At 53.3% G+C, this 55484-nt stretch carries 62 protein-coding genes (2 of these 62 only partly in view); 43 read left to right on the top strand and 19 right to left on the bottom strand.

Annotated features, from left to right (window positions below; genetic code table 11):
- From CWO84_RS17970 to CWO84_RS17960, 3 genes are all read right to left on the bottom strand, one after another.
- A protein-coding gene (locus CWO84_RS17970) for a pyridine nucleotide-disulfide oxidoreductase (protein WP_101054335.1) crosses the window boundary here: on the bottom strand, positions 1-2262 show its 5' portion. It extends 1386 nt beyond the left edge of the window; the window shows 2262 of its 3648 coding nt (coding positions 1-2262); its start codon is at positions 2260-2262; the stop codon falls past the left edge of the window.
- Between the two features lie 48 nt (positions 2263-2310).
- The gene (secF, locus tag CWO84_RS17965) at positions 2311-3240 is read right to left on the bottom strand and encodes a protein translocase subunit SecF (RefSeq protein ID WP_033157829.1); all 930 of its coding nucleotides are present in this window, start codon (positions 3238-3240) and stop codon (positions 2311-2313) included.
- 98 nt (positions 3241-3338) lie between these two features.
- The gene (locus CWO84_RS17960; RefSeq protein ID WP_033157830.1) at positions 3339-4796 is read right to left on the bottom strand and encodes a potassium transporter TrkG; all 1458 of its coding nucleotides are present in this window, start codon (positions 4794-4796) and stop codon (positions 3339-3341) included.
- 278 nt (positions 4797-5074) lie between these two features.
- On the opposite strand from CWO84_RS17960, the gene CWO84_RS17955 reads away from it, so the two are divergent.
- The gene (locus CWO84_RS17955; protein WP_033157831.1) at positions 5075-5596 is read left to right on the top strand and encodes a phosphatase PAP2 family protein; all 522 of its coding nucleotides are present in this window, start codon (positions 5075-5077) and stop codon (positions 5594-5596) included.
- Positions 5596-6636, top strand: a complete 1041-nt coding sequence (locus CWO84_RS17950) for an MJ1255/VC2487 family glycosyltransferase (protein ID WP_033157832.1) — start codon at positions 5596-5598, stop codon at positions 6634-6636. Before CWO84_RS17955 ends, CWO84_RS17950 begins: the two co-directional genes overlap by 1 nt.
- A gap of 7 nt (positions 6637-6643) precedes the next feature.
- Here CWO84_RS17950 and CWO84_RS17945 read toward each other — a convergent pair whose 3' ends face one another.
- A complete protein-coding gene (locus tag CWO84_RS17945) occupies positions 6644-7672 on the bottom strand; it encodes a hypothetical protein (protein WP_033157833.1) in 1029 nt (342 codons plus the stop codon).
- A gap of 166 nt (positions 7673-7838) precedes the next feature.
- Between CWO84_RS17945 and gcvH the strand changes: the two genes are divergently transcribed.
- The 9 genes from gcvH to CWO84_RS17900 all read left to right on the top strand — a co-directional run bounded on the left by gcvH (position 7839) and on the right by CWO84_RS17900 (position 13661).
- Positions 7839-8222: a glycine cleavage system protein GcvH gene (gene gcvH / locus CWO84_RS17940; RefSeq protein WP_033157834.1), complete on the top strand. Its 384-nt coding sequence runs from the start codon at positions 7839-7841 to the stop codon at positions 8220-8222.
- Positions 8223-8231: 9 nt separating this feature from the next.
- Complete coding sequence (locus CWO84_RS17935) at positions 8232-8591, top strand: diacylglycerol kinase (RefSeq protein ID WP_033157835.1); 360 nt, start codon at positions 8232-8234, stop codon at positions 8589-8591.
- A gap of 103 nt (positions 8592-8694) precedes the next feature.
- Positions 8695-9627, top strand: a complete 933-nt coding sequence (locus CWO84_RS17930; protein WP_033157836.1) for a carbohydrate kinase family protein — start codon at positions 8695-8697, stop codon at positions 9625-9627.
- Positions 9624-10439: a nucleoside triphosphate pyrophosphohydrolase gene (mazG, locus tag CWO84_RS17925; RefSeq protein WP_171697505.1), complete on the top strand. Its 816-nt coding sequence runs from the start codon at positions 9624-9626 to the stop codon at positions 10437-10439. The genes CWO84_RS17930 and mazG overlap by 4 nt, the downstream gene beginning before the upstream one ends.
- A gap of 100 nt (positions 10440-10539) precedes the next feature.
- Positions 10540-10917, top strand: a complete 378-nt coding sequence (locus CWO84_RS17920) for a hypothetical protein (RefSeq protein WP_133120719.1) — start codon at positions 10540-10542, stop codon at positions 10915-10917.
- Positions 10918-11021: 104 nt separating this feature from the next.
- On the top strand, positions 11022-11951 hold the full coding sequence (gene msrP, locus CWO84_RS17915; RefSeq protein ID WP_101054328.1) for a protein-methionine-sulfoxide reductase catalytic subunit MsrP: 930 nt from the start codon (positions 11022-11024) through the stop codon (positions 11949-11951).
- 2 nt (positions 11952-11953) lie between these two features.
- Positions 11954-12586: a protein-methionine-sulfoxide reductase heme-binding subunit MsrQ gene (locus CWO84_RS17910; protein WP_165786374.1), complete on the top strand. Its 633-nt coding sequence runs from the start codon at positions 11954-11956 to the stop codon at positions 12584-12586.
- A 41-nt stretch (positions 12587-12627) separates the two neighbouring features.
- A complete protein-coding gene (locus tag CWO84_RS17905) occupies positions 12628-13143 on the top strand; it encodes a hypothetical protein (protein ID WP_101054325.1) in 516 nt (171 codons plus the stop codon).
- A gap of 188 nt (positions 13144-13331) precedes the next feature.
- The gene (locus CWO84_RS17900; protein WP_205800421.1) at positions 13332-13661 is read left to right on the top strand and encodes a hypothetical protein; all 330 of its coding nucleotides are present in this window, start codon (positions 13332-13334) and stop codon (positions 13659-13661) included.
- A gap of 94 nt (positions 13662-13755) precedes the next feature.
- Here CWO84_RS17900 and CWO84_RS17895 read toward each other — a convergent pair whose 3' ends face one another.
- Together CWO84_RS17895 and CWO84_RS24500 are read right to left on the bottom strand one after the other, a co-directional pair.
- Entirely contained in the window at positions 13756-14205 is a 450-nt protein-coding gene (locus tag CWO84_RS17895; RefSeq protein WP_101054322.1) for a hypothetical protein, read from the bottom strand.
- Positions 14206-14563: 358 nt separating this feature from the next.
- Entirely contained in the window at positions 14564-14719 is a 156-nt protein-coding gene (locus tag CWO84_RS24500) for a hypothetical protein (RefSeq protein WP_165786372.1), read from the bottom strand.
- Here CWO84_RS24500 and CWO84_RS17890 point away from each other — a divergent pair.
- The 20 genes from CWO84_RS17890 (at position 14718) to hypD (ending at position 28934) form a co-directional block, all read left to right on the top strand.
- Positions 14718-15809: a hydrogenase small subunit gene (locus tag CWO84_RS17890; RefSeq protein ID WP_192376338.1), complete on the top strand. Its 1092-nt coding sequence runs from the start codon at positions 14718-14720 to the stop codon at positions 15807-15809. The genes CWO84_RS24500 and CWO84_RS17890 overlap by 2 nt on opposite strands.
- Entirely contained in the window at positions 15809-17605 is a 1797-nt protein-coding gene (locus tag CWO84_RS17885; protein ID WP_101054319.1) for a nickel-dependent hydrogenase large subunit, read from the top strand. The genes CWO84_RS17890 and CWO84_RS17885 overlap by 1 nt, the downstream gene beginning before the upstream one ends.
- Positions 17606-17699: 94 nt before the next feature.
- Positions 17700-17924 (top strand): hypothetical protein, encoded by a 225-nt coding sequence (locus tag CWO84_RS17880; RefSeq protein ID WP_133120718.1) that lies wholly within the window; start codon positions 17700-17702, stop codon positions 17922-17924.
- Complete coding sequence (gene cybH, locus CWO84_RS17875; protein WP_101054313.1) at positions 17921-18616, top strand: Ni/Fe-hydrogenase, b-type cytochrome subunit; 696 nt, start codon at positions 17921-17923, stop codon at positions 18614-18616. The genes CWO84_RS17880 and cybH overlap by 4 nt, the downstream gene beginning before the upstream one ends.
- Before the next feature lie 89 nt (positions 18617-18705).
- Positions 18706-19392, top strand: coding sequence for a HyaD/HybD family hydrogenase maturation endopeptidase (locus CWO84_RS17870; protein WP_101054310.1), 687 nt, complete (start codon positions 18706-18708; stop codon positions 19390-19392).
- Complete coding sequence (locus tag CWO84_RS17865) at positions 19392-19688, top strand: HypC/HybG/HupF family hydrogenase formation chaperone (protein WP_101054308.1); 297 nt, start codon at positions 19392-19394, stop codon at positions 19686-19688. The genes CWO84_RS17870 and CWO84_RS17865 overlap by 1 nt, the downstream gene beginning before the upstream one ends.
- Entirely contained in the window at positions 19685-20101 is a 417-nt protein-coding gene (locus CWO84_RS17860) for a hydrogenase (RefSeq protein WP_101054304.1), read from the top strand. The genes CWO84_RS17865 and CWO84_RS17860 overlap by 4 nt, the downstream gene beginning before the upstream one ends.
- Positions 20102-20312: 211 nt before the next feature.
- The gene (locus CWO84_RS17855; protein ID WP_033157848.1) at positions 20313-20552 is read left to right on the top strand and encodes a type II toxin-antitoxin system CcdA family antitoxin; all 240 of its coding nucleotides are present in this window, start codon (positions 20313-20315) and stop codon (positions 20550-20552) included.
- A 1-nt stretch (position 20553) separates the two neighbouring features.
- Positions 20554-20871 (top strand): CcdB family protein, encoded by a 318-nt coding sequence (locus CWO84_RS17850; protein ID WP_033157849.1) that lies wholly within the window; start codon positions 20554-20556, stop codon positions 20869-20871.
- A 466-nt stretch (positions 20872-21337) separates the two neighbouring features.
- Positions 21338-22555: a hypothetical protein gene (locus tag CWO84_RS17840; RefSeq protein ID WP_201799004.1), complete on the top strand. Its 1218-nt coding sequence runs from the start codon at positions 21338-21340 to the stop codon at positions 22553-22555.
- Positions 22556-23028: 473 nt separating this feature from the next.
- Positions 23029-23877 carry a hydrogenase expression/formation protein gene (locus CWO84_RS17830; protein ID WP_033159109.1) on the top strand — a complete coding sequence of 283 codons (849 nt, stop codon included), beginning with the start codon at positions 23029-23031 and terminating at the stop codon, positions 23875-23877.
- Complete coding sequence (locus tag CWO84_RS17825; protein WP_033159110.1) at positions 23874-24095, top strand: rubredoxin; 222 nt, start codon at positions 23874-23876, stop codon at positions 24093-24095. Before CWO84_RS17830 ends, CWO84_RS17825 begins: the two co-directional genes overlap by 4 nt.
- Positions 24096-24097: 2 nt before the next feature.
- On the top strand, positions 24098-24559 hold the full coding sequence (gene hybE / locus CWO84_RS17820; protein WP_101054302.1) for a [NiFe]-hydrogenase assembly chaperone HybE: 462 nt from the start codon (positions 24098-24100) through the stop codon (positions 24557-24559).
- Positions 24560-25714, top strand: coding sequence for a nickel-dependent hydrogenase large subunit (locus CWO84_RS17815; RefSeq protein WP_101054300.1), 1155 nt, complete (start codon positions 24560-24562; stop codon positions 25712-25714).
- A 79-nt stretch (positions 25715-25793) separates the two neighbouring features.
- On the top strand, positions 25794-26135 hold the full coding sequence (gene hypA, locus CWO84_RS17810) for a hydrogenase maturation nickel metallochaperone HypA (protein ID WP_101054297.1): 342 nt from the start codon (positions 25794-25796) through the stop codon (positions 26133-26135).
- The gene (hypB, locus tag CWO84_RS17805; RefSeq protein ID WP_101054294.1) at positions 26135-26959 is read left to right on the top strand and encodes a hydrogenase nickel incorporation protein HypB; all 825 of its coding nucleotides are present in this window, start codon (positions 26135-26137) and stop codon (positions 26957-26959) included. Before hypA ends, hypB begins: the two co-directional genes overlap by 1 nt.
- A gap of 56 nt (positions 26960-27015) precedes the next feature.
- Positions 27016-27228 (top strand): addiction module protein, encoded by a 213-nt coding sequence (locus tag CWO84_RS17800; protein ID WP_101054291.1) that lies wholly within the window; start codon positions 27016-27018, stop codon positions 27226-27228.
- A complete protein-coding gene (locus tag CWO84_RS17795) occupies positions 27225-27518 on the top strand; it encodes a type II toxin-antitoxin system RelE/ParE family toxin (RefSeq protein ID WP_101054287.1) in 294 nt (97 codons plus the stop codon). Before CWO84_RS17800 ends, CWO84_RS17795 begins: the two co-directional genes overlap by 4 nt.
- 82 nt (positions 27519-27600) lie before the next feature.
- Complete coding sequence (locus CWO84_RS17790) at positions 27601-27828, top strand: HypC/HybG/HupF family hydrogenase formation chaperone (RefSeq protein ID WP_101054284.1); 228 nt, start codon at positions 27601-27603, stop codon at positions 27826-27828.
- Positions 27825-28934 (top strand): hydrogenase formation protein HypD, encoded by a 1110-nt coding sequence (hypD, locus tag CWO84_RS17785; RefSeq protein WP_101054282.1) that lies wholly within the window; start codon positions 27825-27827, stop codon positions 28932-28934. Before CWO84_RS17790 ends, hypD begins: the two co-directional genes overlap by 4 nt.
- Positions 28935-28998: 64 nt before the next feature.
- Here hypD and CWO84_RS17780 read toward each other — a convergent pair whose 3' ends face one another.
- The 3 genes from CWO84_RS17780 to CWO84_RS17770 form a co-directional block, all read right to left on the bottom strand.
- Positions 28999-29256, bottom strand: a complete 258-nt coding sequence (locus CWO84_RS17780; protein WP_101054279.1) for a hypothetical protein — start codon at positions 29254-29256, stop codon at positions 28999-29001.
- A 234-nt stretch (positions 29257-29490) separates the two neighbouring features.
- Positions 29491-29766 carry a plasmid stabilization protein gene (locus CWO84_RS17775; protein ID WP_101054276.1) on the bottom strand — a complete coding sequence of 92 codons (276 nt, stop codon included), beginning with the start codon at positions 29764-29766 and terminating at the stop codon, positions 29491-29493.
- On the bottom strand, positions 29766-30020 hold the full coding sequence (locus CWO84_RS17770) for a prevent-host-death protein (RefSeq protein WP_101054273.1): 255 nt from the start codon (positions 30018-30020) through the stop codon (positions 29766-29768). The genes CWO84_RS17775 and CWO84_RS17770 overlap by 1 nt, the downstream gene beginning before the upstream one ends.
- A gap of 208 nt (positions 30021-30228) precedes the next feature.
- Here CWO84_RS17770 and CWO84_RS17765 point away from each other — a divergent pair, with 208 nt between their 5' ends.
- The 6 genes from CWO84_RS17765 (at position 30229) to CWO84_RS17740 (ending at position 36048) form a co-directional block, all read left to right on the top strand.
- Entirely contained in the window at positions 30229-30522 is a 294-nt protein-coding gene (locus CWO84_RS17765; RefSeq protein WP_101054270.1) for a type II toxin-antitoxin system RelE/ParE family toxin, read from the top strand.
- A 3-nt stretch (positions 30523-30525) separates the two neighbouring features.
- Entirely contained in the window at positions 30526-30810 is a 285-nt protein-coding gene (locus CWO84_RS17760; RefSeq protein ID WP_033159122.1) for an addiction module antidote protein, read from the top strand.
- Positions 30811-30956: 146 nt separating this feature from the next.
- Positions 30957-31496, top strand: a complete 540-nt coding sequence (locus tag CWO84_RS17755; RefSeq protein ID WP_133120717.1) for a hypothetical protein — start codon at positions 30957-30959, stop codon at positions 31494-31496.
- 92 nt (positions 31497-31588) lie between these two features.
- Positions 31589-32626, top strand: a complete 1038-nt coding sequence (hypE, locus tag CWO84_RS17750; protein WP_101054263.1) for a hydrogenase expression/formation protein HypE — start codon at positions 31589-31591, stop codon at positions 32624-32626.
- A complete protein-coding gene (gene hypF, locus CWO84_RS17745) occupies positions 32626-35037 on the top strand; it encodes a carbamoyltransferase HypF (RefSeq protein WP_101054260.1) in 2412 nt (803 codons plus the stop codon). Before hypE ends, hypF begins: the two co-directional genes overlap by 1 nt.
- 231 nt (positions 35038-35268) lie before the next feature.
- Positions 35269-36048 carry a hypothetical protein gene (locus CWO84_RS17740; protein WP_101054257.1) on the top strand — a complete coding sequence of 260 codons (780 nt, stop codon included), beginning with the start codon at positions 35269-35271 and terminating at the stop codon, positions 36046-36048.
- Positions 36049-36140: 92 nt separating this feature from the next.
- Here the strand turns inward: CWO84_RS17740 and CWO84_RS17735 are convergent, their stop codons facing one another.
- The 3 genes from CWO84_RS17735 to CWO84_RS17725 form a co-directional block, all read right to left on the bottom strand.
- Positions 36141-39239 carry an efflux RND transporter permease subunit gene (locus tag CWO84_RS17735; RefSeq protein WP_101054254.1) on the bottom strand — a complete coding sequence of 1033 codons (3099 nt, stop codon included), beginning with the start codon at positions 39237-39239 and terminating at the stop codon, positions 36141-36143.
- 190 nt (positions 39240-39429) lie between these two features.
- The gene (locus CWO84_RS17730; protein WP_033159127.1) at positions 39430-40104 is read right to left on the bottom strand and encodes a hypothetical protein; all 675 of its coding nucleotides are present in this window, start codon (positions 40102-40104) and stop codon (positions 39430-39432) included.
- Positions 40105-40162: 58 nt separating this feature from the next.
- Positions 40163-40813 (bottom strand): PEP-CTERM sorting domain-containing protein, encoded by a 651-nt coding sequence (locus tag CWO84_RS17725; RefSeq protein WP_033159128.1) that lies wholly within the window; start codon positions 40811-40813, stop codon positions 40163-40165.
- A gap of 352 nt (positions 40814-41165) precedes the next feature.
- Here CWO84_RS17725 and CWO84_RS17720 point away from each other — a divergent pair, with 352 nt between their 5' ends.
- Positions 41166-42404 carry an HD domain-containing phosphohydrolase gene (locus tag CWO84_RS17720; RefSeq protein WP_033159129.1) on the top strand — a complete coding sequence of 413 codons (1239 nt, stop codon included), beginning with the start codon at positions 41166-41168 and terminating at the stop codon, positions 42402-42404.
- A gap of 137 nt (positions 42405-42541) precedes the next feature.
- Here the strand turns inward: CWO84_RS17720 and CWO84_RS24730 are convergent, their stop codons facing one another.
- From CWO84_RS24730 to CWO84_RS17705, 3 genes are all read right to left on the bottom strand, one after another.
- Entirely contained in the window at positions 42542-43231 is a 690-nt protein-coding gene (locus CWO84_RS24730) for a VPLPA-CTERM sorting domain-containing protein (protein ID WP_033159130.1), read from the bottom strand.
- A gap of 366 nt (positions 43232-43597) precedes the next feature.
- On the bottom strand, positions 43598-44161 hold the full coding sequence (locus tag CWO84_RS17710; RefSeq protein WP_033159131.1) for a VPLPA-CTERM sorting domain-containing protein: 564 nt from the start codon (positions 44159-44161) through the stop codon (positions 43598-43600).
- A gap of 22 nt (positions 44162-44183) precedes the next feature.
- The gene (locus CWO84_RS17705; RefSeq protein WP_101054251.1) at positions 44184-45353 is read right to left on the bottom strand and encodes a LamG-like jellyroll fold domain-containing protein; all 1170 of its coding nucleotides are present in this window, start codon (positions 45351-45353) and stop codon (positions 44184-44186) included.
- 344 nt (positions 45354-45697) lie between these two features.
- On the opposite strand from CWO84_RS17705, the gene dnaB reads away from it, so the two are divergent.
- The 3 genes from dnaB (at position 45698) to CWO84_RS17690 (ending at position 49279) form a co-directional block, all read left to right on the top strand.
- Complete coding sequence (dnaB, locus tag CWO84_RS17700; protein ID WP_033159133.1) at positions 45698-47092, top strand: replicative DNA helicase; 1395 nt, start codon at positions 45698-45700, stop codon at positions 47090-47092.
- Positions 47089-48201 carry an alanine racemase gene (gene alr / locus CWO84_RS17695; protein ID WP_101054248.1) on the top strand — a complete coding sequence of 371 codons (1113 nt, stop codon included), beginning with the start codon at positions 47089-47091 and terminating at the stop codon, positions 48199-48201. Before dnaB ends, alr begins: the two co-directional genes overlap by 4 nt.
- A gap of 298 nt (positions 48202-48499) precedes the next feature.
- Positions 48500-49279 (top strand): hypothetical protein, encoded by a 780-nt coding sequence (locus CWO84_RS17690; RefSeq protein WP_101054245.1) that lies wholly within the window; start codon positions 48500-48502, stop codon positions 49277-49279.
- Between the two features lie 290 nt (positions 49280-49569).
- On the opposite strand, the gene CWO84_RS17685 is transcribed toward CWO84_RS17690, so the two are convergent.
- A complete protein-coding gene (locus tag CWO84_RS17685; RefSeq protein WP_205451359.1) occupies positions 49570-50385 on the bottom strand; it encodes a DUF2797 domain-containing protein in 816 nt (271 codons plus the stop codon).
- Between the two features lie 72 nt (positions 50386-50457).
- On the opposite strand from CWO84_RS17685, the gene ppa reads away from it, so the two are divergent.
- The gene (gene ppa, locus CWO84_RS17680; RefSeq protein WP_033159137.1) at positions 50458-51003 is read left to right on the top strand and encodes an inorganic diphosphatase; all 546 of its coding nucleotides are present in this window, start codon (positions 50458-50460) and stop codon (positions 51001-51003) included.
- Positions 51004-51018: 15 nt separating this feature from the next.
- Here ppa and CWO84_RS17675 read toward each other — a convergent pair whose 3' ends face one another.
- From CWO84_RS17675 to CWO84_RS17665, 3 genes are all read right to left on the bottom strand, one after another.
- Entirely contained in the window at positions 51019-51786 is a 768-nt protein-coding gene (locus CWO84_RS17675; RefSeq protein WP_051670463.1) for a GGDEF domain-containing protein, read from the bottom strand.
- 345 nt (positions 51787-52131) lie between these two features.
- On the bottom strand, positions 52132-52989 hold the full coding sequence (locus CWO84_RS17670; RefSeq protein WP_101054239.1) for a transglycosylase SLT domain-containing protein: 858 nt from the start codon (positions 52987-52989) through the stop codon (positions 52132-52134).
- 461 nt (positions 52990-53450) lie between these two features.
- Positions 53451-54338, bottom strand: coding sequence for an NF038132 family protein (locus CWO84_RS17665; RefSeq protein ID WP_101054237.1), 888 nt, complete (start codon positions 54336-54338; stop codon positions 53451-53453).
- 285 nt (positions 54339-54623) lie between these two features.
- On the opposite strand from CWO84_RS17665, the gene coaBC reads away from it, so the two are divergent.
- Positions 54624-55484, top strand: the 5' portion of a protein-coding gene (coaBC, locus tag CWO84_RS17660; RefSeq protein ID WP_101054235.1) for a bifunctional phosphopantothenoylcysteine decarboxylase/phosphopantothenate--cysteine ligase CoaBC. It continues 351 nt past the right edge of the window; only the first 861 of its 1212 coding nucleotides appear in the window; the start codon lies at positions 54624-54626; its stop codon lies off the right edge, out of view.

Below are 55484 nucleotides of genomic sequence, written 5' to 3'. Positions count from 1 at the left end.
GGCTTTGCGCCATTTACCGTCTTGCTCGGTCAGCCTCTCAAAGCGTACGGCTTGCAAATGACCGTATTGATCTTCGATCGCTTCCAATGGGCTCATGCCTTCGGCCAGATAAATGCCTTCCGAGAGCGCTTCGTGGATCTCTTCGTGGTTTTGCCGATATGCTGGCGAGTCTTTGATGCCTTTACGGTAGAACAGCGTCACGCCGCCCCATTGTTTCAGGAAAGGCAGGAAGTTAGGTGTTTCACCAGCGGCGGCGGCGCGTTCGCGCTCCTGTTCGATGACGCGGCCATGCGCCAGGAACTCTTCCAGAATTTCCAGTTCTTCACCATCGTAACGGCTGCGCACCGTCGCTTCGCCGTATTTGGCCACCAGTTTTTCGTAACGATGCAAAATCTTGCTGACTTGACCAGGATAGTAAGCCAGTAATTCGGTGGTGGTATCGATGGCTGTCAAGCCGCCGCCGATGACGCCGGCCGGTAGCCGAACTTGTAGATTAGCCAGCGAGGATTCTTTAGCCGCGCCGGTCAATTGCAGGCCCATCAAGAAGTCTGACGCTTTGCGGATACCACGGGTCATGTTGTTTTTCAGATCGATCACCGTTGGTTTGCCGGCGCCACTGGCAATGGCGATGTGGTCGAAACCCATCTCCCAGGCTTCGTCGATGGTGATGGTGCCGCCGAAACGCACGCCGCCGTAGCATTTGAAAGCGTTGCGGCGTAGCAAAGTCAGGTAAATGACTTTCAAAAAGTTTTTGTCCCAACGCACGGTAATGCCGTATTCGGCCACGCCGCCAAAACCTAGCAACACACGTTTATCCAGGTCTTCGTAAAGGTCTTGGAAGTCCATGATGGGCATCGGCACGTTATCGCGGTCGCCGGTTAGATGCAGGGGGAGCGGCTCGATTTTCAAGGCATCGATACCCACCACGCCAAAGCCTTCATTCAGCAAATAGTGCGACAAGGTATAACCGGCCGGACCCATGCCGGCCACCAGCACGTTTTTGCCGTTATACGGTAGGGCGGTGGAGCGCTTGACATTCAGAGGATTCCAGCGGGTCAACAGGCTGTAAATTTCAAAACCCCAAGGCATGAACAATACGTCTGTCAGCACATTGGTTTCGATTTGCGGAATATTCACCGACTCGGTTTTTTGGTAAATACAGCCGCGCATGCAATCGTTGCATATCCGGTGGCCGGTGCCGGGGCACATCGGATTGTCGATGATGATCATCGCCAGCGCGCCGATATTGTCGCCTTGGCGTTTGACCACGTGCATCTCGGAGATTTTTTCTTCCAGCGGGCAGCCGGTCATCAGTGCGCTCAAATGATTGGTTTTGAACGTACCGTCTTTTTTGTTCTTGATGCCTTTGGAGCAGGAATCGTTATCGCGGTCGTGGCAGTAAATGCAATGATCCACTTCATACAGCACCTGACGTTGTTTGAAGCGCTTGTCGGTCAAGGCAAAGCCGTCGCGGCGACGGTGATGGTGATCGTCGCAAGCCCATACGTCATAACCGTTTTGTGCAACGGTTTCGTGGTCAACCAGATTGTCCAGATTGGTTTTTTCCGGCACCTTGAAACTCACCCATTTGGCGACATAGGCTTTTAATTCCGGGTCGTGCTGGGCGGCAAAACTCCAGCGACGGACGATGTCCAGCAGGCCGGCTACCAGCGCAGCAGGGCTGTCGTAGCCGCTCAATTGGTCTTTGAACGCGGCAAGCTCGGCATCCGTAATGTCCGCCTGTTGCGACAAGCGCCATAAATCGGCGCCGATTTGGCTAATCGCCAATTCCGGATCGGCCTGGAATAAATCCTGTTTGTCAGCAGCGGTCAATAAGCCATTCAGTTGGCTGCGCAGTGCGGCAATATCCCAATCTTCAATGGTTTGCCCTTTGAACAACTTGCTCAAATTGCCAACGATTTCTGTGCGATAAACAAATATTGCGTCGAATTCGCCACGAATATGGCCGATTTGTTGGTCGCGCACATCGCTGACATTGAATAAACGCGCGACGAAGGTACCGACTAGCGGTGCCATTCTTACCAATAATTCGGAAACTTCCTCGGGCTTCATGCCTTCGCTGCCGCAGGCGCGGTAAGCAGTAATTTCCGCAAACAAGGCGGCATCGTGTTGCTGTACCGACTGATCGAATACCGTCAACAAATCAGACAGGCGTTTGGCATCGTACAAGTCTTTATAGGCAAATCCGGGAATGCCGAGGGTGAGTTGGGTAAGGTCGCGAGTATTAAGCTTTTGTGTCATCAAGTTATTCCGTGAGCGTTCGCTTGAAGTGATAAATGAAAATTCGGGTTAAGGCATGTCGTCGACGACGCTGTCTTTGGCGGGCGGCATCAGGTCGTCGCGGCTCAAGCCCAGGCTCAAAGCGAGCGAGCTGGCGATGTAAATCGACGAGTAGGTGCCTTTAACGACGCCGATCAGCATAGCAATCGCAAAGCCGTGGATGGTTTTGCCGCCGAGGAAAGCTAGGGCCAACAGTGTTAAGAAGACGGTTAACGAGGTCAGAATGGTCCGGCTCAGCGTGTCGTTCAGCGCGGTATTGACGATGTCGTTAATCGATTCCTTGATGCGACTGGTGCGGACGGTTTCACGAATCCGGTCGTAGACCACGATGGTGTCGTTGATGGAATAACCGATCAACGCCAAAATCGCCGACAACACGGTCATGTCGAATTCCCAGCCAAATACCGAGAAAAAACCCATCGTGATGATACTGTCGTGGAATAAGGCAGCGATCGCGCTCAAGGATAATTTCCACTCAAAGCGAATGCTGACGTAAAACATGATGCCGACAAAAGCGAAGAACAGGGCCAGGCCGCCATCGTTGACCAAGTCATCGCCCACTTGCGGGCCGACGAATTCCACGCGGCGCAGTTCGCCGGGTTGGCTTTGGCTGCTGTTAGCGACATTTAGCACTTTTTCGCTAAGCTCTTTTTGGCTGATGTTTTCTACCGGCTTCAAGCGGATTAACACGTCAGCCGCGCTGCCGAAATGTTGCAGATTGGCATCGGCGAAGCCTTGTTGTTCCAGAGTGCTGCGCATTTTGTCCAGATCGGCGGCTTGGTTGTAATGCAATTCGTAGACGCTGCCGCCGGTAAAGTCTATGCCCAGATCCAGACCCTTGACGAAAAATGAAACAATGGAAATTAACAGCAGCGTGCCGGAAAAGTAAAAGGCCAGCTTTCTTTTACTAAGAAAATCAATATGTGTAGCGGAAGTCATGCCAATGTTCCTGATAAGTGGTAAGTGTTGCGATCCGGGCACGCTAAATCTATGTTGTTTTTATAGAGGGCTTGCGGACGATAAGGCGACGAATTGTACTATTTTCTCCAGAAAGTGGGTGTAAAAAGCACGATTAGCGTAAAGACTTCCAGGCGGCCGAGTAACATGGTTATTGCGCAAATCCAGGTTTGGAAATCACTGAGGCTGGCGTAACTATGTGATGGGCCTAGCTGGTTTAGGCCGGGGCCGGCGTTATTAATACAGGCGATTACGGCGCTAAGGGCGGAAATCGGGTCCAGTCCGGTAAAGATCAGGGTGAAAGTCATCACCACAATAGAAATGAAGTACAGAAAAATAAACGCCAGAACGGCGAAGATGATTTTGTTGGCAATCGGCGTGTCGCCAATCCGAATGGGATTGACCGCGCGGGGATGCAGCAGGCTGAACATTTCCCGTCCCGCCTGTTTCCAAAGCAGTAGGGTTCTGAACATCTTGATGCCGCCGCCGGTTGAGCCGGTGCAGGCGGTAATGCAGCTCAGGTAAAGCATCCACCACGGCACAAACGGCGGCCATGCGTCAAAATCCGCGCTCATCAACCCGCAGTCGGTGGCTATTGATACCAGGTTGAAGGTCACGTGGCGCAAACTGATAAAGAAATCAGGATAGGTATTGAAATGCCATAGATAGCCGCTGCAAAGCAAAATGCTGCCGGCTAACACACCCAACATTGGTATTGCTTCGGGGTCGGAGAGATAAGGCTTAAGGCTGCGATTGTGCAGTACGGTGTAGTGCGTGGCGAAATTCATCGCGGCGATCAACATGAAAATAGTCAGTACCAGTTCGATGGCTGCCGAATCGTAAAAGCTGATGCTGGCGTCATGCGTCGAAAACCCGCCCAAGCCGAGCGTGGCAAAGGAGTGGCAAATGGCATCAAACCAACCCATGCCGGCCAAATTCAATGCCAGGATACAGGCTAAGGTGGCGCCGGCGTAGACTAGCCAGAGCAAGCGGGCGGTTTCGGTGATGCGCGGGGTGATTTTGCTGTCCTTGACCGGGCCAGCGATCTCGGCTTTATACAACTGCATACCACCAACACCCAACAACGGCAAAATTGCCACGGCCAGGACGATGATGCCCAATCCACCTATCCAGTTTAGCTCGTGTCGCCAGAGGTTCAGTGACGGTGCCAAATTGTCCAGACCGACTAATACTGTGGCGCCGGTGGTGGTAAAGCCGGAAACGCATTCAAAAAAAGCGTCCGTGAACGACAGGCCGGGTATGCCCCAAATCAGCGGCAATGTGGCCGCGGAAGACATCAATACCCAGAACGAAGCTACCAGCAAGTAGCCGTCTCGGGTTTTCACATCGCCGCGAAAGCGCATCGTCACGCCCGAAAGCAGGCTGCCAATCCCTATATTCAGCGACATGCCGTTTACAAAGTGATCGACCATGCCATCCTCGAAATACAGCGAAGTGGCTATGGGTAGCGCGTAGGTCACGCCGAAGACCATCAAGATCAGGCCGAGTACAAAACCTATAGTGCAAAAACGTTGCATAGTGCCCTGATTAAAACCGAAAAGGTTTTGCCGTGTTGTTATAGATCGCCGGTCTCGAACGCGCCAAACAGCCGAGTGCGTCGCAGCCGGCAATTGTAACAAACAATCGCCGAAATGGGCCTGTCACATAAGCTTAAACAAAGCTTCATATTGTTGTCACAAAGCATCTCTAAGCTGGCCTCGTCATCAGGGATAAACGTGAAACGGAAAATCGACGATTTCCAACTGCTGCGTGAAGATCGCGGTCGACGCGCGCGGCAAACAACGAGGGCCAGACCATGAAGCTGATTTACTCCATTCATAAGTACGACGTGACGATGTTTACCTGGTTGAACAGCGTTGCCATCCATGCCTACCTAGTACGCTTTTGCCGCATGATTTCCCGCACCGCTGACGGTTTGCTGTATGTGCTTCTCGCGGCTTGGCTGTATTGGGATCAAGGCAGCAACGATGCGTTGTTACGCGCCATGATATTAGCGTTTCTAATCGAAAGACCGGTCTATACGCTGCTAAAAAAAGGCTTTAAACGCAACCGTCCGCAACAAGCGCTGCAGGATTTCAAGAGCGTGATTACGCCATCGGATCAATTCAGTTTCCCCTCCGGACATACCTCGGCCGCGTTCATGGTAGCCACCTTGCTAGGGTATTTTGCGCCGTCGTTGCTGCCGGCTCTTTATGTTTGGGCCGCGCTGGTCGGTTTTTCCAGAGTGGTTTTGGGCGTGCATTTTCCCACCGACACGCTGATGGGCGTGGTCTTGGGGGTTGGCGCGGCAATTTTTAGTCTCAATTACATTTTATGATGAAAATTTTTTATGGTGTGCAAGGCACGGGCAATGGTCACATCACCCGCGCCCGAGTGATGGCGAAAGAACTGTATGCGGCGGGTTTTGATGTGACCTTCCAATTTACCGGCCGGCGGGCGGACAAATACTTCGATATGGAAGTATTCAACGGCTATCAAGTCAAAACCGGCTTGACCTTTAACACCCATAACGGCCAGGTCAGTTACGTAAAAACCGCGTTGGAGGCCAGTCCTATCCGCTTTATCAGAGACATCAGCAGCCTGGACTTAAGCGCTTACGATTTGGTGATCAGTGATTTCGAGCCGGTCACAGCCTGGGCGGCAAGGCGGCAAAAGAAAAAAGTCTTGGGTGTCGGCCATCAATACGCCTTTGGACACAAAATTCCCCGGGCCGGCGGCGATCCGATTGCCGAGCAGGTGATGAAGTATTTTGCCCCGGCGGACATCGGCATAGGTCTGCACTGGCACCATTTCGGCCAACCGATTTTGCCGCCGATTATCGAAACCCCGGCGTTTCCGCAAAACACCCAGGCCAATAAAATATTGGTGTATTTGCCTTTCGAAGATCCGCAAGTAGTGGTTAAGCTGCTGTGCCCATTCGAAAATTTTGAGTTTCATGTGTACTCGCCGGAACCGGCGGTGTCGAAATATCCGCACATCGTTTGCAAGCAACTGTCCAGAGCAGGTTTCCAGAGGGATTTGTACGATTGCGCCGGCATCATCAGCAATGCGGGCTTCGAATTGGCCAGCGAGTCCTTGCAATTGGGCAAGAAGATCCTGGTCAAGCCATTGCACGCGCAAATGGAGCAGATTTCCAACGCCGAAGCATTAAAGCAACTGGGCTACGGCCATACGATGTTTGATTTGGATGACGCGGTGATCGAGGACTGGCTGCACAATCCCCATGCGGTGCATGTCACCTATCCCAATATCGCTAAAGTGATCGTGCAGTGGCTCCAGGATGGCATGCCGGCGATGGATGCGGAGTTTACTGAGCGGGTTTGGGAATCGGTCCAGGTGTTGCAGATAAAACACTAAGCCGGCTCTAATCCTTGTCCTCGTCCGGTATCAGGCCTTTCAATTGTTGCGATAACAGCGTTTGCGCGCCGGTGGTCACTATTTCTTCGCCGGGCCGCAAATCGCCGGCGACGAAATAACCTTGGCTATTGCTGCTGTATTGCTTGAGCGCTCGGCGGCTGAAATGCTCCGCATCGGTTTTGATAAACACAAAAGCCTGACCCAGATGCCAGACCAAGGCCGGTTGCGGGATATTGACGCCGCTACTGGCTTGGCCGCCCTCTGGAATCCAGGCGGTAATATGGGTGCCGAAGGGCAGGCGGCAGTCCGCGCATTTGAAAAAATAACGCGGGCCTTGCGACACAGGGTCGACTTGCGGCGAGGCGGAAATCAGCGCGGCGGGCAAGGCGGCTTGGCGCTGGCCGCGTTCGTGGATATGAATAAGTTTGACGCCGGGATCGAGCCGGCTATTCGCGGGCAGGGTGATTTGCAGTAACTGGGCGCGATGTTCCAGCAGTTGCATGGCGTTTTTATCCTGAGCATGGGTAAACCAGTTGCTCAGGGTGTCGCCCCACACTAGGCGGCTGTTGGCTGCTATGAGTTGCTGCTGATAGCTGTTGGCAGCCAGATTGGCTTTGTCCGCCTGCCAGATAGCTTGCTGTTCCTGCAAGCGGCGGGTGGAAACGATGTCCTGTTGATGCAGGTCGCGGGTGCGGTTCAGGTTTTGCGCCGCTTCGCTGTAGCGGGCTTGGGCGCTGTCTTGCTGGGCGCTGGCGGCCAGGAATTGCTGGCGGATGCTCAGCAGTGGTTCCGGATTGACCACCGTGCCGTAAGCGGCAAATTCGGGCGTTTGTTTAACCACTACCAGTGTTTGGGTTTGAATGCCGGCCCGCTTTTGCGCGGCGCTGTTCAGCTGTAACACGTCGCCGGCGGCGTTGCCGTCGGCCGGTTTAGTTCGGTCGGTGCTTGCGGGGGCGTCGTCATCGTCCGCCCTGGCGGCGGTCGGAGTCAGGCTAACAAAGCCAAGCCAGCCTGCTAGGAAAAGTGCTATGCGCATGAATTTTGTTGAATGTAGTTTGACGTCTTAATGGCCGAACTTGTTGTAAGTGCTTCCCATAGAGTCGGGATTATAAAGTTTGGGCTGGCGTCTGTAATTTTTTGTTGTGTTAAAAAAATAGCCGGTTATCCTTTCGGATTACTGTGACGGCTTGAGGGAAATGCAAATGAGTGAAACACCTGAAAATTTGAAATATGCGCAAACCCATGAATGGGCCAAGCTGGAAGACGGCAATCTGGTGCGCGTCGGTATCACCGACTTCGCGCAGTCCGAATTGGGCGACATCGTTTTTATCGGCTTGCCGGATGTCGGCCGGGTCGTAAAAGCGGGCGAACAACTGGCGGTGGTGGAATCGGTCAAAACAGCTTCCGATTTGTTCAGCCCGGTCAGCGGCAGCGTGGTTGAAGTTAACGAAGCGGTGACAGACGAGCCGGAGTTGGTAAACGACGGCGCGTATCAAACCTGGCTGTTTTGCATCAAAGCCGATAACCCGGCGGAACTGGAACAATTAATGGATGCCGATGGTTATCGGACCCTGATCGAGGAGTAGGAATAAGTAATGGCAAATCAAAATGCAAAGGGACTTAAGCGGCTGATTAACGCCTGCTTTTTTTCGGTCGCCGGCTTTAAGGCTACCTGGCAGCACGAGGAAGCGTTTCGTCAGGAAGTGGCCTTGTTCGTGGTCACAACGCCGCTGGCGATCTGGCTGGGGCAAACCGCTATCGAAAAAGTCTTGTTAATCGGCAGCGTGGTTTTGGTGTTGCTGGTGGAGTTGCTGAATTCCGCGGTAGAAGCGGTCGTGGACAGGGTCGGTTTCGAGCATCACGAGTTATCCGGACGCGCCAAGGACATAGGCTCGGCGGCAGTCATGTTGTCCTTGATTTGGGCCGGCGTGACCTGGGCGTTGATTCTTTTGTAAGGGATAAAGGCAAGGAGAGCGGCTGATTTTGTCGCTTTCGTCTTGTGCCTGTTTCAAACATCCGTTACCTTAAGGCGGCTAAAATCGTCAAACAAGGATAATAATGAGTGCATTGATCTGTGGCTCCATGGCCTACGACACCATCATGGTGTTTCACGACAAATTTAAACATCACATCCTCCCCGAGAAAGTACACATGCTTAACGTGTCTTTCCTGGTGCCGGCCTTGCGCCGCGAATACGGCGGTTGCGCCGGTAACATTGCTTATAACCTGAAATTGTTGCAGGAAGAGCCGTCTATCATGGCGACCGTCGGCCACGATTTCGAACCCTACGCCCAATGGCTGAGCCAATGCGGCATTTCCAGCCGTTATATCAAGGTGCTGGACGATCATTACACCGGTCAAGCCTATATCACCACCGATGTAGACGATAACCAAATTACCGCTTTCCATCCCGGTGCCATGAGTTTTTCGCATTTAAATACCGTGCCGTCTGACTCGGGCATTACCATTGGTATCGTCTCCCCGGACGGTAAGCAAGGCATGCAAGAGCACGCCCAGCAATTCGCCGAGCAAGGCATTCCGTTTATTTTCGATCCCGGCCAAGGCATGCCGATGTTTGATGGCGAAGAATTGTTGGCGTTCCTGGAACTGGCTAATTACGCCACCTTTAACGACTATGAGTCGGAGTTGATGCAGCAGCGCACAGGCCTGACGTTGGAGCAAATTGCCGAAAAAGTCGACGCCTTGATCATCACCTTGGGCGGTAACGGTTCCAAGGTATACACGCGCGGCGAAGTGATCGATATTCCGCCCGCCAAGCCCAAACAACTGCTGGACCCCACCGGCTGCGGAGACGCTTATCGGGCTGGTCTGCTGTATGGTCTGATCAACGATTACGATTGGGATGTTACCGGGCGGATTGCTTCACTGTTGGGCGCGATCAAAATTGAGCACAATGGCACCCAGAACCACACCTTCACGATGGCGGAGTTCAAAAAACGCTATCAGGATACCTTCGGTTCGACATTTTGAGTTTGACGAAAACCCAGGAATTGCTGGCGTTGATGGCCCGCTTGCGCGACCCGGAGAGGGGTTGCGCCTGGGACGTCAAGCAGGATTTCCATAGCCTGATTCCCTACACCATCGAAGAAGCTTACGAGGTGGCCGACGCCATCGAACGTAACGATTTCGACGATTTACGTGGCGAATTGGGTGACCTGTTGCTGCAAGTCGTGTTTCACTCGCAAATTGCCGATGAGCGCGGTTTGTTCGATTTCGAGCAAGTCGCGGCGGCAATTAGCGAAAAGCTGGTGAGTCGGCATCCGCATGTGTTTGCCGAGGTTAAATTCGATACCGATGAGCAGCGCCAGCAAGCCTGGGACGAGGCCAAAGCGCAAGAACGCCGTTTGAAACAGCCTGCGCAGCACACCGAAAGTGTGTTGGCCGGCGTCGCGCAAAGCCTGCCGGCGCTAGTGCAATGCGAGAAAATCCAAAATCGTGCCGCTAGCCACGGTTTCGATTGGCCGGAAACCGAGCCGGTATTCGACAAAGTGCGCGAGGAGTTGCAGGAAGTCCACGAAGCTTGGCAGTCCGGCGATCAAGCCCATATCCAGGAGGAAATCGGCGATTTGTTGTTGGTGGTCGTCAATCTGGCTCGGCACCTGAAAGTCAATCCGGAAATCGCCTTGCGCGAAGCCACTAAAAAATTCACCCGCCGCTTCAATTACATCGAAAAGCAAGTGGAAGCCTCCGGTCGCGAGCTGCGCGATTGCGAATTGGCGGAACTGGACGGCTTATGGGATGAAGCCAAACGTCACTTAAAGCAATTGCAGCCCCATGGCTAGTCGGCGTAGTAGTGATTCCAGTCGCCCGATATACCTGGCGTGTTATTTGAGTTTGCTTTTTAGCGTTTGGGCATACAGTGAAACAGCCGCGGCCGAATTATTGGGCACAATCTCAGACGACACCGCGCCTATTGTTAGGCCGCTAGAACCTAAAACCGGTAAAAACGAAGACCGGAAAATTATCTATCGAGTCATTTGCTCACCTGAAGATCAAGACTTGCCGGACTGCGACCGGGCAGCCGTTGATGACGGCAGCGACGCTGCCATATTGCCGATGCCGGATTTGCCGCCGGATAGCGCGGATCTGGCAGAGCAGTCTGCGCAAACTGACGCCGCGAAAGTGACAGCGGAGGAAAATCCACGGAAATCCGCGCATAAAAAAGTCGCCAAGTCCGCAAAAAAGACTGCTACAAAAAAGACTGCTACAAAAAAGGCGGCAGCCAAAAAGTCGGATAGCAAGAAAAAGCCACACAAATAGAGCGTGGACGACCGCAGCAAAGCCCATGGTCTGATTTTGCCGCAAGCGGAACTGCTGGCCCGGTATACGGTCGAGTGGTTCTAAACTTTTCACGAGGCGTCCCCATGAAACTTCCCGGCATCCCCGCAATTCCCGCTTCCGAAATCACGCCGCGCGAGCTGTTTTACCAGCGCCGGCATTTCATGCAGTTGGCGCTTGGCGGATCTGCCGCTTTGCTGGCAGGATCTGCTGTTGGCGGAGAAAAACTGGCAAGCAGTCTCTCCGAAGCTTACGGCTTGACCGATAAACTGACGCCTTTGGAAGATGTCAGCCAATACAATAATTTTTACGAATTCGACACCAGCAAGGAAGGTCCGGCCAAAATGGCCGGCCGTCTGACAACCCGGCCCTGGACGGTAAGTGTCGAAGGCGAGGTCCGCAAACCCAAACAATTTGCCATCGAAGATTTGCTGAAATTGGCACCGATGCAGGAGCGCATCTACCGTCTGCGTTGCGTGGAGGCTTGGTCGATGGTCATCCCCTGGTTGGGTTATCCCTTAGCGGAGCTGTTGAAACAAGTGGAACCGACCAGCGAGGCGCGTTATGTGGAATTCGTCAGCTTGCACGACCCCGAGCAAATGCCCGGCCAGCGGCGGGCGGTATTGGAATGGCCGTATCGCGAAGGCCTGCGGATCGATGAAGCCATGCATCCCTTGGCTTTGCTGACTTTTGGTTTGTACGGCGAAGTCTTGCCCAATCAAAATGGCGCACCGGTGCGTATTGTCGTGCCGTGGAAATACGGTTTCAAAAGCGCCAAATCCATCGTCAAGATTCGTTTGGTCAAACAGCAGCCCACGACCAGTTGGATGCAAGCCGGTCCAAATGAATACGGCTTTTATGCCAACGTCAACCCGGCAGTCGATCACCCCCGCTGGAGCCAAGCCAAGGAACGCCGCTTGGGCGACTTTCTAAAACGGCCGACCTTGCCGTTCAACGGCTATGCCGAGCAAGTAGCCGGTTTGTATACCGGGATGGATTTGACTAAAAACTTTTAACTATGAATTGGAAAGCGCTTGACGATAGTCACCTGCGGAGTCTAAAACCGCTGGTGTTTTTGGCGGCTTTGCTGCCCCTGGGGTTATTGCTGACGGCGGCCTGGCAAGACCAATTGGGTGCTAATCCCATCGAAAAAATCACCCACAATACCGGTTATTGGACCTTGACGTTTTTGTTGATCAGTCTGGGTGTCACGCCGCTACGGCAGCTAAGCGGCGCAAACTGGTTGGTCCGGCTCAGGCGGATGCTGGGCTTGTTTGCATTTTTTTATGCTTGCCTGCATTTTTCGACGTATTTGGTTTTGGACCAGTTTTTCGATTGGTCGGCTATTGCTAAAGACATCCTGAAACGTCCTTACATTACTGTTGGTTTTGCGGCGTTTTTGCTGCTGATTCCGCTGGCGGTAACCTCTACCAACGCCATGCAGCGCCGGCTCGGCGGCAAAAACTGGAAACGCTTGCACGGTTTGGTTTACCCGATTGCCGTTGCCGGCGTGGTGCATTTTGCCTGGCTGGTCAAAAAAGATCTGAGCCGGCCCTTGCTGTTCGGCGGCATACTGGTTTTGTTACTGGTTTTACGCTGGTTTTATAAAATTAAATCGGCCCGTTTACGTCGATCTTATTCGTCGATTTAGGCTAGGCTTACACGTTTTACGATTTGCAAAGGGATGCTCAGTTGCAAACCATCAGACCGAATGTCATCGATTTTGAAGCCTCCGGGTTTGGCTTCGATAGTTATCCTATCGAAGTGGGCGTGGTATTGGGAAACGGGCAAAAATATTGCGCGCTGATCAAGCCGGCCAGCGATTGGACTCACTGGGATGCGCAGGCTGAGTGCGTGCATGGGCTCAGTCGAGAGATCTTAGTCAATTGTGGAAAACCCGTCGCCCTGGTGGCCAGCGAATTGAATGATTTTTTAGCCGGTAAAACGGTGTATAGCGATGGCTGGGTGGTTGATAAGCCGTGGTTATCTCGCTTGTTTTTTCGCTGCGGCGTACAGCCGGGTTTTTATCTCAGCGCGTTGGAAATGATATTAAAAGAAGCGCAGATGGATATCTGGAGCCAAACCAAACGGCAAGTGATTCAGGATATGGCCTTGTTGCGGCATCGGGCCAGCACCGATGCCTTAATCATTCAGGAAACCTATGCCCGTACCCGGCAATTGATCAGCGGTGGTTTAGCGCCGGCTTGATCTTGGATTGATTGTTAAAATTAGCTTCTTGGCGCTAACGAATCTGCCTAAAGTTGATAACTGGCCTTGGCCTTGATAGCCTATGCCACCGGTCGAAGCTTAGCGGCGTATGCGGCGGAAAAGAATTAGAGCCAGGGTTGGCGCCAACCCGATAATTATAATAAACGAGAAAATCGAGAGCTCGCATCATGAAACTGGAAACCCAATTTAGCAATCAACAACTCAAACGTATCAACGTCCAGGGGATTTTGTACATGTGTTCCTGCCCGTCGCAAGTGGGCGGACAGATTGATAGCTTACGTAAACTGTTTGATTACCAAGCCCATTGTTCAGAGCGCAGCGGTAGCGAGGTGCAAACCCGGGTGCATCAACGGATTGCCGATGCCACGCAACAAGCCCATTTGATCATGGAAGAATGCCTGAAAGATGTGCTGGAGCTGGAAGGCTGGGATCCGGAAACCCTGGAAATGCCGGCCGGCCTGCGGACTTTGCTGGAACAAGAGATAGACGGCGAATAAGCCAGAGCCGACAGTTCCTTTGCCGGGAGTGTGAGCGGATGAATCTCTAGGCTAGGGATTGTTTATCCGAACGGCGGGCGCGAGGCACTATTCCTCATTGCCCGTATTTCTTTTCCAATTCCCGAGACAGGGCGTCGGCTTCTTCATCGGACATATTTTCCAATTCCTGCAGGCTTTTGCCGGTTACTTGTTTTACCGCCGCCGCGCCTTGGCCTTGGCTAAGCGCACTGCGAGCTTCCTGAGCCAAGCGATTGGCCTCGTCTGTGGTTTGTTTGATCTTGGCGTCGTACAAACGATTCACTTCCGCATCCGATTTACCCTTGGCTGCCGCCCCCAGGTTTTTGCGTTTGCTGTCCATCATTTCCTGGTTGCCTTTGGCATTCGCGGCGTCGATCATTTTTTGCGCCTCCCGCTGCTTGACTTGTTCGGCGCGCTGTGTGGCTTCCCGCTTTGCTTGTTCTTGCGCTTCCAGTTCCGGGTCCCAATCGGCCAAGACATGGGTGTTACATAAAGTCAGTAACATGAGCATGATAAAGCGGTTCATAGGGGCTCCTGGTGTTGTTTCAGCTTAATTATTTTGGGTTGGTCCAGTCTCAAAGGCTTTGCGGACGTTTATTCACTGTAGCCGCCCCTCCTCAGACCTGTCAACCAAGTGCTGAGAGGTTTTTCGCCGCCATTCTTAACTCAACCTCAATGTCGTATTTCCGCCAATTTCGCGTGGTTTTGTGGGCTTTGTTGCTTAGCAGACAGGAGTAGAGCAAGGTTAAATGCTAATTGTCCCACGATCTTAAAGGTTTTAGCGCTACCCGCTGATCGGCATGGATGTTGCTAATGGATGGCGGGGCAACGCCGGTCTTAAACGAGCAGGATGTTGTCGTCCAAATAATAACAATCAAAGGTTTTCAACCGTTTGCGCAAATGGTGGACGGCACAGCTGCTTGGGGCGGTTTTGAAAACTTGCTGTTGAAGGTCTGGATAACAACAAGCAACGCCTCAGCTCGCGTGCCGTCGTCAAGCCAGTCACTTCGATTAGCCATAACGACGACTGGAGTATCCATGATCGAAACCTTTTACGACGTGATGCGCAGGCAAGGCATCACCCGCCGCAGTTTTCTGAAATTCTGCAGTTTAACGGCTGCCTCGCTGGGCTTGTCGCCGGCTTTCGCGCCGAAAATCGCCCATGCGATGGAAACCAAGCCGCGCATCCCAGTGTTGTGGTTACACGGCCTGGAATGCACCTGCTGCTCAGAATCCTTCATCCGTTCCGGTCACCCCTTAGCCAAAGACGTGATTTTGTCGATGTTGTCGCTGGATTACGACGACACCATCATGGCTGCAGCTGGTCATAACGCCGAAGCCATCGTCACCGAGATCGTCGAAAAATACAAAGGCAACTACATCCTGGCCGTGGAAGGCAATCCGCCGCTGGCCGAAGACGGCATGTATTGCATTATTGGCGGCAAGCCATTTGTTGAGCAACTCAAATATGCCGCCGAGAGTTGCAAGGCCATCATTTCCTGGGGTTCTTGTGCCTCCTGGGGTTGCGTACAAGCCGCCAAGCCTAATCCAACCCGCGCCACGCCGGTCCATAAAGTCCCCGGCTTGGCCGACAAACCTATTATTAAGGTGCCTGGTTGCCCACCGATTGCTGAAGTGATGACCGCCGTGGTGGCTTATCTATTAACGTTCGATAAACTGCCGACGCTGGACAAACAAGGCCGGCCGCAGATGTTCTATAGCCAGCGCATTCACGACAAATGCTACAGACGGCCACATTTCGACGCCGGTCAATTCGTCGAGCAATGGGACGACGAAGCCGCTCGCCAGGGTCACTGCCTGTACAAAATGGGTTGCAAGGGGCCAACCACGTATAACGCCTGCTCCACAGTGAAATGGAACGAAGGCACCTCGTTTCCGATTCAATCGGGCCACGGCTGTATCGGCTGTTCCGAGGATGGTTTCTGGGATAAAGGCAGCTTTTACGACCGCCTTACCGGTATCAATCAATTCGGTATCGAAGCCAACGCCGATGTGGTCGGTGGCACCGCCGCCGCGATTGTCGGTGCCGGTGTCGCCGCGCATGCCGGTTTGACGGCTCTAAATAACGCCAAACAAGCCGGGGATAAACAACCAGGAGCGCAGCAATAATGACAGTCCGAAACACCCCCAACGGTTTTAACTTAAACGACGCCGGCCGCCGTGTGGTGGTCGATCCGGTCACCCGCATTGAAGGCCACATGCGCTGCGAAGTCAATATCGACGACGACAACATCATCCGTAACGCCATCTCCAGCGGCACCATGTGGCGTGGGCTGGAAGTGATTTTAAAGGGCCGCGACCCTCGCGATGCCTGGGCCTTCGTGCAACGCATCTGCGGCGTCTGCACCGGCACCCACGCCTTGACATCGGTGCGGGCGGTCGAGGATGCATTGAAAATCAAGATCCCGGAAAACGCCAACTCGATCCGCAATATCATGCAACTAAGCTTGCAGGCTCACGATCACCTGGTGCATTTCTATCATCTGCATGCCTTGGATTGGGTTAACCCGGTCAATGCCTTGAAGGCCGATCCGGTAGCAACTTCGGCCTTGCAACAGCAAATTTCGCCGAGCAATCCCAAATCCTCGCCCGGCTACTTCCGCGACACCCAAAACCGCCTGAAAAAGTTCGTCGAATCCGGCCAGCTTGGCCCGTTCAAGAACGGTTACTGGACTAATCCGGCCTATTTGCTGCCGCCGGAAGCCGATTTGTTGGCGGTCACGCATTATCTGGAAGCGCTGGATTTTCAAAAAGACATCATGAAAATCCGCACCATCTTCGGCGGCAAAGATCCGCATCCGAATTGGCTGGTGGGTGGCGTGCCTTGTGCGATCAATCTGGACGGCGTCGGCGCGGTCGGTGCGGTGAACATGGAGCGCTTGAACCTGATTTCGTCGATTATTGACCGCACCATCACCTTTATCGACCAGGTCTATATTCCGGATTTACTGGCGATTGCGGAGTTCTACAAAGGCTGGATGTACGGCGGTGGTTTGGCCGGGGCCAGCATGCTGTCTTACGGCGACATCCCGGACAAAGCCAACGACTATTCTGCCGCTAACTTGTTGATGCCGCGCGGCGCGATCATCAACGGCGATCTGACGAAAGTCCACGAAGTGGACTTGACCGATCCCGAGCAAATTAAGGAATACGTACCGCACTCCTGGTATAAATACCCGGACGAAGCGCTAGGCTTGCATCCTTGGGAGGGCATCACCGAACCGAACTATAAAATCGGCGCCAAAACCAAGGGCGACCGCACCAATATTCAGGAGCTGGACGAAAGCGCCAAATATTCCTGGATCAAAGCTCCACGCTGGCGCGGCCATGCTATGGAAGTGGGGCCGTTGGCGCGCTATGTCATCGGCTATGCGCAAGGCAACAAAGAAATGACTGAACAGATCAACTTTGTCCTGAAAACCCTGGACGTGCCAGTCAGCGCCTTGTTCTCCACATTGGGCAGAACTGCCGCGCGTGGTCTGGAAGCGCAATGGGCCGCCGGCAAGATGCGCTATTTCATGGACAAGTTGATGGCCAATCTAAAGGCCGGCGATTTAAGCACTGCCAATGTCGAGCGCTGGGATCCGGAAACCTGGCCGAGCAGCGTCAAAGGTGTGGGTTTCACCGAAGCCCCGCGCGGTGCGCTGGGTCATTGGTTGAAAATTGAAGACACCAAAATCGCCAACTACCAATGCGTGGTACCCACCACCTGGAACGGTTCGCCGCGCGACGAGCAAGGCAATATCGGCGCCTTCGAGGCTTCGCTGATGAACACCAAGGTCGAGGTGCCGGACGAACCGGTGGAAGTTTTGCGCACACTGCATAGTTTCGACCCGTGTCTGGCATGTTCGACGCACGTGATGAGTCCGGACGGTACGGAATTGACACGGGTGAAAGTCCGATAACCATAAAAATGTAGGGCGGATAAGCGTAGCGCACCCGCCTTTTTCAAATTCCATGGTGGATGCGTTTGCCTTATCCACCCTACCGGGAGAGCTTATGAACAAAATATTGCCATTCATCGCCTTGTTACTGATTTTCGGCCAAGCCGAAGCCCACAGCCACCCCGGCATCGATGCCTTGACGCACAGCTTGGAACATATGCTGACCGCTTACTCGGCCTGGCTGCCGCATCTGTTTACAGCAGTTTTATCGATAGCGGCGGCAGCACTGCTGCGTAGCCTTTGGCTTCGCAGCAAAGCATCGGGCCGGAGACCGCAATGAGCGCACCACTCGCTCCGGTTTACGTTTACGAACTTCCGGTTCGACTCTGGCATGCTATCAATGCGCTGGCGATCACCGTGCTGGCTGTAAGCGGTTATTTGATCGCATCGCCTATACCTTCGCCGGTCGGCGAAGCTAGTGAGCATTTTCTGATGGGTTACATCCGTTTCGCGCATTTTGCCGCTGGTTATGTATTGGTGATCGGCTTTCTAGGCCGTATTTACTGGGCCTATGCGGGCAACGAACATGCTAAGCAAATCTTTCTGCCGCCCTTGCTACAAGCGCATTTTTGGGACGGCGTTTTGCAGGAACTGTTGTGGTATGCGTTTTTGACCAAAGCACCGCGCCACTACATCGGTCACAACCCGCTGGCAATCTTGGCGATGCATTTTGTATTGGTGTGGGGTTCCTTGTTCATGATCTTCACCGGCTTTGCCTTGTATGGCGAAGGCGAGGGGCAGGGCAGTTGGCAATACACACTGTTCAGCAGTTGGCTGTTGCCGCTGTTCGGCGACAGTCAAACCGTGCACACCTGGCACCATCTGGTGATGTGGTTCATCGTCTGCTTCGTGTTGATTCATATATATGTCGCGGTGCGCGAGGATAAATTATCCGGGCAGAGCATGCTGTCCACCATTGCGACCGGCTGGCGGACCTTTAAAGATGACAAGCCGGTGGACGATGCGCATTAAATTCGTAGGGTGGGCACGGTTTTGGTGCCCACGCGGAACAGAACGGTGGGCACTTGATTGTGCCCACCCTACGCTTGTCTGAGCGAGCCATGGCAACTACTCCAGCCAACATCCTGTTACTCGGCATCGGCAACCTGCTTTGGGCCGACGAAGGCTTCGGCGTGCGCGTCATCGAGCATCTGCAAAAGCACTACCGTTTCCCGGATAACGTGCAAGTGGTGGATGGTGGTACGCAAGGTGTATACCTGATCGAGCATGTCCAGGCGGCGGATGTATTGGTGGTGTTTGATGCGGTGGATTATGGTCTGCCTCCCGCAACCATGAAGCGCGTTGAAAATGACGAGGTGCCGAATTTCCTCGGTGCCAAGAAAATGAGCCTGCATCAAACCGGTTTTCAGGAAGTATTGGCCCTGGCGCAAATGCTCGGTCAATATCCCCGGCATTTACTGCTGATTGGCGTGCAGCCGGAAGAGTTGGAAGATTACGGCGGTAGCCTGCGGGCCGCCGTTAAAGCGCAAATTCAACCGGCTATTGAAATGGCTCTGTCTTATCTGCAAACGTTCGGCGTCGTTGCTGAGTGTGCGGACACGCCGCAAGCATTGGCCGACCCGATCTTGAATATCCAACGCTACGAACAAGAACGGCCGTCGCCCGAACAAGCCTGTCGGTTGGGTGACGAACGTATCGTGTTATCCGCGGCTTTTGAGGTGAAGCTGCCGCCGGCTTCTGACCTGCCCAGTCTGCAAGTCGATGTCGATTATCGGGGCAAATACTGATGTGCATCGGCATCCCCATGCAAATCATAGAACCGCGCGGCGATTCGGCACTTTGCGAGTATCGCGGCCAAACCACGCTGATTGACATGATGTTGGTGGGCGAACAAGTCGCCGGCACTTGGTTGCTGGTGTTTTTGGATGCAGCGCGGGAAGTCATCTCCGCAGAGCGCGCCGCGCAAATCGCCGATGCCTTGGAAGCGATGCGTTTAGCCATGCAAGGTGAAACCAACTTCGATCATTTATTCGCCGATCTGGTCGACCGCGAACCCGAACTGCCGGAGTTTTTAAGAACATGAGCACGCCCTTGCTGGAACAACTGCAAATCCGCCATGGCCTGCCGCTGCTGGATGCCGACAGTTACGACAACTTTATTTATGGCCACGACACCGTGGTGCTGTTCTTTGCCAACCACCCGGTCATGTTTCCGGAAAGCCACGACGTCGCGGTGATCTTGCCGGAGTTGTTAAAAGCCTTTGCCGGGCGCTTGCACGGTGCGCTGATCGATAAATCCATCGAACGCGAGTTACAGGCTAGGTTTAGATTTACCAGTTGGCCGTCCTTGGTGTTTTTGCGCGGCGGCGAGTATTTGGGCGTGATTACCGGGATCAAAGATTGGGCGGAATACGGGCAGGAGTTTGCCAGGATTTTGGCCTCCGAGCCGGGGCAGCCGCCGGGGTTTGATCTGGGTAAGGTTTGTGGTGCTGGGTAGGCTTAGTTAGTTTTTGAAGTCGCTTGCTATCGGCGCTTTAAGGCGTTGCGTAATTCAGCGGTCTGATTTCTTCTCCCCTTGGGAGAGCGCTAGGGTGAAGGGAATCTCACCGGCTCTTTAACAATTTGGTGTCACTATTGCGCAGTACTCCAACAGTCTTTATGTTGGAGTACAATGCGCATGCTAAAGCCATATTCATGGAGACAACATCATGGCAGTCACGAACAGCGCCTCAAAGAAAGCCACCAATATCACCTTGTCTGCCGATGTGCTGGCCGAGGCCAAGGCATTGAATATCAATATTTCGCAGGCCTGCGACCGACATCTGCGCGAGTTAGTGCGCGGCGAAAGAGAAAGGCGTTGGCAGCAAGAGCATGCCGAGTTTATCGCAGCCTACAATCAAACGATTGAGCAAGACGGTTTGCCGCTAGACGAATGGCGGTCTTTCTGACATGGCGCGTTTCGATGTTTACCGCAATAGCAGTGCAACGTCTGACGACGTACCGTATCTGCTAGATGTGCAAAGCGATGTCTTGAGTTCTCTGGACAGCCGAGTCGTCATACCGCTGCGCCGGCTTGATCGCTTTCCGGCAGTCAAGTTACCCACTAATTTGAGCCCGATTGTGGTGGTCGATGGTCTTGAGTGTGTGTTGGAAACGCCGAAATTGGCAGCTGTTCCGGCTCGGATTTTGAAATCACCGATTATGTCGTTGGAAGCGCAGCGGTTTGAGATTGGGGCAGCGTTGGATTTTTTGTTTCAGGGGTTTTGAGTTTTAGGTGTCGCTATCGCGACGGCTGTTTTAAAGTCGGGGCTCGGCCCGACGGCCGAGATACTTTCTTTTGCTTGGCCAAAAGAAAGTATCCAAAGAAAAGGCCCCCCGACATTCCGCCTTAATCCTGCGCTTTACGAAAACCATCCATGGTTTTCGCCCTTCGGGCCAGCCTATCGGCTGTTCAAATTTGCTCCAGGCAAATTTGTCGCTTTTGGCAAGGGTTTTCGGAAGGGCCATCCCTGGCCCTCCGAAAACGAGCGGCATCCCTGCCGCTCCCCTACCGGGCTGATCTCGCCAAAAGCTGCGATGCTCGGGGCGGCATAACGGGAACAGCCCACTCCGGCGGTTATTGTTTGTAGCAAAGGTTTTTTGGTAGGCTGGGTTGGAACGACAGTGTAAACCCAGCTTTGGCCTATATTGCTGGGTTGCGCGCTGCTTTACTCCGATTAGCACACAGTTATCGATGAACGACCAATTGACACACAGCCGGACGCCTTCTGAAAAATTTGTTACCCAGATATGCGCTCAATCTTTTCTAAAGCTCTGGACTCATCCAAATCCAAAAGGGAAGAAGGGAAAAGAACTTTGTGATTGTTTGATTGTGTGCGGCCCGCACATCATTATTATTTCGGTTAAAGAAAATGAATATAGAAATACCGGCGACAAGGTTGGATGGGAGCGCTGGACTAAAGCCGCTATCGATAAATCTGCATCACAGATCTGGGGGGCTGAACGTTGGCTTGAAACAGTTGATGAAGTTCTTCGACACGATGGAAGAGTAGTTGCCCTGCCGCATAAATCAAAGCGCAAATATCACCGGGTATCTGTTTCACTAGGTGGCCGAGGCGAAGTGCCGTTGAAATGGGGTGATTTCGGCAATGGTTTCATACATATCTGTGACGAATACAGTGTTGGAATTATTTTTGATATTCTCGATACAGTCACTGACTTTGTTGATTTTCTTACTGCGAGTGAAGAGCTAGTTTCCAGAGGAACTAAACCTTTATTTATGGGAGGGGGGATCGAAGATTTGTTAGCCCTCTATTTATCTCACGGACGTTCATTTAATGTGACTGGTGATTGCGGTAGTTTGCCCGACATGTTGATTCTTCATGATGATCTTTGGTCTGGATTCTCTAAATCGAATGACTTTAAAAGAATAAAAAACGATCTGGCCAGTTCGTATGGATGGGATAGCCTGATCGAATTCTATGCCAATGACATTCTTACGGACGGGATGTTCGATATGCATAGCAAGGCAGTTACAAGCAACGAACTGGCTTTGGTTGCAATGGCTTTACAACCGCGAGGACATCGCGCGAATCTAACCGAAGCACTGATTGAATTTCTCGAAGAGTCTGAGCGGAAAATTGCCTCTAGGGTAGTACTTGGCTTTGACCGAACGGCATTCGTGTTTTTAGCTGGCTCTAGTAGCGATAGAGAACTTAGAGTTAGGGAATTAGCGCTCAGATGTTTGGTTGTGAGAGGCAGGCTACCTGATGTCATAACCGTAGTGGGTATAGCAACCGATAGGCCTGAAACTTCGGAGGTTGGATACTCTTCTGATCTTGGCTATATCTTCATGCCTGAATGGTCCGAACAAAACGAAGTAGATGTGATCAAAATTCAGAGTGACTTAGGCTATTTTAAAAATGCACAGTGGTCAAAAGGTTCAAGTTAGCCACTTTAGGGTAGGGCGTTTTACTCATTATCTTAAGATTTTCAGGACTTTCTTTGAGTGTAGGGATGGTTTTGGTCCCGTTATTCAGCCCCGAGCATCGCAGCTTTTGGTGAGATTAGCCCGATAGGGGAGCGGCAGGGATGCCGCTCGTTTTCGGAGGGCCAGGGATGGCCCTTCCGAAAACCCTTGCCAAAAGCGACAAATTTGCCTGGAGCAAATTTGAACAGCCGATAGGCTGGCCCGAAGGGCGAAAACCATGGATGGTTTTCGTAAAGCGCAGGATTAAGGCGGAATATCGGGTGGCCTTTTCTTTGAATACTTTCTTTTGGCCACGCAAAAGAAAGTATTTCGGCTGTCGGGCCGAGACCCGACTTCAAATAAACCGCGATAGCGACACCAAATAACCCAACAACCCAATGCCGGATGCACTTCGTTTATCCAGCTTACAACTTAATTCAACAAACCACCGAAATATGACCAGCATATCCCTCCCAATTTTCGGCCAAGGCAGCCAACCCGCCGAGGAAGACGGCGTCGAACTCGACTATCTGGCGATGCCGGAAGAAATGACGACCTATCGGATGCCGACGATTTCGGTGGACTTGAATGCGGCCGATCTGGCGCAGGCCAAAACCGCCTTGCAGCAACTGGAACAGGATTTAGCCGCGTACCCGGCAAACAGCCAAACCATAGACTTGATAAGCCTAGACCAAACCAATCGCCAGTTCGTCGACGAACTGCTCGGCGAAGGCGAAGTCAGCATGCTGTGTAACGGCGCGCAAATCCTGCGGATTCAGGAATCGGTGCTGGCCGGCGTCTGGCGTTCGCAGCGTCTGGATGGGCAAAAACAGATCGTTACTGACACCTTGGAAGTCGGCATCATCCCTCAAGACATCTTGCAAACCGCATTCGCCGATGCAGCTAAACACATCGACGCCGACATGAGCGCCTTACCGGACGGCGTGATGAACGCGCCGCCGCTGCTGGCGGAGTTGAATGCCAAAATCGCCGAGTATCAACCCGGTGCCGAAGCGCATATCATCAACCTGAGTTTGCTGCCACAAACCGAGCAGGATTTGACCTTACTGGAACAGCGTCTGGGGAAAGGTGCGGTGACGATTTTGTCGCGCGGTTACGGTAACTGCCGGATCGACGCTACCGCCACCCGCAATGTCTGGTGGGTGCGGTATTTTAATTCGCAAGACACGTTAATCCTGAATACCCTGGAAGTCAGCGAGGTGCCGAACGTAGCTTGCGCGTCGGCGGAAGACATCGCCGACAGCCACCAGCGTTTGCAGGAAATTTTGCAGGTGTATTTGTGAACGAAGGCTTTTTCGCCGGGGCTTATGGCGGCGATGCCTCGCGCTTGCCGGCGGAGGCCAAGCTGGAATGCAAGATTTGCTGGCATGTTTACGATCCGGCCGAAGGCGACGCCATCTGGCAAGTGCCGCCCGGCACGGCCTTTGCCGATTTGCCTGACCATTGGACTTGCCCGCAATGCGGCGCGCCCAAACAAGGTTTTTTGGTGCTGGACGACTAAGCATGCACTGCCAGGACAGTGAGCAGATTCGGCAAACGCTGGAAGCGGTGTTTAACGACATCCTGGCCCAACGGATGCGCGACATGCCGGTGCTGAATCCGGTATTGGCGGTGCGGGCGCTGGGTTTTGACCGCTACCACGCCGATTGGGTGGGGATGTTGATTACGCCTTGGTTTATGAACCTGTTGCTCCTGCCAAGCGCGGATAGCCAATGGCCGACGCAAGCGCCAGGAAGCAAGTTTGACCAGACTTTTCCCTATGGCAGTTTTGAGTTCGTCGTCGCCGACGAATGGCAATTGGGTCGGTATGCGCAATGTTCGCTGTTTTCACCGATATTTCAATTTGCCGACCAAGCGGCGGCTGTAACGGCGGCGGAAAGTGCTTTGCAAGCTTTGCTAGCCGTTCCCGCGCCGCGAGCCATCAGCCGCCGCGATTTGTTGCGCGGCAATTTGGTAAGACCTTAAGTGACGCCGGCGGGCGAGATTGCTATCGAACTGACGCATCGCGCCGGGCAGGTCGAAGCGGTGAAGATAGGCTCGACCCGGCCCGAAGCGGCGCGGGTGTTGGTCGGCAAAACACCGGAGCAGGTGTTGGACACCGTGCCGCTGCTGTTTTCCTTGTGCGGCACTGCCCAGGCTTATGCCGCGTTATTGGCTTGCCGTGCCGCGTTGGGATTGGCTGCCGAGCCGGAGGCCGACACCGCCAGGCAGTGTTTGTTGCAACTAGAAACCGTGCGCGAACATGCCTGGCGGATATTGCTGGATTGGCCGGTTTTGTTGGGCCGGACGGCGGACAAAGCCGCCGTTGCCGGGTTGTTGAAGCTGGATAGGCAGTTCAAATCGTGCTTGTTCGGCGAGGGCGAGGCGTTCAGGCTGAGCAGCCGTTTGCAAATCGACGAAGTGCGCTTACAGGGTTTGCTGGCTGAATTGACTGACTTGATCGATCAAGCGATTTTCGCTGGCGGTTTGCACGGATTTTTGGCAATCAGCGATGAAGCGCAATTGGGCGCTTGGCTGAACGCTAATCCGGCTTTGGCTGCCGGTCTGTTGAATGTCTCGTATCAGCGGCATTGGCCTGCGTTGGGACATAGCCTGGTGGCGGGTTTGCCGGCATTGGATCCAGCCGAGTTGAACAGACACATGCAAAACAGCGATTGCTCGGCATTCTGCCGCTTGCCGCAGTGGCAGGGCTGTTGTTTTGAGTCGACGCCGTTGAGTCGTCGGCAAACCTCGCCCTTGCTCGCGGATTTGTGTAGCCGTTACGGCAACGGTTTGTTGCCGCGATTTGTGGCGGTGTTACTGGAAGTGGCTGCAATCCCGCAGGGACTGGCGGCTTCGCTTGAAACGTCGCAAGCGTATGGCGCTGACGGAGTCGGTTTGGCGCAAGTGCCGGCGGCGCGCGGCTTATTGATTCATCGTCTGGCCTTGCATCAGGGCCGGGTGTACGATTACCGCATCGTCGCGCCGACCGAATGGAATTTTCATCCGGACGGTGTCTTGGCACAGGGTTTAATGGCTTTGCAGGCGGCCGATGCCGATGATTTGCGGCAGCAAGCGGAATGGTTAATTCATGCGGTGGACCCTTGCGTGGCCTATCGGGTGACATTGCAAAAACAGTAGGGGACGCACCGCGTACCATTCGACAGTTTGACAGGTACGCGCTGCGTGCCCTACGGCTGATATTTACCGAGCAATCATCATGCACGAAATGTCGCTCTGCGAGAGCGTGTTACAGATTATCGAACAGCAGGCCAAGGCCCAGCAGTTTGCCAAGGTCAAAACCGTGTGGCTGGAGATTGGTGCCTTGTCCGGCGTGGAGCCGGAGGCGATGCAGTTTAGTTTTGAAGTGGTGATGCAAGGCTCCCTGGCCGCACAGGCTCGGCTGGAAATTATCCAAGTACCGGGCGTGGCCTGGTGCATGCCGTGCGGCTGCGAGGTGCTGGTGCAACAGTTGTACGACGAATGCCCGCACTGCGGCAGTCATCAATTACAGATCGTCGATGGCGATCAAATGCGAATTAAAGAACTGGAGGTAGAGTAATGTGCGGCGTATGCGGCTGCGGCGAGGGCCATATTCACTCGCACGACGAACCACACGATCACGAGCATGTTCATGATCACCACCACACTCACGAGCATGGACACCATCATCACGAACACACTGCGGAACATTCGCACGCGCCGGGTTTAACCCAAGCGCGGATGGTGCAGATCGAGCAGGATATTCTGGCCAAAAATAACCGCTATGCCGAGGAAAACCGCCGCTATTTCAGCGCGCGCGGCATGCTGGCTTTGAACTTGGTGTCCAGTCCCGGCTCCGGCAAGACCACGCTGTTGACCGAAACGATTCTGCGTTTAAAAGACGAATTGAGCATCGCGGTGATCGAAGGCGACCAACAAACCGCCCGCGATGCCGACCGCATCCGCGCCACCGGCGTACCGGCCTTGCAAATTAATACCGGTAAGGGCTGTCATTTGGACGCGCACCGGGTCGGGCATGGTTTGGAAAGCCTGAATCTACCCGAGCACAGCTTGTTGTTTATCGAAAACGTCGGCAATCTGGTCTGCCCGTCGGCGTTTGACTTGGGCGAAGCGCACAAGGTGGTGATCCTGTCGGTCACTGAAGGCGAAGATAAGCCGATCAAATATCCGGACATGTTCCATGCCGCCGATTTGATGATTCTCAACAAAACCGATCTGCTGCCATATCTGGATTTCGACAGCGCGCAATGCATTCAATACGCGAAACAGGTCAACCCACGCATCAAGGTATTGTCGCTATCGGCCAAGACTGGCGAAGGCATGGACAACTGGCTGACCTGGCTGCGGGCTGAGATGGCTTTGCAGCGCATAGCGTATGCTTAAATCACTATGCGGTAAGATTTTTTCTGACCGTTTACCTTCATTTTCGAGGAAAGGATATGCCGACTAGTCAAGAAATTTACCAACAAATCAGCCACTTAATGCCATTGGAGAAATTGCGTTTAGCAGAGATGTTGCTTGCCGATCTGGATGCGCCGAATCCGGAAATCGATGCTGTCTGGCGCGACGAGGCGCAAAAACGTTGGCAAGGCTATAAAGATGGCAAGCTAAAATCAGTCAGTTATGAAGCGGTTATGCAGAAATATAAATGAAGGTTGAATTTCTCGAAGCCGCGCAAGCCGAGCTCGATCAGGCCTTTGAATGGTATGAAATACAGCAAAATAATCTAGGTTTACAGTTTTTACACGAGTTCGATGCTGCGATTAGGCGAATTACCGCGTATCCAAAATCCTATACGTTGATTGGCAATGAGATAAGACGCTGCCTGATAAAACGTTTTCCGTATGGTGTTTTGTACGGCCTTGATGAAGGCAAAGTTATCGTAATTGCCGTAGCGCATTTGCATCGAAAACCTGATTATTGGATGGAAAGAATTGGGTGATAAGGTCTCAACCTGAAGCCCGCATGCAAAAAGTGATGCGAAAGCAAGCGCCGAATTAATCTACAACATCAACAATCAGCTTATGTGCCTAGCCCTCCCTGCCCAAATTACTGACATTGATTTTTCAACACAGATGGCGACGGCCTCGGTGGATGGTGTCAAAGTGGAAGTGTCGCTGGCCTTGGTCGATGATGTGAAAGTCGGCGACTATGTGCTGGTCCACGTCGGTTATGCGCTGAATAAAATCGACGAGGACGAGGCCTTAAAAACCCTGGCCTTGTTTGCGGAAGCCGGTTTGACGGCGTCATGAAATACATAGACGAATTTCGGCAGCAGGATTTGGCCAAACAATTGGCTAACAGCATTGCGCAAACCGTCAATCCGGACCGCCATTACCGGTTAATGGAGTTCTGCGGCGGCCATACCCACGCGATTTTCCGTTACGGCGTGCAGGATTTAATGCCGGGCAATGTCGAATTCATCCACGGCCCCGGGTGTCCGGTGTGTGTGTTGCCAACGGGACGCATCGACAACGCGATTCAATTGGTCGAACAGCACAACGTAATCCTCTGCACTTATGCCGATCTGATGCGGGTGCCGGGCGGCGGCAGACAAAGTCTGCTCAAAGCCAAGGCGGCCGGCGGCGATATTCGCATGGTTTATTCCACCCAAGACGCCTTGAAAATCGCCCGGGATAACCCGGACCGGCAAGTGGTGTTTTTTGCGATTGGTTTTGAGACCACTACGCCGCCGACTGCCGTTGCCATTAAACAGGCACAGGCCGAAGGACTGACTAATTTCTCAGTGTTTTGTAACCATGTGCTGACGCCGGCCGCGATGCAAGCCATTTTGGATGCGCCGGAGCCGGTACAAATCGACGCCTTTCTCGGCCCGTCGCACGTCAGCAGCGTGATCGGCAGCAAGCCCTACGAAACCTTTGCCGAACACTACGCCAAGCCCATCGTTATCGCCGGTTTCGAACCATTGGACGTGATGCAATCGGCCTTAATGTTGATCCGCCAAATCAATGCCGGTCAGCATACAGTGGAAAACGAATACAGCCGTGCGGTGACCCGCGACGGCAACATCAAAGCCCAGGCTTTGATGGCCGAGATATTCGAGTTACGGACGCACTTCGAATGGCGCGGTTTGGGGTTGATCCCGCACAGTGCATTGAAATTAAAAGCTCATTACGCCGAGTTCGACGCTGAACAGCGCTTCGATATGCCAGCCATCCAAGCCGGCGATGTCAAAGGCTGCGAATGTCCAGCCATCCTGCGCGGCGCGAAAAAGCCGCAGGATTGCAAATTGCTGGGTACGGTCTGCACTCCGGAAAACCCGATGGGCTCGTGCATGGTATCGTCGGAAGGGGCTTGCGCGGCCTACTGGAGTTATGGGCGACTGCGGCAAAGTTAGAAAAAGCGGGCGCCGTGTAACGCCCGCTTGGGTGGCCCTTGTTTAGCGGGCGAGGCGATGCGGCTTATTTATAGATTTCCGCTGCAGCCGCTTTCAGTTTGGCTTCGTCGCCTTGCATCGGTTTCATCATGGGGTTTGTCGACGCTTTAGCGCCGGCAACCAACTCGTCGGCGGTTTTGAATTTAGCTTTCAAGGCATCCACGGCCGGTGCGACCGAGCCGTTATGGCAACCTTTGCAAGTAGCCGCCGCATCGGCGCTGGCCAGTGAAGGCGTGATGGCAACAGCTGCCAGTGTCAATAAAGCGAGTAGATTTGTTTTCATGAACGTTACCTCGTGTTAATTATTATTTTTAGACTACGGTCCGGACAAGCGTCCAAACCGCTGGTGCGGATGATTTTAGGCATCGGCATGGGTTTTCTACCATAGCCGGAAGTTCCAAGCAATCGCCCGAGGATTTGGGACAGGAGATAAGCAGTGTTGCAGGGGAGGGGCGAGTATGCTCAAGCCGACGGAGATTAAATAACTATTTTAGGAAGTGCTGGGCCGCGCTTGCGCTCAGTAAACCGCGTCGTGATCGCCAATATTGATGGGAATGATCCGGCCGTCTTCGATCAATAATTCCAATGTAATGCGGTAAGACAAATTGATGGAAACCGAATGCAGTCCAGCCAACTTGCCTTGCAGTGGATGCAAACGGAGCGACGGGTGAAACGGATTGGCTTCCAGTAACTGTAAGGCCTTTAAATACGGTTGCCGGAGTGCCGGATGGCGTTTGATAAAGCGTGCGGCTTTTTGGTTGTATTGCTCGGTAAAAACCAAGGCATACGCCATTACAGCGTGTCCAGCCGCGCCAAATGCGCTTCCGGCGACTCCTGCGTGAAGCGGCCGGCCGCCAAATCCGCGCGGGTTTGCGCCAACGCTGCATCCAGTTCGCATTCGCGCAAATAGTGGTAATGGGCGATGTCCATCACCACAAAACGCTCCTTGCCGCGTACCGACACCACCGCTTCCGGTGCCTCGGCCAGCGCCGCCTCGATAGCAGCGATACCTTTGGTTTTTAAATCGTTGGCGCTAATGTGCGACATCGGCATTCCCGGCAGTTAAGTTAGGCGCTAATGGTGTGCTTAATCGTGTGATTTATCAAGCGATCTTTTATACTCAAAAAATCAGGGCTATATGTCGCTCAGCATCTACTGCCTGTACACCATTGGTCATGGAAGGGCCTTTTGGGTATGTTTCAAACGTGCTTGAGTTGCGGTTGAATGCGTGTATCTAAATGGATACAATTGGCCCATGAATTATTTTGTGCAGCAAACGGAATCGTTTGCAAAATGGCTGGCGTCTTTAAAAGACCTGCGTGCCAAAACTGCAATCTACCGCCGTATTGACCGGGCGCAGGCTGGCAATCTTGGCGACACCAAAGCGGTGGGCGAGGGTGTTTCCGAGATGCGGATCGATCTCGGAGCGGGTTACCGCGTTTATTACACAATACGTGGCGGCATGATGATAATTTTGTTGGTGGGCGGCGATAAGTCCACCCAACAGTCTGATATTCAACGCGCGATTAAACTGGCTAAAGAGGTTTGAAACATGAGTGAACAACTACTGCCCTTCGACATGATCACGCTATTGGATAGCGACGAAGCAGTCAGCGAATACCTTAACCAAGTGCTGGAAGAAGGCGATAGCGACGAACTTATAAGAGCCTTGGGCTATATCGCCAAAGCCAAAGGCATGGCCATGATCGCCAAGGAATCCGGTCTGGGCCGCGAAAGTTTGTACAAAGCGTTGGCCCCCGGTGCAAAACCGCGCTTCGACACGGTGTTGAAGGTTATCCGGGCATTAGGCGTTAAGTTACATGCCGAGCCGGTTTGAGCTGCCCGTCCGCAACCTGGGCAGGGAATGGCTTGATGCAAGGATTAGCCAAATAGTACGACGTGCCGAACAACGTGATGCGCATCGTTCGCGATTGATGCGCTTCGCTTTCGCTCAGCACATCCAACGGCCCAGCGAGTTTTGGTATGAGTTTGAATAATTCGAAAGAAACGGAATTACAACGAAATGCCCGTTGGTTATTGCGTCATACAGTCTTAATTGTTGCCTTTACTACGTTTAGCGGACTGCTCTCAGGGTGTCTTGCGTGCTTTGGAGCATGCGATGCTCTTCCAAGCGTCACAAAAATGGTTGTATTTAAGGGGAACGATGGAGCAGTATATTTCGATATTCCCGCCCGTAAAAAATATAGGCGTGCCGAGCTTGTAGGTATCTATATCTATAAGATAGATTTAGGGCATCCAATTCCTTACTGGAGTATGTCGCAGAAAAGTTACACAGATCGAGGCAAGCTGGCGAGTGAGGAGCAAGATCTAGCGTGGCCATTGCGTTACGGGCAAATGGGGCCGTTAACAGAAGTCAACTCTGAGCCTAAAGAGTTTGAGAATGGCAGGTACCGGGCAGAAGGAACGGTACGGCTATATGACGAGAAAGGGAAAGAATTTTTCGATTTTTCTGATCTCTTTCTTTATGAAAATGGCGCTGTGTATGATTACCCTACTGAATAAACGATCTAGAACTCCTAGTTCCGACTAGCGAACCATAATTTGCCCCTTGTCCCCAACCAATCCATCCGTCAGCTCTTCAAAAACTCAAACCCATGTCCTACTTCCATTCACTCAACCTCAAATCCGGCCAAGTCGATCTCACCCACGGTGGTGGCGGCCGGGCGATGGCGCAATTGATTGCCGAACTGTTCATTAAGCATTTCGACAACGACTTGCTACGTCGGCAAAACGACCAGGCCTTGTTCGATGTGCCGGCCGGGCGCTTGGCGATCAGCACCGACGGTCACGTGATTTCGCCGCTGTTTTTTCCGGGCGGCGACATCGGTTCGCTGGCGGTGCACGGCACGGTCAACGACGTGGCGATGTCCGGCGCTAAACCGCTTTATCTGAGCGCCGGCTTCATATTGGAAGAGGGCTTGCCGTTGGCCGACCTGGAACGCATCGTCATCAGCATGGCCGCTGCCGCCAAGGCCGCCGGTACGCCGATTGTCACCGGCGACACCAAGGTGGTGGAGCGCGGCAAGGGCGATGGGGTGTTCATTACCACTACCGGCGTCGGCATCGTGCCGGACGGGGTGAACATAAGCGGTGACCGCGCCGAAGCCGGATGCGCGATTTTGCTCAGCGGCAGCATCGGCGATCACGGCGTTGCCATCATGGCCAGTCGCGAGAATCTGCAATTCGAAACCAGCATCATCTCCGACTCGGCGGCGCTGCACGGTTTGGTAGCCGACATGGTGACCGCAGCGCCGACGGCGCTTCGTTGTCTGCGCGACCCGACCCGCGGCGGCTTGGCGACGGCCTTGACCGAACTGGCCGGCCAGTCCGGCGTCGGCATGGTCATCGACGAGGCGGCGATTCCGGTCAAAGCTCAGGTCAAGGCGGCTTGCGAAATCCTCGGCCTCGATCCGCTGTATGTCGCCAACGAAGGCAAACTGGTGTGCATTTGCGACGCCGCTGCCGCCGAGACCTTGCTGGCGGCGATGCGCCAGCATCCCTTGGGTCGCGACGCGGCCATCATCGGCCAAGTCATCGCCGACCCGCACCATTTCGTGCAAATGACTACCGCTTTCGGCGGCCGACGCATCGTCGATTGGCCGGTCGGCGAACAACTGCCGCGCATCTGCTGATGCCCGGCAAGGCCATCCGCGCGCGCGGCGTGGTGCAGGGAGTCGGCTTTCGGCCGGCGATTTGGCATCTGGCGCGCGAGTTTGGTTTGGCGGGATCGGTGTGGAACGACGCCGAAGGCGTGATGATTCATGTCTATGGCAATGCGGCCGACCTGGAACGCTTCGCCGCAGCCATTCCCAAACAGCTACCGCCGCTGGCGCGTTTGGATGCCTTGGAAATCAATGATTTAGCAGGGGAAGCGGCGGATAGCGAATTTCGTATCGTCGCCAGCCAATCCGGCCGCGTCGAAACAGCAATCGCCGCCGACGCCGCCACCTGCCCGGATTGTTTGGCGGACATAGCCGATCCCGGCAACCGCCGCTACCGCTACCCGTTCACCAATTGCACGCACTGCGGGCCGCGCCTGTCCATCGTCCACAGCGTACCTTACGACCGCTGCCACACCAGTATGGCGGTATTTGCGATGTGCCCGGAATGCCAACGCGAATACGATGACCCGGCCGATCGCCGTTTCCATGCTCAGGCCAATTGCTGTCCGGTTTGTGGGCCGCAGCTCTGGTTGGAGGCGGCTATCGGTCCCTCGCTCGGCGTGGGAATGCAGCCGGAACCGGCGCGCGGTCCGGGACGCCGGAGCGTCCAAGACGGGGTTCCCACGCGGAGCGTGGGAATCATGAACGCAGGCGTGATGAACGATGTCATTCACCAAGCCGCGGACTTGATTCGTCAAGGCTACATCCTCGCCATCAAAGGTCTGGGTGGTTTTCACCTCGCTTGCGATGCGAGTAATACCGGGGCTGTCGACAAGCTCAGACAACGCAAGCGCCGTTACGCCAAGCCGTTTGCGTTGATGGCGCGGGATGCAGCGATGGTAAGCCGTTATGCGCTGATCAATTCTCGGGAACTGTCAGCCTTGGAGGACCGCGCCGCGCCTATCGTGCTGTTACCAGCGCAAGGCGAATATCTAGCGAGCGGCGTTGCGTCGGGCGACGACAAGCTGGGGTTCATGCTGCCGTACACGCCCTTGCATAGCTTGCTGATGCAAGAATTGCAGGCGCCCATCGTGTTGACTTCGGGCAATATTTCCGACGAGCCGCAATGCATAGCTAACGCCGAGGCGCGGGAAAAATTAGCGGGCATCGCGGATTATTGGCTGCTGCACGACCGTGACATCGTTAATCGCCTGGACGATTCGGTAGTGCGTTTGATGGATGGCAACATGCGCATGCTGCGTCGGGCGCGCGGCTATAGTCCGGAGGTTTTGGTATTGCCTCCGGGTTTTGCGGAATTCGGCAATATTCTGGCGATGGGCGCCGAGTTGAAAAACAGTGTTTGTTTGCTGAAAAACGGCCAAGCGCTGGTCAGCCAGCACATCGGCGATCTGGAAAACGCCGCCGTGCAACTGAATTACCGGCACACCATCGATTTGTACAAAAAGCTTAACGACTTTCGGCCGGTAAAGATTGCAGTCGATAAGCACACCGGCTATCTATCGACCCAATACGGTCAGGCCTTGGCTGCCACTGAATCCATCGAATTAGTCGGCGTCCAGCACCACCATGCCCATCTGGCGGCTTGTCTGGCCGAACATGGTGTTGATCTGAACGCACCGCCGGTATTGGCGGCGATCTTCGATGGTTTGGGCATGGGTGAGGATGGTGAATTATGGGGTGGCGAATTTTTATTGGGCGATTACCGGAGTTACACGCGGCTTGGATATTTCCAGCCTATTGCCTTACTCGGTGGTGCCCAGGCGATGCGCGAACCCTGGCGGAATACTTATGCGCAACTGCGGCATTATTTCGATTGGCCGATTTTACAGCGTGACTACGCGGATTTGGACTTCATGGGGCTGTTGGTCGGCAAGCCTTTGGCAACGCTGGATACGATGCTGGCGAAAAATCTCAACTCGCCGCTCAGCAGTTCCTGCGGGCGCTGGTTCGACGCCTTTGCCGCTGCTTTGGACTTACATCCCGAGCAAGTGCATTTCGAAGGCCAAGCGGCGATTGCCATGGAAGTGTTGGCGACGCCGGTATTTAATGAGGAGCAGGCTTACCCGGCGACCTGGTCTATGAAACTGAACGGTGACCTTCTGGTATTAAGTTGGCGAGACTTCTGGCGAGCGGTATTGGACGACCTGACACGCGGCACCGGCAAGGCTCGCATAGCCGCCCGTATACATCACACCCTGACTGCCGGGACGGTCGAAGTGCTGAATCGATTGAGTCGTCAAACCGGCGCAGATTGTATTGTCTTGAGCGGCGGCGTGTTTCAAAACCGCTTGTTGCTGGAATCGGTCTGCGAGCAATTGCGCCAACACGGCAAAACCGTGTTATCGCCGCAACGCTATCCGATGAACGACGGTGGATTGGCTTTGGGCCAGGTGGTGATCGCGGCGACGGTTCATGGATGATATGCAGTGTTGATAGGGGGGAATTGCGGACCATGTCGTCTACCAGTTAATCTGTGTGGGAGACAATTGGCGATCGATGTCGGTTGATGATTTGCGTTAGAATGTTTTGCTGTTTCCGTTTCAACGCAAAAGCGTCAGGTAGTTCCATAAAATGGCAGCAATACTCATCACTTTGAAACACATTGTCAGTAAATCTTACTCAACGAGGCAATTATGAAAGCAAGAGGACGAATGAAAAAACTATTAATGTCAGGCCTGTTTTTCGCTTGTATCCCTTATTCCGAGGGTTATGCCGCAACCACGCTTTATACCCAAGACTTCGAAAATCCCAATGCCGGCGCATTTGTGAACGATAGCGGTGATGTCAATATTTTTAATCCTATCAACGCCCTTTATGGTGGGCAGCCGGCCGGTTTCCAGTTCGCTCAAACCTTTACCGTGGAAACATTGCGAATTGGCGGCACACAGGCTTGGGGGGCCGGGTTTCTCGACCCGCAAGCGCGGGCGGGAAACTATGCGATCAGTATGCTTTCGAGCGCTCAGAACGATCTTTTAGGTCTGTCCTTTAATATTGGAACACACAAATATCTGAATTTTCAGATGGATGTGTCCTCGATAGATTTGGATAGATGGGGTGGCCCTTTTGTCGCTTCGGGAGGCGTTGCGCCAGTGTTTCGTTTCTCGCTTTTTGACAATCCCGGCGGCGGTAACGGAGTAACTGGAGGGACATTGTTAAGTTTCGCGGATGTAACCGGGACGGCAACGGCGCTGAAGAATACTTTCGATTGGACTAACCACATCATAGCGCTTGACGCGACAGGGAACACCAACGGCAACGTGATATTGCAAATCGATGAGTTGCAAGGCGGCTATGCGGCGCTGGATAACTTTGTGATCGCGGCATCCGATAAACCGAGCGACGTCGGCCAAGTGCCGATACCAGCTGCCGCCTGGTTATTTGGCAGCGGTTTGCTGGGATTGCTGGCTCGGCGACCAAGCAAGCGCCGCTAACGGACTTAGGTTTAACCATCGTTCAAACGGCAAGGCGGGTTCCCTAGTTGATCGGGCAGGGCGGGACCAATGTCTCACCCTGTCTGCCGTTGTCAAACCTGTTTCTCAAACGCCACCTCAAACCGGCCATAACGCTGCAAAATCGCTGGCAACAGCAGTAAGTTCAGCATGGTCGATGAAGCCAAGCCGCCAATGATGATGGCCGCCATTGGCCCCATGATTTCCCGGCCCGGATTATCGCTGCCTATCGCAATCGGCAGCATGGCTAGTGCGGTGACCAGTGCGGTCATCAGGATGGCCGGCAGGCGTTCCTGGGCGCCGCGAATCAAGGTCTCCGTCGACCAGATCTGACCTTCCAGCTCAATCAAATGCCGGTAATGCGAAATCAGCATGATGCAATTGCGCACAGTGATCCCGAACAAGGTGATGAAGCCGACGAAGGAACCCACCGACAGCGTGGCGTCGGTGATGACTACCGCCGCCACGCCGCCCAATAGGGCAAAGGGCAGGTTTAGCAAGGTCAGTAACATGTGCCGCAGGCTACCCAAGGCGATGAACACGAAAATCAGCACGCCGGCGCCGGCCAGCAGGGCGTGGATGATCAACGTTTCACGGGCCTTTGCTTGTTCCAGCGCCGCGCCGATGAACTCCGGGTAACTGCCGTCGCGCCAGCTGAGCTCGTTTTGTACCCGCTGTTTCAGTTCAGCCATGAATGCGTCCATATCCCGGTCTTCCACCTTGCAAGTGACGGTCTGGATGCGTTGCGCACCTTGATGCAGGATATTGTAGCGGCCTTCGCCGTGGCGAATTTCGGCCACTTCGCCGAGCAGCACCCGCTTGCCTTCGCTGTTTTTCAAGGGCAACTGCGCCAGATAATCCGGCTGGCTGCGCCATTCCGGGGCCAATGCTACCGCCACATTGAAAATCCGGTTGCCTTGCAGATGCTTGCCGACGATGCGGCCTTCGTAAGCGGTTTGTAGGGCGGTCATCACTTGCGCCGGGCTGATGCCGCGAAACTTTAACTGCTCCAGGTTCAACTCGACTTGCAGTAAGGCCGTGGCTGGCGGTGAGCGCAATTGCACGTCTTCCGCGCCGGGGATGGTGTTGATCAGTGCGGCGAGTTGCTGTGCCTTGTGGTCCAGTTCGGCCAGATCGTTGCCGTAGATATTCACCACCACCGGCGCGGTGTAGCCGGAAATAGTTTCATCGACCCGTTCGGTCAAAAAGGTGTTGGCTTCGTAATTGATGCCGGGGAATTGTTCCAAAACATCGCGCAAGTGGTCCAGCACCTGCTGTTGTTCTTCGCCGGATAATGGTTTTAGCCTTACTTCGTATTCGCTGTAGTGGCTGCCATAAGTGTCGGCGCCGCGTTCGGCACGGCCGGCCCATTGCGAGACCGATTCCACACCGTCGATAGCCATGATTTGCTCGGTGAGCAAACTGCCGACGCGGATGGATTCTTGCAACGAAGTACCCGGTACGCTGGCGGTGTGGACGATGAAATGGCCCTCGCGCAATTCCGGCAGGAATTTATGATCCAATCGCAGAAAGGCGGCAACGCCGATCAAGCAGGCAAGCGCGCCTAGCATCGCCACGGTTTTGAAATGCCTGATAGCCCAGAGCAATTGCTTGGCATACAGTGGTTTAAGCCGGCGCAACACGGGTGGATCGCTATCGTCCGGCAGCTTGTTGCGAAACATTAAATGGCATAGAGCCGGTGTCAGCGTTAGCGCCACCAACAATGACATCAAAATCGCCAGGATATACGACACGCCCAGAGGAGCGAACAAGCGGCCGCTGACGCCGTCCAGCGTCAGCAGAGGCACAAACACCAAAGCCACGATGAAGCTGGCATAAACCACCGAACTGCGAACTTCCAGCGAAGCCTGATAAATTACAGTTTCCGCGCTATCCGGAAAGATTTTTACGCGGTTTTCGCGCAGGCGCCTAAAGATGTTTTCGGTGTCTATAATGGCGTCGTCCACCACCTCGCCCAGCGCAATCGCCAGCCCGCCCAACACCATGATATTCAGATTGACGCCAGATTCCAGCAGTACCAGCGCGGCGGTCAGCAGCGACAACGGAATGGCTGTAGCGGCGATGAAGGCGCTACGCAGATTGAACAAGAACACATATAGCACTACCAGTACGAACAGACCGCCGATCAGTAAATGCCCGGACAGGTTATGCACCGAGGTTTCGATGTAATCCGCCGGCCGGAATAAATGCGAGTAGAAATCCACGGCCTGCTGCTTGAAAATCGGTTGAAACTCTTCCAATACGGCCTCGACCTGCCGCGACACCGATAAGGTATTGGCGCCGTACTGGCCAATCACCATCATCACGATGCCAGGTTTACCCATGATTTGCGCCGCGCCTATGGGCGGCTCGGCGCCATAACCGATCTGCGCGACATCGCCCAAGGTCACGTTCATGCCGTCCTGGCGTTTAACGATCAGTTGCTTGAATTGCTCGGGATTGACCGGCTGGCCGCTGATTTGTAACGTAAAGCGCTGGTTGGCGTTTTCAATGAAACCGGCGCCGTTCATTTCCGCCGCCCCGGCTGCTGCGTTGACAATGTCGTCTATTGAGAGATTAAAGCGTTGCAGGGCCGCCGGTTGTAACTGCACCTGTAGTTGCTGAATATCGCCGCCGAATACGTTCACATCCGCCACGCCCGGCACCGCCAGTAGGCGCGGCACCAAGCTCCAATCCACCAAGCCGCGCAGTTCCATCAAGGTCTTGCTGTCCGAACTGATGCCTATCGTCAATACTGTTGCCGACGAAGAAGATAAGGGTACGGCAATCGGCATTCCCACGCCAGGCGGCAGTTGCTGACTAAGGCCGTCTAGCCGTTCGCTGATCAATTGCCGGTTGCGGTATACGTCGCTAGTTTCGTTGAAGGTGGCGGTGACGATGGAGAGGCCTTGAATCGATTGCGAGCGTAAGGTTTGCAGCCCAATTAAGCCGCCAACGCTTTTTTCGATTTGCTGAGTCACCAGCACTTCCACTTGCTCGGCAGCCAGGCCGGGGGCTTCGGTCTGGATGATGACTTGTTTGGGCGAAAATTCCGGAAAAATATCCAGACCGGCGTTAGCCAGACGGTAACCGCCGTAAACGAACAGCAGTAGCGCCAGGGCCACGACGATGCCGGAATAACGAATGGAAAAACGGACCAGAAGTGCAAGCATGAGCGACGAAAGGGGTGAAATAGCGGGCTATTGTGCCTTGTCGGTCAGGATTGGTCCATGTTGATACGCTGCTTTCCTGGCTATGCGGATAGAAAGAAGGCTAAGCTGTGTGGTGATTTTCGAGCGGAATGGTGCTTAAAAAATCGCCTCCGCGCTAGTGGCGGAGGTGAGCGTTGTAGATTTTTTAAAATCAGGAAAGCGATTTTTTGCGGGACAAGGCGATGAAGCCCAATAATGCCGAACCCATTAAGCCAAAGGCTGTCGGCACAGGAACTGGGGTTGTGGTGGTTAATAGTCTGAACTGTCCATCCCATTTTGTCGGGCCGGTGAAGTTCAAGCGAAAACTATGCAGGCTGGCAAATACCGCAGGATTAGTAAAGTCGCTGAAACTTACCAAGTAATTATTGTTGCTGGTAAACGTTTTGATACCGGAACTTGAGCTGCCGTTGGCTACCATTTCCACGTTGACACCCAGATCGATTGCCAACACCTCCAGCAGGATGGCGTTGCCGTGAGCGGTTAAATCGAGCGGATCGAAATTCCACAGAATGGAAGCGCCACCGGCCGAACGGCCATCATTCGATATGATCAGCTGGTTGCCGCCGGAAACGATTTCCGTGGTGTTGGCTGAGGCGGTTCCCGAGGCTTGAGCGATAAAGGTCCTCGAGGCATTACTCAGGTCCGTGCCGGTAAGAGCAGACACTGTATCGCTGGTAGAGCCTGCGCTACTGCCGTCGTCGAATGCGGTTTGAGCATGGCTGAAATTATCAATCGTCAGTATGCCTGCTTGGCTTTGGCCGGATAGCACTAAGCCCAGGCTTAGCAGCAAAGGCGCGAGGTTTTTGTGAAAATGTTTAGCATTCATATGAGTTATCCGTGAGCAGAATTGAAGTTTGGAAATCAGAAGATTTTGACGGCAGGCGTTAAACCGCTACTAGTTTTTGGCGTTTGCCGCCGACAATGCCCAAAGCGCCTATGATCAATAAAGCGGTGACGGAAGGTTCCGGGACCGTTGATAACTGGCTGAAGTCAGCGTCCCAGGCGGCATGGGTGCCTCGTAATTTCAGCTCCAGACTGTTTAGGTTCTTGAAAGCCGCAGGATTCGAAAATTGTGAGAAATCAAATCTAATAGTGCTGGGTGAACCGATTGCAACGCTGGCCAAGTTCTGAAAACTTAGCAGCGAAGTACCGTTGGCGATCATTTGAATTTGGTAACTGGCGTCGCTAGATTCTGTCGTCAGCAATATCGCGTTAGCGAAAGTAGTGAAATCGACCGCAGCGAAGTTGTAAAAGATACTAGCGGTGCCGGCTGAATTGCTGCTGTTACCGACCGTTAACAAGCCGTCTTCTACAAAAATTCTGGTGGTACCGCTAGGGGTGGGGCTGGAATTTAAGGTTCGTTGCAAATTGCTTAGATCAGATCCGGATACATTAACTGGGCCATTGACTGTGTTTGTAGTGGACTGACGGGTGGCAAAATTATCGATCACTGTTGCCGACTCGGCGGCTTGAGTGAAGAAGGCTAAAATCAGGATTAATCCGGATAAGGGCATTTTCGGCATTACAGCATTCATGTCGATTCCTTTTTGTCAGTGGCTGAGAGATAAGTGATTCGCGTGCAAGCCATTGGGTTGCATAGTGCGTCACTCTAACTAAGCATTAGTAATGCCAACTTAATTTAGATTAATCCAATCAATTATTTAAATGTGATTTGGTAGCGCTTTTTCAGCTGAGCTGCTGACAGCCGGGGCAGAGGTTACGACAGATTTGGCAGGATGGCATGGTGCTGTCATGCGTGGCATTTAATAATGAGCGCAGTTGCTGCTTGTGGTCTTGGTGAGTGAGTGGGAATGTTTCCGATACTTTGCCGATCCTTTCAAAGTGCGATAGCATCGTACTAACACCTTCAATCTGGAGTTCAGCCTCATGGATAGCCAACATATCGATTTGCACCGCTCCATTATCTCCCTGAGTTGTGCGCTGGATTTAGTCGGTATCGACGAAGTCAAGCACGGTAAGCGGGTCGCGATGATGGCTTGGCACATTGCCGGCAAGCTCGATTGGTCGGCTGTTGATAGATTAAGCATTCTATACGCCGGTATGCTGCACGATTGCGGGGTGGCAAAGGTTCGCGAGCATAGGCATTTGACCGAATCGCTGGAGTGGGACGGTGCGGAGGCGCATTGTTTACGCGGTGCGGAATACTTGCAAGCCTGCCCGCCGCTGGCCTATCTGGCGGAGGAGATCCGCTATCATCACACGCGCTGGGAGCAATTGGTTGAATTGCCGCTGGTGCCCCGGATAAAGCTGCGTGCGAATCTGTTGTTTCTGGCTGATCGGATTGACGTGTTGCAAGCCCCGTATTTGGCCAGCGAGCAAATTTTGGTGGCCGCGCCCAAAATAGTGGAGCGCTTACTGAGTTATTCGGGATCGCTGTTTGCGCCTGAGCTGTTGGCTGCATTTTCGGAACTGGCGAAAAGTCAGGCGTTTTGGCTGGCGATGGACCCGGATTATCTGGATGAGGATTTACGCGAATTGGGGCGTGATTTGCCGACGGTAGACTTGACTTATCCTTCGCTGCGGGAAATGGCGCGGCTGTTTTCGCGAGTGGTGGATGCGAAAAGCCCGTACACCGAGCAGCATTCTGAACGGGTTGCGCAGATCTCCAGACAATTGGCATTGGATTTGGGTGTGACCGGCTGCGATCTGGAACAGGTGGAAATTGCCGGTTTATTGCACGACATCGGCAAATTGCGGGTTTCCGAGGACATCATAGACAAACCAGGCAGCTTAACTGCCGAAGAGCGGGCCTGCATGCAGCGTCACAGTTACGATACTTACCGAATTTTGCAACGGGTGTTTACCGACTCCAAAATTCCGCAATGGGCGGGTTTGCACCATGAAAATCTGCGTGGCGAAGGATATCCGTTCAAGACCATCGGCAAGTCTTTGGAGTTGGAGTGCAGGGTTATCAGTGTGGCCGATATTTTTCAGGCTTTGGCCCAGTCCCGCCCATATCGCGAGGGCATGTTACTGGCTGACATTATCCAGCACCTCAGGCAGCGCGTGGCGGAAGGGGTTTTGGATGGCGAGGTGGTTGCCAAGTTGATCGAGAATGCGGACTTTTATTACGAATTGGCGCAAGGCAATTACTCGATGGATTAAACCGGCGGCCAAAGGGCTATGCTTGTCCGCGACATCCAGGCCTGGGCCTTTTAAAATATTCGCTCGAAGCCGAAAACACAAAAGCCGGAGGCATCTTTAGGCCTCCGGCTTTTAGCGACAGCGAGCTAAATGGCTGATTACGCTTGGCGTTGTTTTCTGGTATTAAAACCTATCAAACCGAGTAAGCCGGAACCCATCAGCCAAGCTGCTGCCGGCACCGGGACCGCGGTAATGGGACCGCTTCCGCCATTGTTGTCCAGGCAATATTCAACATAGAGCTCTGCCGCTTTGAAAAAATAATCTTTGCTACCATAATCCTTCACGCCCAATACGGCCGTCAATGAAGCGAAGCCGGTTTTGGAAAGAAAATCGCTAACATCCAAGCTGATATATTGTTTGTAGCCATCGACTTCGGTCCAGCTCGTGGAAACGTTGGAGCCGTTAATCGATGTTATACGAGCGTATTCGTTTTTGTCTTTTAACAGGCCATTTAAGATGATGGAGTCGTCGGCCGATGTTGAGTCGTCACGCAACCATATTTTCAGCAGAGCGCTGTTGATAAAGGTGGTGTCCAGCTGATAGTTGAAGTTAAGGGTGTAGCTATCGTTGCTGCTAATGTTGTCGGCTTTCGAAATTAGCGTGCCGTTGCTGCCGCCTGATAACGTCAGGCTCAGTTTTTCCAAATCGCAAGATGCCTGGTTGCCGCAGCTACCGTGTTCTGACTGATTGTCGTGTTCATGTTCGTGTTCAAACCCATTCGACGCAAAGGCGGAGGAAGTGAATAGGGCCGAAGATAATAGGATGGAAGCAGTAAACAGCGTTTTCATAGCAAGTACCCAGAAGTAATGAATGGAAATTTATCGGAGGTGATTGGACGCAGAACAGGATGTGTGCGGCAAATCATCTGGTGAGCAGTTTATCCGGGTATGTAACGTCGTTTAATTGTCCGTTCGTGCCATGACAATTTTGTCATGGCGGACGGTTTGGGCGGAGTGCTTGGATAGCGGGATCGCTCAGGTGCGGTATGGATTACCTCCCATCCGAGTCGACTGTTGGGCAATAAGAACAACTCACAGATCTGAAAGCGGTATCACAAAGCGCGAATTGCCCGCTCATTTGCTTAAAGAGGCGGCCGAGAATATTTTGCGAAAACACCGCCTCAATTTTGCAGGCGGTGTTTATTTTGAGTCCTCTCAGATGCGGCGTTGCCCGATAAATCCCAGTCCCGCCAATGCCGCGCCAAACAGCCATGCGGCTGCAGGTAACGGCACGGTCGTGATATTGATCGAGGCATTTGCCGTTAATACATTGCCGTTGGATAGCGTGTCGGTGTCAGGATCGAACAAGGGATTAAACGGGCTGCGGGTGAATAAATCGTAAGTCAGTACAATTTGGCCAAAGACGGTGCCCTGCGCGGCGTTGTCAGCAATTTTAAAACTACCTACGCCGGTTTGGCTGGCGGCATCGAATGTCTGCCCCCAGACGGTGCTGGCGCCAAAGCCCGGTCCCACAACGAAGAAATTTTCGGGTGCGCTGATAAAGTCCGTGAATATACCTGGGGAGGTAGAGGACTGAAATTCCGCACCGGTCACCACGAGGTAGTTTTGCGTGTTGGTGAGCAGGAAGCCCCAGCCCACGGTATCGCCCGCATCGCCTTCGATTAAGCCGTTTGTCGGCTCTAATTGTAATGAGGTCGCTGCTTGGCTAGAGGGAAGAATACACAGCAAACTGGCTAACAGGATAAGTTGTTTGATCATCAGAATATCTCCTTATTAAGGTCTAGCGGAATTGATTGGTTAAGGTTTTCGATCCGGTTACTTCGCCGTTATTGCTGCTAAACGGGATGACAGCTTTAAATCTGGCGCTATTTGGGCAACCGCTAAAATTGATTGTGGTGGTGCCGCTCACTTTAGCCCCTGCCTGGATGTTGCCGACGCCTAACGGAAAGGATAAGGGACTTGTAATGACTGGGTTACAAGCGGCTCCGGAAGTTTGTGTAAGGGTTAAGCCGTCGATCTGGGTATTTTCGGCGATACATCCGCTCTTGTTTGACAGGGTGATAGTCCATTGGCGTTCAGTTTGAGTACCCGATTTAGCGGTGATAGATGCAAACAACTCAGGAAGATCACCTACTCCACAACCCACTGGGTTTTCTATAAACCGGTCAGAAAAGTCCGTTTTAACATCGTCCCAGACAATTAAATTGTCAATTGCAACACTAGCGCCTGAGATATTGTAAAAGTAGGCGAGAGCAAGGCGTGAGCCATCAGGTATGGCACCCCATGGTGAGGCATCATGGTAGCGCTGTGTTGTAACAAGGTTTCCATCAAGATAAAGATAAAGCTTACGTCCACCAAATTGCGCAATACCTGTTTCATTCCATACCATCGCATAATGGTGCCAGGCTGAACGGTCACCAAGAATGCTATCTAATGTTCCGGATTGGGTTGCAGTATCCACTAGCCCACTACAAAAGCTATTAGTTGCGACCCCTACTGTCCCGTAAAAGCCGAAGCCACCACAGCCGTTATTAGACCCAAACCCCATTCTCCAATGAAATACCGGCAAACTAGGTGGAGGCACGTAAAAAATCATAGTCACTGCATCAAAAAAGTTACTTGGGAAATTACTGAGTTTTGCCCAGAATTCTATTGTTCCCTTACTTTTTGACACAACGGATGTGGCAGGAAAAGTTAAGGCAAACACGTTTGAGTTCCCAACGTCATTCACAAAAGACTGACCAAAATTAGCAAAAGGGCCTGGCGCGAAATGCCCAGCTGTTTTTTGGCCTCCAGGCCCCACTTCGCTATTCGCAATCTCAGCATCACTGCCCAATTTGTTCCATAACACCACATTCCCGGTTTCAGCTTGGGCTGCAGGGCTGAGCAAGCCGAGCAAAGCCACCAGGCATGCGATGGCAGATAGGGTTTTGCGTTTAATTCCGTTCATAGAATCCTCCTTTAGGGAGTCAAGAAATACAATATGCCGCAACCCGTTTATGGTGTCGGTTAGCTGGGTAGGGCAGGCGAATAGTTAGAATTATTGTAAGAAAAGAGGATGGAGCGAAGCGCCATGGCCGGCAACAAGCCGATAAAAGCCAGGAGAGGCGCCAAAATTTATGGTACGAAATATAAGGTAATTAGGCAATCGATAACTAGTGAGTTAATTCTGTGGCTTGATGACATTTAGGGTTGATTTGTTTGATTTACCGGCATTCGTCAAAGCGCTCGGCGCTGCCGCTATGGGCATAGCCGGGTATAATCCGCGGCTATTGTTGACAACCCTTCTCCGCCATGTCCGAAGACTACTATTTCACCCCCGATCAAGCCGTCGAATCCCTAAAAGTGCCGCCGCATTCCATTCAGGCCGAGCAGTCGGTGCTGGGCGGTTTAATGCTGGATAACCAAACCTGGGATTCGGTTGCCGATAAGGTGGTCGAGACCGACTTTTATCGCCGCGATCATCGATTGATTTTCCGTGCTATCGCCCAGTTGGCGGAGAAGCAGGACCCGTTCGACGTGGTGACTTTGTCCGAGGTGCTGGAAACGACCGGCGAATTGCAGGATGTGGGCGGTTTGGCTTATTTAAGTACGCTGGCGCGCGATACGCCCAGCGCCGCGAATATTGTCGCCTACGCCAACATCGTCCGGGATCGTTCGGTTTTGCGGCAATTGATTCATGTCGGTACCGAGATTTCCGATTCGGCATTTACCACTGAGGGCCGGGAAACTGCCGATTTGCTCGAAAATGCCGAACGCAAGGTCTTCGAAATCGCCGAGCAGCGCCAACGTGGGCAGGGCGGGTTTAGCTCGATCAAATCCTTGCTGGCCAAGGCCGTGGATAAAATCGAAACTCTCTACGAACTCGATGGCGACATCACCGGCGCCAGCACCGGCTTCACCGATCTGGACGAAAAAACCTCCGGTTTGCAGCCCGCCGATTTGATTATCGTGGCTGGCCGGCCATCGATGGGTAAAACCACGATTGCGATGAATATGGCTGAAAACGTGGCGCTGAAAAGCGGCATGCCGGTTGCGGTGTTCAGTATGGAGATGCCGGGCGAATCCTTGGCGATGCGGATGATGTCGTCGCTGGGCCGCATTGACCAGCATAAAGTCCGTACCGGCAAATTGGACGACGACGATTGGCCGCGTTTGACTTCGGCGATCAATCTGCTCGCGGAAACCAAGATGTTCATCGACGACACGCCGGCCTTGACGCCGACTGAAGTCCGCTCGCGCGCCCGGCGTTTGACCCGCGAACACGGTCAGTTGGGCCTGATCGTGTTGGACTATTTGCAGTTGATGCAATCGCCTGCAAGCGGCGATAACCGGGTGCAGCAGATTTCCGATATTTCCAGGGGCTTGAAGGCGCTGGCCAAGGAGCTCAATGTACCGGTGATCGCGCTGTCGCAGTTGAATCGGAATCTGGAGCAGCGCCCCAACAAGCGGCCGGTGATGTCGGACTTGCGCGAGTCCGGGGCGATTGAGCAGGATGCCGACTTGATCATCTTCGTTTATCGCGATGAGGTCTACCACGAAGACAGCCCGGACAAAGGCATCGCCGAAGTGATTATCGGCAAGCAGCGGAACGGACCTTTGGGGACGGTGCGGTTGACTTTCCTGGGCCAATACACCCGTTTCGAAAACTTTGCCGGCGTTTATAACGGCCCCGAGGATTACGAATGACGCCTGCGGCTTTTGTGCATCTGGATTTGGAAGCCGTGCGGCACAACTTGGCCCAAGTGAAGCGTTACGCGCCGGACAAAAAAATCATGGCGGTGATCAAAGCCAACGGCTACGGCCACGGCATGACGCGGGTAGCCACCGCTTTGGAAGCGGCGAATGGTTTTGCGGTCGCGCGGGTGGACGAGGGCGTCAGGCTGCGGCAAGCTGGATTTAAACAAGCCATCACCGTATTGCAGGGCTTTGTCTGCGTCGATGAGTTGTTGCAGTTGTTGAAGTATCAATTGGCGGCGGTGATCCATACCCCGCAGCAAATTGCCATTCTGCAGCAGCAAGCCGACGCCGAAGGCAAACTTGCTGTCTGGCTGAAAATGGACACCGGCATGAATCGCTTGGGCTTTAAAGGCGCCGATTTCAATGATGCTTACCAGCAACTGTTGGGCTGCGCGCGGGTCGAGCAACCGATCAATCTGATCACCCATTTTGCCAATGCCGACGATTTGCTGGACGATAAAACCCGCCGGCAAATCGATTTGTTCAACGACGCGGTCAAAGACTATCCCGGCGCGTGCAGCATCGCCAATTCCGCAGGGATTATCGGCTGGCCGAATGTCCGTTTCGGCACCGCTCAGGACCGCAGTAGCGATTGGGTGAGACCGGGATTGATGCTCTATGGCTGCTCGCCGTTTGCCGGTAAAACCGGTGCGGATTTTGGTTTAAAGCCGGTGATGAGTTTGCATTCACGGCTGATCGCGGTCAAGGATGTCTCCGCAGGCGAAACGGTCGGTTACAGCGGTACCTGGCAATGCAAAACCGCAACTCGACTGGGCGTAATTTCCATCGGTTACGGCGACGGCTACCACCGCCACACCAAGAGCGGCGCGCCGGTGTTGGTAAACGGCCAACGGGTGCCGTTAATTGGCCGGGTATCCATGGACATGATCACCGTTGATCTCAACCAACTGCCGGATGCGCAACCCGGCGATCCGGTAACCTTGTGGGGCGACGGCTTGCCGGTGGAAGAAATCGCCCGTTACGCGGAAACCATTCCGTATACTTTGTTGTGCGGAATTACGCAGCGGGTGCAGGTGATCGAGCGTAGGCTGGATTAGGCTGTAAGGCTCAGTTGCAAAGCGAAAATCGGAGGTTGTTTGGTCGATTGCCGAATTTCGCGGGCGTTGAGCACAGCATTGTCCGGAGCGCGCTATCGATGCTAAGCTGTCTATCGCCTAGCGTGATCAATGGCGGCAGTTGGATCATTACCAGCCATCACAAACTGACAGCGATGATATACATAAGGAAAAGTTCTGTACGAATCAATAAATTAGCGTATCAAATAGCATTTTTAGGTAGATATACTGTTAACAACTTAATAACTTGTTCGGCGGCTTTGGGAGGGCGAGCTTAGCGATGGCAGAGAGACCTAGATTCTGGGACGTCGGTCCGCATTTACCTTTACCGGTTGAGGATACGTGGGATGAGTTCGTCTCGAGTGTCGGAGGGAGGAGAATTGCCGACAGCCTCTCGAAATCACCCGACTTCGACAACGCAGACTACTTATTTGAGAACATCGGATCGGTCCTTGAACTAAAGGAAGTAGAAACTGAGTTTCTTCGTTCGGAGTCCGCTCAGCGTGGATTCGAAGGACTTCTTGCTCGTCTCTCCAGTGAAGATCCAACGTGGCGTCCCCTGATCTTCGGAGGCGACGGCAAATACCCCTCCTGGTTTCACAAAGAGTTTGTGCGCCTCGCTAGACCAGCCATCTTGCGCATACTAAAGAAGGCAAATCGCCAGATTCGAGAGACAAAGGAAAAACTGAGCCTTTCGGAGCCCCATGGTGTGTTGATATTCGTCAACGATGGGTTCACGAGTGTGGCTCCCGACATTGTCCACGCGCTGGCGTGCGATGCATTGGTTCATTCTTACTCTTCCATCGATTGTTTTCTGTACATCACCATCAACCGTCACGTCGAGGTTTCGAACTCCGACGAGCCCAAATTGATTTGGAATCCGTCCTACAGCGACCGGGCCTCCGATAAATTGGTGGAGTTCATTGATGCCCTCGGAAGAAAGTGGTTCCACTATTTAGAAGGCAAGATCGGCCCGTTCACTTCTCGATATGAAGGCGGTGACCGATCTGTGCTTCACGGGTCCAAAGCGATCGTACTTCCTGGTGAGCACGGCCGATGATCGGTAAGCCCGGTAGGGTACGCACCGCGTACCTTCTGGCTTTTGCTACCATGAAGGCTTTAATGGTACGCGGTGCGTACCCTACATCTGATGTGCAATTAGGGTCGTAGGATGGGTAGAGGCGATAGCCGAAACCCATCAGATTAATCAATCCAAATTCAAGTCATGCCATTACAAGCATGAAACTAATCTTGATCTTCTTTGATGGGTTTCGCGTTGCTCTACCCATCCTACGCATTATCGTGCCATCAGAAGAATGTGCGAGATTGGCAGCAGCCAGATTATTGCGATCAAACCAGCACCTCCACTTCGTACCCCGAATATTTGCGGATATTGATCACGCCGTTGTCGAAGATCAAATACTGGCCTTTGATGCCTTCTAAAACGCCGGACACTAATGGCTCTTTATCGAAATTAAACGATTTTACCTTGCTGGGGTATTGCAACACCGGATAGTCGAGCGTTAGCGGTTGGGCATCGCTGAGCAGCTGCGGCGGACTGTCGGGAAATTGCACGGCGATGTTTTGTAATTGTTCGGCGCATTCGGTGAGCAAGCCGTCGCGGATGGCCGGCAAATCCAAGGGAGCGGTGTTGTTTTTCAACATTTGCTGCCAGCTGGTTTTGTCGCTGACGTGTTGCGCCAGGGTGACTTCGATCAAACCCGACAGATGGCGAGAAACGACCTTAAAAATGGGTAAGGCTTGCACCGCGCCTTGATCGATCCAGCGGGTTGGGGTTTGCGATTGGCGGGTGATGCCCACTTTGATGCCGGAAGAGTTGGCTAGATAGACAATATGCGGTTGAAAGCAAAACTCCTCGCCCCAGCTCGGTTCGCGGCAGGTGCCGGCGGCGTAGTGGCAGGTTTCCGGTTTCATGATGCACATATCGCATTGCGCCAGCTTGATGAAACAGGGGTAGCAGTAGCCTTGATTGAAGCTTTTATTGGTTTTTTTTGCGCAATGCACGCAAAAGATTTGGCCGGTGTAACGTAGCGTGAGTTTTTTGCCCAACAGCGGGTTCAATTCGATTGCCTGCTCGCCGACCGGCAAGCGGTATTGCACTGGCGCGGCCAACGCGCTGGTCATTTTCTGCAGACTGCCTAACACTTGATTTAATCCCGATAGCTGAATAACGGCGGCTATAATGACAGCGTTTCCAGCGTACTCAAAGAGGATTCGATGTCATTCATGCAAGTTGCTGCGGGTGGCAACATTCCGTTTGAAATAAATGTGGTGGTCGAGATTCCCGCATTCAGCGATCCGGTCAAATACGAGGTGGATAAACATACCGGCGCTCTGACAGTGGACCGCTTCATGGGCACCGCCATGCAATATCCCTGCAATTACGGGTACATCCCGCAAACTTTGTCCGAAGACGGCGATCCGGTGGACGTAATGATCATCACGCCGGCACCGTTGCTGAGTGGCTGCGTGATCAATTGCCGGCCGGTAGGTGTGTTGAAAATGATAGACGAAGCCGGCCCTGATCCCAAGCTGTTGGCGGTACCTGTGCCGCGCTTGACGCCGTTTTACAATCACGTCAACGATTACAAGGATTTGCAACCAGACAAGTTGGCCAAGATCACCCATTTTTTCCAACATTACAAAGACCTGGAGGAAGGCAAATGGGTCTGTGTGGAAGGTTGGGGTGGCCTTGAAGATGCGCGGCAGGAAATTTTAGATAGTGTCGGCCGCTATAAAACCTCGCATAGCAGCCGTCGCTAATCTGTTGCTCTGTGGTTAGTTGATCGTTTGGGATAATTTCAGTTTTTTCGCGCGGTACATCGCGCTATCGGCCCGGTTCAGCAAGTCAAGGCTACTTTGGCCGTCGTGGTGATAGATGGCCGCGCCTATGCTGGCACTGATCGCAACCGGCTTGCCCTTAATGCTGCAAGTTTCGGCCAGCTGGGACTGAATTTTTTCTATCACCGCCGCCACGCTGCGATCAGCATCGACTTCACCCAACAACACCAAGAACTCGTCGCCGCCGTAACGGCAAGCGGTGTCGCCGCAGCGCAGACAAGCCGACAAGCGTTCCGCCACTTCTTTCAGTAATTGGTCGCCGGCCGCGTGGCCGAGTTCGTCGTTGATGTTTTTGAATTCGTCCAGATCGATAAACAATAGGGCGACCGGCCGTTGCTGGCGATCCGCTTGGGCCATGGCCTGTTGCAGTCTATCCAGCAATAAAACTCGATTAGGTAAGCCGGTTAACTCGTCATGATGTGCGCAATGCAGCGCTTGCCTGTAATTCTCGTTACTTTCCAGTAGTTGCTGTTCCAAGGTTTTGCGAGTGGCGTTCAGCGACTCGATTTGTCGGCGGGCGTCGGCCAGCTGTTGCTGACTAATCGCCAGGGCGCGTTCCAATGCCGCAAGCTCGGCTCGGGATTGATTCAATTGACAGCATTCGCTGTCGGTTTCGCATGCCGGTGTTTGGCTAAGCCAGCGCTGGGCGACGATGGGTGAAACAACAGTGTATTTATGTTGCTGGACTTTGATTCGGTTATCCATCACAGCGCCTCCATTAAGTCAGTGGCTGAATCGATGGCAGTCAACACTGCGCTAGAGAAGATCGAATTATCAACGTTCATGACAATAACCCATTTGAATTGAGTGGCCGGAAATCTCGTTAACCGAGGTTTGTTGGCTCAACTGGATCAATTCTTGTGCCAGACGTGCGGTCTTTAAAGCTGTTGTTGGGTAACTGCCTGTTGTTGAAGGAGTTTGGCAGGAATGAAAAAATGGAAGAGGGGCTGGATAATGCGGGATATGGATGCTAAGTGCAGACGGTATTTCGTCAATATTACGAAATACCGTATTCCCAGGTTTGGATAGCTGGAGAGGGGGGGCGGTAACTTAGGTTTTTTGTTCGATAACCAAGTTTTTTTGCAATTCTTGCGGCGGTACCGGATGGGTTGGCTTCTGATAGGCTGCGAGAATTTGCTTAACGTAATTGCGAGTTTCCTGATAAGGCGGGATGCCCTGATAGCGTTCTACTGCACCTTCGCCGGCGTTATAAGCGGCCAGCACCAAATCGACTTTACCTTCGAAATGTCTTAGCAGCCAGTGTAGATAAGCGGTGCCGCCTTTGATATTTTGAATGGGATTCCAGCTGTCTTTTACCCCAAAGCGCTCGGCGGTTTCCGGAATGAGTTGCATCAGGCCTTGGGCATTTTTACCGGACAGCGCGCTGGGGTTGAAAGCCGATTCGGCCTGAATCACCGCCATGATCAGTTGCGGATCGATGCTGTATATCGGTGCAATCTCTTTAACCCAGGCTTCGACCAATTCGCGGTTAGGATTGGGATCAGCGACCAGCTTCACTTCGGGTTCCGGAGTCGGTGGTTGGCAGGCTGGGTCGTCACTGGGTGTTACATCGCCGAAACGGGTCAGCATTTGCTTGGCGTGACTATCGCCGTGTTCCGCCGCTTGTTTAAACCAGTGACTGGCCAGCGGAATGCTACGAGCCACGCCGCGGCCGTTGAAATACATAAAGCCGATGCTGTAAGCCGATTCGGCATCGCCTTGCAGCGCGGCCTTGCAGTACATATCAAAAGCTTGATGGTAATCTTGTTTGACAGTGCGGCCGTGTTCGAAATCGGCAGCGGTCTTGCGGATTTGTTCCAGATTAACCGGCGCTACGTCCTGAGCATTAGCGATTTGGGTGGTGAGGCTCAAGCACAGGGCAAGTAGCGATTGGCGTTTCAAGTTCATAAAATTCTCGTTCTGTATTGCTGAGACTAGGCTCTTCTAAACCCGGCCGGAAAAGGATTGAAGCGTCAATCCTCCAAGCTTCCAGCTACCGTATACATTGCAAGTGCTTGATCGCCCATATGGCCGAGTTTCCGTGCAATTGCGCTTCATTGCATCCCGCAGGATGTTGGCAAACCTTGAAATAGTTCCGGGGCTGCTGAGGGTGTTAGCTTTACCGGAACTGCTTCAAGGTTGGCCGCACTATACCGCCTGTTTTGCTGAGGCTATATTGCCCATATGGGCAGGTGAGTCTGGCGCGAATATATCATAGGGTTGATTTTACGGCGATTTAAACTGTTGTTTTTGATGTGGTTGTGGCGGATCTGCCGGCGCGGGGCCTGGTTTGGCTCGTGGTTTTCATTAGTACAGAACAGACAAAATCATCCCCTGATTTCTTATCAAGATGACTTGCCGCAGAGTTTTCAGGATTGGCCGGCAAATTTGCTCCTACGAGAAATTGCGCTGACTAAGCCCATACCCAAAGACATCAGCAGGAAGCCGCCAGGTAGAGGCACCGTCGCGGGTGGCGGCACTATTGCGACACCGCTGAAATTCACTTGCTGTAGTCCGCCAAAATCAAAAGCAAGGGCGGTATCAAACGCTTCGTCGCCCCAGTTGGTCACCCCAAACTCAAGAAAATACGATCCGGTTGCGGTGAACGAGTAAGCGGACTTAATCCAGCCGGTCGGGCCACAGGTGTTGGCGTTATCCCAGCAAATGCCGCTTGAACCACCCAACGGTATCCAGCTTGTGCCAGCCGCAGCAAAGCCAATGGTGTTACCGTCATTCAATACCGCATCGAGCTCGTCCGGTAAGTTGTTATCTACCTGACGATCCAACACGTTACCGGGCACGACATTACCGTTAGCGGAATTGGTGCTGCGGGCTGTAAACAACCAGGCGGCAGTATTGTGGGTAGCCGCATTGACCAAGCGTGCCCAGGCGTAGTCGTCATAACCACGGCCATCGGTTGAAATGTAATTGAATTGCAAAGTCAGCGTGTCATTCGCATTGGCACTGAAAGCATTCGATTGAATTTTCGAGCCATTGGTTTGGTTCTCGGTGCCGCGTCCTTCATCCCTCAGAACCAAAGACGAAACACCATAAACACCGCCGGATGTCGACAGGTAACCGAACTGAGCGTTTCCAGTCGGTGAGTTATTGACCGTATTGTCCCCGTAAATCAGCCCAGCTGCGCCGCTTGCCGTCCAGGTGTTATTGCTTAAGGAAATATTGGCAGCTTGCGCGGTAGGTAGCACAAGCGCCCCGCTTAAACTGAGGGCGATCAGGGAAGTGCGCGTAATTTTCATGGTTTTACCTTTTTATTCTGTGTATGGATAAGGCTCAGGGTTTTAATGAATAAGCCGCACCAATCTCATTAGATCGTGCTGTTTGCCTGGTTAATCGGCGAAACTTATTTCGCGGTGTATTCCAGGTGGCGGCAAAAAGGTTCAATACAGTAGGCCGGTTTTCAGCAAGGCAACTGTAAAATCTAAGATTTAAGCGGTGGCGGTGCGGACTGATTGCAAAATGAGCTGTTCCTATACATCAAAGGTCGAGTTTGCCATAATTCCAAGAACTGATCTTCTGGGGGTATGGACATTAACAAGCGAATTTTGTTGGGGGTTTGCGGCGGTATCGCGGCTTATAAAGCGGCAGAACTGGTGCGCTTGTTGCGGAAGCAAGGCCATGAAGTTCGCGTAGTGATGACCGCAGCCGCCCGCCAGTTTGTTACGCCGTTGACCTTTCAGGCCTTGAGCGGCCATGCCGTGCATAGCGATTTGCTGGATGTCGAGCAGGAACAGGCCATGAGCCATATCCATTTGGCACGCTGGGCAGACCTATTGCTGATTGCGCCGGCGACCGCCGATACCTTGGCGAAAATGGCGCATGGTTTGGCGGATGATTTGCTATCTACCTTGTATCTTGCGGCCGAGTGCCCAGTATGGGTCGCGCCGGCGATGAACCAGGCAATGTGGGGGAAACCGGTAACCCAAGAGAATGTTGCCAGGCTGCAAAGCCATGGTGTGCAATACATCGGCCCGGCGGCTGGCGAGCAGGCCTGCGGCGAGCAAGGCTTGGGACGCATGGTCGAGCCGGCCGAGATTTGTCGGCAACTGCTGGCGCCTGAGCAGCCCGGTTTTCTGTCGGGCATTAACATAGTCATCAGTGCCGGACCGACGCGAGAGCCGCTTGATCCGGTGCGGTACATCACTAACCGCAGTTCGGGCAAAATGGGTTATGCCTTGGCCGTCGCCGCCCTCTCAGCCGGTGCCAACGTGACACTGGTCAGTGGCCCGGTCAGCTTAGCCGTGCCGGCCGGCGCCAAACTTATTCCAGTGGAAACCGCCTTGCAAATGTATGATGCAGTGATGATGCATAGCCGGATTGCAGATATTTACATTGGTGCGGCGGCGGTAGCGGATTACCGGCCGCAACAGCTGGCTGACAGCAAG

The organism is Methylomonas sp. Kb3, from assembly GCF_002834115.1.
Taxonomy (GTDB): domain Bacteria; phylum Pseudomonadota; class Gammaproteobacteria; order Methylococcales; family Methylomonadaceae; genus Methylomonas; species Methylomonas defluvii.
The sequence above is the reverse complement of the archived record's forward strand: the minus strand, read 5'-3'. Positions and strand labels throughout refer to the sequence as shown.

What these genes read in the sequence shown, in the direction of transcription:
- secF (WP_033157829.1), bottom strand. Translation starts at nt 3,240, where the DNA reads ATGACTTCCGCTACACATATTGATTTTCTTAGTAAAAGAAAGCTGGCC.
- CWO84_RS17960 (WP_033157830.1), bottom strand. Translation starts at nt 4,796, where the DNA reads ATGCAACGTTTTTGCACTATAGGTTTTGTACTCGGCCTGATCTTGATG.
- CWO84_RS17955 (WP_033157831.1), top strand. Translation starts at nt 5,075, where the DNA reads ATGAAGCTGATTTACTCCATTCATAAGTACGACGTGACGATGTTTACC.
- CWO84_RS17950 (WP_033157832.1), top strand. Translation starts at nt 5,596, where the DNA reads ATGAAAATTTTTTATGGTGTGCAAGGCACGGGCAATGGTCACATCACC.
- CWO84_RS17945 (WP_033157833.1), bottom strand. Translation starts at nt 7,672, where the DNA reads ATGCGCATAGCACTTTTCCTAGCAGGCTGGCTTGGCTTTGTTAGCCTG.
- gcvH (WP_033157834.1), top strand. Translation starts at nt 7,839, where the DNA reads ATGAGTGAAACACCTGAAAATTTGAAATATGCGCAAACCCATGAATGG.
- CWO84_RS17935 (WP_033157835.1), top strand. Translation starts at nt 8,232, where the DNA reads ATGGCAAATCAAAATGCAAAGGGACTTAAGCGGCTGATTAACGCCTGC.
- CWO84_RS17930 (WP_033157836.1), top strand. Translation starts at nt 8,695, where the DNA reads ATGAGTGCATTGATCTGTGGCTCCATGGCCTACGACACCATCATGGTG.
- msrP (WP_101054328.1), top strand. Translation starts at nt 11,022, where the DNA reads ATGAAACTTCCCGGCATCCCCGCAATTCCCGCTTCCGAAATCACGCCG.
- CWO84_RS17910 (WP_165786374.1), top strand. Translation starts at nt 11,954, where the DNA reads ATGAATTGGAAAGCGCTTGACGATAGTCACCTGCGGAGTCTAAAACCG.
- CWO84_RS17900 (WP_205800421.1), top strand. Translation starts at nt 13,332, where the DNA reads ATGAAACTGGAAACCCAATTTAGCAATCAACAACTCAAACGTATCAAC.
- CWO84_RS17895 (WP_101054322.1), bottom strand. Translation starts at nt 14,205, where the DNA reads ATGAACCGCTTTATCATGCTCATGTTACTGACTTTATGTAACACCCAT.
- CWO84_RS17890 (WP_192376338.1), top strand. Translation starts at nt 14,718, where the DNA reads ATGATCGAAACCTTTTACGACGTGATGCGCAGGCAAGGCATCACCCGC.
- CWO84_RS24500 (WP_165786372.1), bottom strand. Translation starts at nt 14,719, where the DNA reads ATGGATACTCCAGTCGTCGTTATGGCTAATCGAAGTGACTGGCTTGAC.
- CWO84_RS17885 (WP_101054319.1), top strand. Translation starts at nt 15,809, where the DNA reads ATGACAGTCCGAAACACCCCCAACGGTTTTAACTTAAACGACGCCGGC.
- CWO84_RS17880 (WP_133120718.1), top strand. Translation starts at nt 17,700, where the DNA reads ATGAACAAAATATTGCCATTCATCGCCTTGTTACTGATTTTCGGCCAA.
- cybH (WP_101054313.1), top strand. Translation starts at nt 17,921, where the DNA reads ATGAGCGCACCACTCGCTCCGGTTTACGTTTACGAACTTCCGGTTCGA.
- CWO84_RS17870 (WP_101054310.1), top strand. Translation starts at nt 18,706, where the DNA reads ATGGCAACTACTCCAGCCAACATCCTGTTACTCGGCATCGGCAACCTG.
- CWO84_RS17865 (WP_101054308.1), top strand. Translation starts at nt 19,392, where the DNA reads ATGTGCATCGGCATCCCCATGCAAATCATAGAACCGCGCGGCGATTCG.
- CWO84_RS17860 (WP_101054304.1), top strand. Translation starts at nt 19,685, where the DNA reads ATGAGCACGCCCTTGCTGGAACAACTGCAAATCCGCCATGGCCTGCCG.
- CWO84_RS17855 (WP_033157848.1), top strand. Translation starts at nt 20,313, where the DNA reads ATGGCAGTCACGAACAGCGCCTCAAAGAAAGCCACCAATATCACCTTG.
- CWO84_RS17850 (WP_033157849.1), top strand. Translation starts at nt 20,554, where the DNA reads ATGGCGCGTTTCGATGTTTACCGCAATAGCAGTGCAACGTCTGACGAC.
- CWO84_RS17840 (WP_201799004.1), top strand. Translation starts at nt 21,338, where the DNA reads ATGAACGACCAATTGACACACAGCCGGACGCCTTCTGAAAAATTTGTT.
- CWO84_RS17830 (WP_033159109.1), top strand. Translation starts at nt 23,029, where the DNA reads ATGACCAGCATATCCCTCCCAATTTTCGGCCAAGGCAGCCAACCCGCC.
- hybE (WP_101054302.1), top strand. Translation starts at nt 24,098, where the DNA reads ATGCACTGCCAGGACAGTGAGCAGATTCGGCAAACGCTGGAAGCGGTG.
- hypA (WP_101054297.1), top strand. Translation starts at nt 25,794, where the DNA reads ATGCACGAAATGTCGCTCTGCGAGAGCGTGTTACAGATTATCGAACAG.
- hypB (WP_101054294.1), top strand. Translation starts at nt 26,135, where the DNA reads ATGTGCGGCGTATGCGGCTGCGGCGAGGGCCATATTCACTCGCACGAC.
- CWO84_RS17800 (WP_101054291.1), top strand. Translation starts at nt 27,016, where the DNA reads ATGCCGACTAGTCAAGAAATTTACCAACAAATCAGCCACTTAATGCCA.
- CWO84_RS17795 (WP_101054287.1), top strand. Translation starts at nt 27,225, where the DNA reads ATGAAGGTTGAATTTCTCGAAGCCGCGCAAGCCGAGCTCGATCAGGCC.
- CWO84_RS17790 (WP_101054284.1), top strand. Translation starts at nt 27,601, where the DNA reads ATGTGCCTAGCCCTCCCTGCCCAAATTACTGACATTGATTTTTCAACA.
- hypD (WP_101054282.1), top strand. Translation starts at nt 27,825, where the DNA reads ATGAAATACATAGACGAATTTCGGCAGCAGGATTTGGCCAAACAATTG.
- CWO84_RS17780 (WP_101054279.1), bottom strand. Translation starts at nt 29,256, where the DNA reads ATGAAAACAAATCTACTCGCTTTATTGACACTGGCAGCTGTTGCCATC.
- CWO84_RS17775 (WP_101054276.1), bottom strand. Translation starts at nt 29,766, where the DNA reads ATGGCGTATGCCTTGGTTTTTACCGAGCAATACAACCAAAAAGCCGCA.
- CWO84_RS17770 (WP_101054273.1), bottom strand. Translation starts at nt 30,020, where the DNA reads ATGTCGCACATTAGCGCCAACGATTTAAAAACCAAAGGTATCGCTGCT.
- CWO84_RS17765 (WP_101054270.1), top strand. Translation starts at nt 30,229, where the DNA reads ATGAATTATTTTGTGCAGCAAACGGAATCGTTTGCAAAATGGCTGGCG.
- CWO84_RS17760 (WP_033159122.1), top strand. Translation starts at nt 30,526, where the DNA reads ATGAGTGAACAACTACTGCCCTTCGACATGATCACGCTATTGGATAGC.
- CWO84_RS17755 (WP_133120717.1), top strand. Translation starts at nt 30,957, where the DNA reads ATGAGTTTGAATAATTCGAAAGAAACGGAATTACAACGAAATGCCCGT.
- hypE (WP_101054263.1), top strand. Translation starts at nt 31,589, where the DNA reads ATGTCCTACTTCCATTCACTCAACCTCAAATCCGGCCAAGTCGATCTC.
- hypF (WP_101054260.1), top strand. Translation starts at nt 32,626, where the DNA reads ATGCCCGGCAAGGCCATCCGCGCGCGCGGCGTGGTGCAGGGAGTCGGC.
- CWO84_RS17740 (WP_101054257.1), top strand. Translation starts at nt 35,269, where the DNA reads ATGAAAAAACTATTAATGTCAGGCCTGTTTTTCGCTTGTATCCCTTAT.
- CWO84_RS17735 (WP_101054254.1), bottom strand. Translation starts at nt 39,239, where the DNA reads ATGCTTGCACTTCTGGTCCGTTTTTCCATTCGTTATTCCGGCATCGTC.
- CWO84_RS17730 (WP_033159127.1), bottom strand. Translation starts at nt 40,104, where the DNA reads ATGAATGCTAAACATTTTCACAAAAACCTCGCGCCTTTGCTGCTAAGC.
- CWO84_RS17725 (WP_033159128.1), bottom strand. Translation starts at nt 40,813, where the DNA reads ATGAATGCTGTAATGCCGAAAATGCCCTTATCCGGATTAATCCTGATT.
- CWO84_RS17720 (WP_033159129.1), top strand. Translation starts at nt 41,166, where the DNA reads ATGGATAGCCAACATATCGATTTGCACCGCTCCATTATCTCCCTGAGT.
- CWO84_RS24730 (WP_033159130.1), bottom strand. Translation starts at nt 43,231, where the DNA reads ATGAAAACGCTGTTTACTGCTTCCATCCTATTATCTTCGGCCCTATTC.
- CWO84_RS17710 (WP_033159131.1), bottom strand. Translation starts at nt 44,161, where the DNA reads ATGATCAAACAACTTATCCTGTTAGCCAGTTTGCTGTGTATTCTTCCC.
- CWO84_RS17705 (WP_101054251.1), bottom strand. Translation starts at nt 45,353, where the DNA reads ATGAACGGAATTAAACGCAAAACCCTATCTGCCATCGCATGCCTGGTG.
- dnaB (WP_033159133.1), top strand. Translation starts at nt 45,698, where the DNA reads ATGTCCGAAGACTACTATTTCACCCCCGATCAAGCCGTCGAATCCCTA.
- alr (WP_101054248.1), top strand. Translation starts at nt 47,089, where the DNA reads ATGACGCCTGCGGCTTTTGTGCATCTGGATTTGGAAGCCGTGCGGCAC.
- CWO84_RS17690 (WP_101054245.1), top strand. Translation starts at nt 48,500, where the DNA reads ATGGCAGAGAGACCTAGATTCTGGGACGTCGGTCCGCATTTACCTTTA.
- ppa (WP_033159137.1), top strand. Translation starts at nt 50,458, where the DNA reads ATGTCATTCATGCAAGTTGCTGCGGGTGGCAACATTCCGTTTGAAATA.
- CWO84_RS17675 (WP_051670463.1), bottom strand. Translation starts at nt 51,786, where the DNA reads ATGGATAACCGAATCAAAGTCCAGCAACATAAATACACTGTTGTTTCA.
- CWO84_RS17670 (WP_101054239.1), bottom strand. Translation starts at nt 52,989, where the DNA reads ATGAACTTGAAACGCCAATCGCTACTTGCCCTGTGCTTGAGCCTCACC.
- CWO84_RS17665 (WP_101054237.1), bottom strand. Translation starts at nt 54,338, where the DNA reads ATGAAAATTACGCGCACTTCCCTGATCGCCCTCAGTTTAAGCGGGGCG.